Genomic DNA, 44,853 nt, shown 5'->3' with positions numbered 1-44,853 from the left:
CGCCGACTGGTAGTTGCCGGTCCGTGCCACAGTGAAGCCCGCGGCTTCCAGCCGTGCCCGGGCGGAATCGGCAAGCCCCGGGATCTTGGAATTGTTGAGGATCACGATCGGAATGAAGACGTGCTTCGGCGCGGCGGCCGGGGTGGGTGCCGCGGCTGCCGGCGGTTGGGACGTGACCCTGGGAGACGGCGAGGTAACCGCCGCGGATGGATGCGAGGTTGCCGGCCTGGCTACCGCCGCTGCGGCGGAAGCGGCGGCTGTCGGCGACGCGCCCGCCGCCGGGGCGTGTGCCGATGCCGAGGCGGCCGCTGCCGCAGCGGCAGCGGCAGTCGCGGCAGATTTGTCCGCGGACGGGTCGTTCACCAGATTGACCACGAGAATGCAGCCGAGCACGGCGAGCACGGCGATGCTGCCGGCCGCGATGGCGTGCAGTCGATCACCGGGACGCAGCCGGGGCGGCCGGGGCGGGCTGGGCGACGTGACGGTGGTATCGGTCATGGCGGGCGCTCACATCTCAGCCGGGTCGAGTCGGGCGGTGCCGCCGGCGCGTGCCCGTCGGCGTGTCGCCCGCAACCGGCGTAGCCGCTTGACCAGCATGGGGTCGGCGACGAGGGCTGCGGGGGAGTCGATCAGAGCGTTCAGTATCTGGTAGTAGCGGGTTGCTGAGATTGTGAACTCGGCGCGGATCGCGGTCTCCTTGGCGCCCGCATAACGCCACCAGTGCCGCTCGAACTCCAGGATCTGGCGCTGGCGATCGCTCAAAGCATCCACTGTGTCGCGCTTGGTATCCGTCTGCGCGGCGCGCGCGGACACCGGGGAGTCGACGGAGCCCCGTGGCTCGGCGGCCGGTACCTCGATGGGATGTGGCGGCGGGCCGAGGGTCTCGGACTCCGGTGCCAGGACGTGGGCGACTGCCACGGCGATGGCCTCCTCCAGACGGGACGGGATCCGCGAATCACAGGGTTGTGGTTCGCCGCCCACTATTTCAGAGGATGGGTCCGACAACTTCGGCCGAGGCGGGCGACACGCGGGATCACTTCTGGTGGATGTGGCCTGGTCTGGCCGTGCCATGACGAAGATCACTCATTGAGCATTTCGGACAACGGTCGTGAGCGCACCCCAGCCCCGCGACGCCGCGTCCCCGATAGCCGGTCACTCCAATACTGTCGGCAGGTGACCCGTCGCTTCGTCCGCACCACCGAGGATTTCCAGTGCCTCGCCTGTGGGACACCGGTCCACGGTGACGGTTACACCAACCACTGTCCGTGCTGCCTGTGGTCCCGTCATGTGGACGTCAACCCCGGTGATCGAGCGGCGCAGTGTGGCGGCCCGATGCGCCCGGTTGCGGTGGAGGCCCGTCCCCATGACACCGTCCTGACGCACCGCTGCGAGACATGTGGGCACGAGCGCAGGAACAGGACGGCTCCGGCGGACGACATGGAGACGATCATCAAGGTGTCGGCGGCGGGCGCCGCCGAGTTCGGCCCGTCCGCCCCGCCTCGCGGCCGTGGCGAGCTCGGCGGGGGGCTCGGGGACGGTGGCGTCAGGGGTAGAGGCCGCGGGTCCGGTGCGCGTCGGCGACCCGGCCGACCCCGATGATGTGCGCGGCGGCGCGCAGGCTCACGCCACGCTCGGTGGCCAGCGCTGAAACCTCCCCGTAGGCGCGTTTCATGATGTCGCACAGCCGGTCGTTGACCTGGTCCTCCGTCCAGAAGTAGGCCTGGATGTCCTGTACCCATTCGAAGTAGGAGACGGCGACGCCGCCGCCGTTGGCGAGGATGTCCGGGACGACCACGACCCCGTTTCCGTCGAGGATCGGATCGGCGTCCGCGGATATCGGGCCGTTCGCACCTTCGACGATCATCCGCGCCTTGATCCGATCGGCGTTCGCCGCGGTGATGACCCCTTCCAGCGCCGCGGGCACCAGCAGGTCGACGTCGAGCTCGAGCAGCTCGGCGTTGGTGATCGTGTCGGTTCCGGGGTGCCCGACGACGGTGTCGCCGCCGCGCTGGACCCGGCGGAGCAGGGCGGCCGGATTGAGCCCCTGCGGGTTGTAGACGCCACCCTTGACGTCGGAGACCGCGACGATCCGAGCGCCGGCGTCGTGGAGGTACTGCGCGGCGAGTGCGCCGACCTTGCCGAATCCCTGGACGGCGACGGTGACGTCGTAGGGGTCGAGGCCGTGTTCGGCCAGCGCCGCGAAGGCCGACAGCTGTACACCCCGGCTCGTCGCCCCGGCCCGCCCGGCCGATCCGCCGATCGACAACGGCTTGCCGGTGACGACTCCGGGTGCGGTGTAGCCGGTGTGCGTCGAGTAGGTGTCCATGATCCATGCCATGGTCTGTTCGTCGGTACCCACGTCCGGGGCGGGAATGTCCTTTTCTGGTCCGATGAGCGGGACGAGCTCGGCCGCGTAACGGCGGGTCATCCGCTCCCGCTCGGAGAGGGAGAGCAGGTGCGGGTCGACGGCGATACCGCCCTTGGCGCCGCCGTAGGGGATACCCATCAACGCGCACTTCCACGTCATCCACATGGCCAGGGCCTTGACCTCGTCAAGGTCGGTGGACGGGTGGAAGCGGATGCCGCCCTTGGCGGGTCCACGGGCCAGGTTGTGCTGGACCCGGTAGCCCGAAAGGACGAGCAGGTGCCCGTCGTCACGCATCAGCGGGACACTCACGGTGATCGCTCGACGCGGCATCCGGAGCAGATCGTGGAGGCCGTCATCAAGGCCGAGGTGGCGGACGGCGTTCTCCAGCTGGATCCGTGCCGTGTCCCACGCCGATGGAGATCCGAGCATTCAGACACCTCCTTGTGTTGTACGCGGTCCCCGTTGACCGCGCAGTGCGCCGTGCGCAGTGCGGCCGGGCGGCCGGGCGCTGGGCGTGTGCCGGCCGGGCGTGCGCCGCGCTGGCGGTGTCGCGGGTCGCGGGTCGCGGGTCGCGGGTCGCGAGGCTGCCTCTGCACGCTCGTCGGTGACCGGGTGTCAGGACGCAAGGGTAGATCATGGCCCGGATGGTCACCACCAGTTGTCAGCCTGATTGCTGGGACGATCCGGGAGGCGGTCGCACACATGCACCGCTATATCACGCAGAGTACTCGGGTGCTGAACGATGTGTCGCGGCAGGGTTGACCGAGGTCTCCCTTGCCTGGATGGCCGAAAGCCTACCGGGGCCGATGAAGCACCCGGAGGGCCGTCCGGGCCGTGGGCCGTGGTTAACCACTGGCCAGGGGTCCCCGTGCCACGCCGAAGCCGTTGCACGGGGGAGGCCCGCTACCGTCCTGATCGTGCGGACGGTTGACATCCGCCCCACAAGGGCGGCACGGCGACGGTCTGGTCGGCGTATGGGGAGCGGGTTTGTGGACTGCCGCCGACGCTGGGTGGACCGCGTTCGCCAGTGGCTCGAGCCGTGGACAGGCCGGCGGATCTGGGCGTTTTGGCTGGTCACCCGAGTAGCGCTGGTTGTGTTGGCCATCACCGCGAAGGTCCTGGGTGCCCAGCATGGTGTGCTGGGCGACGTCCGGCTCTACGACCAGTGGGGCGGTGGCCTGCTCCACGGTCGGGGCCTGCCTGTCGGCGACGACCGTTGGCAGTATCCCCCGGCTGCCGCCATCGTGTTGGTCGTCCCATCCGTGCTGGAGGCCGCGACCGGATTTCCCTACGACGTCGGGTTCTTCCTGCTGATTCTCGCGGCGGACGCCGCGATCACCGCCATACTTGCCCGCCGTTCGGTGTCCGCGGCCCGGTTCTGGCTGGTCGGAATCTGTGCCCTTGGACCGGTGTCGGTGGCACGGTTCGACATGGTGCCGGCGGTGCTCGCCGTGGTCGCCGTCGCGGGGCTCGGCGGGCCAGCTGCGCCCGGACTGACGGCGAGCGGGCCGGCTGCGAGCGGGCCGGCTGCGAGCGGGCCGAACCAGCACAGTGGCGGACGTTGGGGGCGAGTCGGTCTGGCGGTCGGTCTTGGGACCGCTGTGAAGGTGTGGCCGGTGTTGTTGCTGCTCGCGTTGGGCGGGCCCGGTTCGGGCATCCGTTGGGCCGGGCGGCTGCGTGGGCCTCTGCACGGACGGCTGCGCAGGTGCTCGGGCGGACGTTCGGGGCGTCCGGCCGTCAGCTTGGCCCAGGCCGCCCTGGTGCGCATGGCGGCCGGGTTGGTGGGGGCGGTCGCGTTGGTCGCAGTGGTGCTGTTCGTCGCCGGCTGGTGGCGGGACGCCTTCGGCTTCCTGGGCGCGCAGAAGGACCGGGGCCTGCAGGTCGAGGCAGTTTCGGCGACCCCGTTCGTCCTTGCGCACATGGTCGGGTTACATGCTGGACCGTCATATGCCTGGGGGGCGCTGCAGTTTGGATCCAAGCTGGCGCAGCTGGTGGCAACGATCTGCTCGTTCGTAGAGGTTGTGGTCGTGCTGGCCGCTGCCGCGCGCTGGTGGCTGCCGCGTTGGTCCCGAAGCCTCGAGGGCTCCCGAGCCGCGGCGGAATCGCGCGCGGCGATCCACCCGGCGGACCGTATGCTGGCGCTGCTGCTGGTCGTGCTCGTGACAAGTCGGGTGCTCAGCCCGCAGTACCTGGTCTGGGTACTAGCGGTTGCCGCGTGCCGTCCGCACTCGTCCGGCCAGACTGTTGCCGCAGCGGCTCGCTGTGTGGTTGACCGGCGTCGCCGGGTCACCATTGGCCTGTTGGTGACCTGCCTGCTCTCGCTCGTGGTCTATCCGATCCGTTATGAGGACGTCATCCAGGGCCGAGTCGTCGCGAGCCTGCTCCTGGTCGTCCGTAACGGTCTGCTCCTCATTGTCTGCTGGGAGGCTGTCCGTGCCGCTTGGCCGTCGTCGCGGTCCGTGCCGTGGCAACCCTGGAGATCATGGCGACGGCAACGGTCAGGGCCGCAACAGCGGCCAGGGTCACATCTGCGGGCGGATGCGTCTGCCTCAGAAGCGTCCAGGTCGGGGCCAACGACGCCAACGACGTCACACACAGCGTCACCGAAGCGATGATCGCCAGTCGGCGTAGTGCAGGTGAACCACTCGTACCGATTATTACCGAGAGCGATGGGATGGCCAGCGCGAGATACCAGGGGTAGACGACGGGGCCGCCCAGGGCCACCGCCATTCCGCCGACACCAATGATCGCGACGTCGTCGGGGACGCGTCCGGCCGGCCCGTCCGCCGTTGCGGTCCCACCAGCCGTTGCAGTCCCACCAGCCGTTGCGGTCCACGTAGCCGTGCCGGCTTCAGGCGGCGTCGGGTTGCGCCAGGCCCGGCCGAACAGCGCTGCGATGACGGCTGCGGCCACGGTAAGCGACGAGATTCGGGCGCCGGCGAGGACCGTCTCGGCGTGGCCGCTGACGCCGAGTAGCCGCAGTGATAGCGAGATCGGATGGGCGAGGAGCGCGGCCGGAGCGATGTCGGTCCGCAGCCTGCCAGCGGTGGACAGTGCTGTGATCCAGGTCGGACCGAAGCCGACTGCGATCATGCTGGCCGTGATCGTGGCTGTGGCCACCGTGAGGTCAACGAGCACGCCCGTCGCGGCGGTGATGATGGCGCCAGCCGTGCCGCCCCGGGGCATGGCAGCCTGGGCAGGTGGAGTCGCCCCGGTCCTGATGGCTGTGCCGGTGCCGCTCACGAGCTGTTCGCGAAGGTGGACGACGAGCAGTACGGCGAGAGCGAGGAAGGCGGTCGCCTTGATCGTGCCTGCCAGGCAGGCGAGGGCGACCGCGCCGGCCCGGGCGGCATACGAACTGATCGGAAGTCCAGGTGTCGGGCGATCGGGCCGCCAACGGAGATCAAGGCGGTGCCGGTGCCGGTGCCGGTCGACGACGAGTGCTGCGATGCACAGCGCGCCGGCCAGCGCGTCCAGGTGCGCGCCGCCGACCAGGTGGATCACGGTGACCGGATTGCAGGCGAGCAGCGCGAGCACCAGCGCGGTCCGCTGGGTGCCCGGCCGCTGGGGCAGAAGGCGCACCGTGAGCAGCACCAGCGCCACCACCGAGGTCACGGCGACGAGGCGTAGCAGGAGCACGGCACCGATCGGACCAGCACCGAACAGAGTGTCACCGACCGCCGCGGCCGTCTTCTCGACGAACACAGCCGTTCCGCCGTAGGGGGCATGGGTTTCGCGCCAGCGTGGATCAACCGCGGCCACGAAGGCGTCCAGGTGGGGGCCGAGCGTGCGCAGCGCTGAAATGCCGTGTGTCGCCGGATCGAGCCCGTGGCGGGCGAGCTCGCCCTGGCCGGCATAGGCGTAGACGTCCCGGCTGAACAGCGGTGGGCCGAGGGCGAACGGCAGCGTCCATGCGAGCGAGGTGACGGCCACCCGGGATGGCGTGAGGGTTTCGCGGAGCGTCGCGCGGATCAGGGCGCACCAACACAGACACAGCGTGATCACGGCGATGGCGGCGATCGCGGCCAGCCAGCCTCGGGTTGCGCCAGGCGGTGGACCGGATGGGAGGATCCCCCACCAGGACGAGGGATTGAGCGTGTCCGGGTTGCGTGGTCCGAGCCGGGCTTCGGCGAGAACGGCGGTAACCGCCGCGATGGCGCCTACCAGCGTCGGCCAGGCACCGGGTGTATCAAACAGGACTACACGGTTACGGAATGACATCATGGATCTTCGTTGCCGTCCAGCGATGCCGCCGCAGGCGATCCGGATCGGCGCTGGCCGGGTAGTTCCGGTCCGCGGGTTTCCGGAGGTTGGACACTGGGAGGTGTCGGTTGGGTCCACTCGGCACCTTGCGGCGCGAACACCGGCGGCGCGAAGACCGGCGGCGCGCGCGCCGATCGCGTGACACGCATCCCGACACGCATCCCGACCGGCATCCCGACCGGCATCCCGACCGGCATCCCGACCGGCATCGTGATGACCGTTGTGAAACTGTGCCACGTGAAACCGTGGTAGGACGAAACGTGACAGGCCGGATACCGATGGTTGAGCACGAGTCACCGGCGGTGCACTCCTTCCCAGCCTTCTGTCCCCCATTGCGGCACGTGGCGGCCTTCGTCGGTAGATGTGGCGACCAGCGCTCCCCATCCACGGCGGTTCGGGCCATCGTCGCCGGTGCGCTCGCCGGTGCGCTCGCCGGTGCCGCGGCGTGCCGGCGCCGACCGTGGATGATCACTGCCGTCCTGTGTGGACTGTCGCTGCTCCTTGGGCTCACCGGCCCGGACACCCCCGCGCAGGAATACCGAGTGTGGCTGTTCAAGCACGGCGGCGCGATTCTGTGGGACGACCAGTGGTACGGCGGGCACACCGTACCCGGCTACAGCGTGCTTTTCCCGCCGCTCGGGGCGCTGTTCGGAGTGCAGGCCCTGGGCTGCCTCGCCTGCGTCACGTCCACGATGATCGTGACCAGGCTGCTGCGTGGCAGCGGCCGGACCCACGACAACGGCAACGGCAACGACCTGGCGCTGGTCTGGTTCGCGGTCGCGACGGTGGCGAATCTTGTCGTCGGGCGGATGCCGTTCGCCCTCGGGATGGCGTTCGGCGCGCTCGCGCTGCTCGGCGTGCGTGAGCGGCGGATGAAGGCGGCCTGGGTCGGTGCGATCGGCTCGTCGCTGGCCTCGCCGCTCGCCGGCGGGTTCGTGCTGCTGATCGGCCTGGCCCTGCTCGGCACGCTCGACCGGCGTCGAGTGCAGCCGCTGGTTGGCGCGGCGAGCGGCATCATCGTCGCGTTGCTGTTCCCCGAACACGGTGTGCAGCCGTTCCCGGCGTTGACGTTCCTGTCCCTGCTCGTGCTGATCGCCGCCGGGCTGGTCGTCGTCCCGAAGAAGGAAGTGGCGATCCGCCGGGGCCTGGGGCTGTGGGCGGGTGCCGCCGCTGTCTTCTTCTTCGTCCCGACGCAGATCGGCGGGAACATCGCCCGGCCGGCGACCCTGCTGGCGGGCCCGGTCGCGGCGATGCTGTTGGCCCGCCGTCCACGGGTGCTGCTCGTTGTCGCGATACCGCTGGTCGGCTGGCAGATCGGCCCCGTACACGGCGCGCTGGCCACCTACGGGGACGCCTCGGGCCAGCCCGGTTACTACACCGGTCTGCTCGACTACCTCGACCACGGCCCGGTGGCCGCAGGCCGGGTGGAGGTCCCGTTCACCCGTGCGCACTGGGAGGCGTCGCTGGTGGCGCCGCACGTCCCGCTCGCCCGCGGCTGGGAACGGCAGCTCGACATGACGTACAACTCGCTGTTCTACGACGGCACGCTCGCCCCCGACACCTACCATCGGTGGCTACTCGAACGCGGCGTCCGTTTCGTGGCGCTGCCGGACGTGGAGCTGGACTCCTCCGCCGTCGAGGAGGCGAAACTGCTGGCGGCCGGCCAGCCCTACCTGGAGCTCGCCTGGTCGGACCCGCACTGGAAGGTCTGGCTGGTCACCGACGCGCCGGGGCTGGTGCGGGGGCCGGCGACGCTGACCGAGCTCGGGGTCAGCTCACTGGCGGTGAACTTCTCCGCCCCGGGGCTCGCGACCGTTCTCGTGCACTTCACGCCGTACTGGCAGCTGGACGACGGGTATGAGGCGTGCGTGTTCGAGACGGCGGACGGCTGGACGGGCATCCGCACCGACACGCCCGGCCCGGTGCGCCTGTCCGCCCGGCTGACCGTCAGCGGCCTGACCGGGGCCAGCGCCCTGGACTGCCCCGCCGACCCCCACGTCCACTGATCAGCGGTCTTAAGCCGATCAGGGGCCGTCCTCCGCCGTTCGCTGACAAGATCGGCGGATGTTTGTCGTTGCGTACGCTTTTTCAGCTGCCAGGCGTACCCGACGACAAACATCTCTCGATCTTCGTTTGCCTCACCGTCAGCTGACTGCGGCGCCCGGCCTTCCTGTATCGACCCGGCACCGACCCTGCGCCGGCCGACGCATCAGCACGTTCGGCACGCGCACGCGCACGCGCACGGGTCCGGCGCCTGCTTTCTTCGGACCGGTTGTTGTCCAGTTTCAGACCGACTACCGCTAGACAACTGATTATCCGGATTCGGTATGATGTCAACCGATCGCACAGAGCGGGCGTTCCACGCGATCAACGGGCATCCGGGGGGAACATGCCAGACGTTGTGGGAAGCTACCGGAACATCATGGCGCAGCGCTGGCCGAACTGGTGGGTGAACTGGCCCCTGACCAGGGTCGTCGCGGTCGGCGACATCTTTGTGGCGACGTCGGGAAGGTTAGTGCGGGCCGGCGATATGACCGCAGGACTATCCGTCCGCGCCGGAACATCGATTCCGAGTTTTGAGCATGACTCGAACGGAAGCGTTGACATCACGTTTGCGCCGGCAGCGGGTGTCGCGGATGCCCGCATGCAGGCGGAGATCCGGTTCCGGCGGGGCGACGCCATGCTGGTGGCCTATGACGGGGTGACCCAGGTCGACGTCGCGGACGCGACGAAGGTCGCCACAACCTTGCTGCGGCGGTGGTGGGCCGACGACTGGGACCTCGACAAGGTCGTGGTCACGTCCGTGGTGACGGCGTCCGGCGGGATTCTCCTCTTCGGCGCGAGCGAGTCCGGTGGCTCGGTGCGGCTCAACGCCCGAGCGGGCGTCGGGTCGGGGCCGTTCACAGTCGTCGATCTCGCCATGAAATTCGACCTCGACCGGTCCACCGCCCGCAACGACTCCTGGACGGTCGAGGCTTGCACACCGATGTTCCAGGTAACGCGGTTGAAGAGGACCTTTCTCCGTAGAGTGGTGGAAGACTTCGGGATGAGTCAGGGTGGCCTTGGCGCCTTCCCGACGGACGTTCCCCCCGCACTGATCAACTACGTGGGTGAGCATCCCGAACACGTCATCGACGTGCTTCCCCCAGGCGAAGCGCCGCCCGAGTCGGCGGATGACGCTGCCGGTGCCCAATCCGTCTGACGCCATGACGACCTACCAATCGAACCCGTCACCGGTGCAACAACCGCCGTTGGTTCCCTGTGCGAACTCCAGGCCGACCGCGGTCTTCGACATCCGATCCGACCCGACGAAGCCGGGAAACTATGTCGTTAACCTGTACCGTTACGACGAGCCATGCGGAGTCGGCCAGAGCGGCTCTCCCAGGCTATTGACAGCGGGCGGGGCATCGTTCTCGGCGGCTGAGGTGCAGGCCGTTCGGAAACAGATAGCTGAGACAAGACCGCTGAGCAACGCTGGAGACGACAGCCTGCGGCAGGGGGTGGGCGAGAGCCTGTTTGCCCTGGTCAACCGACAGGAGGTTCAGGAGCAGTGGCTCGCGCTTCAAACGGATCCTCCGAATCGGGTGCTGCTCGCGCTGCCCGATGAGCCACTCCAGCAGGGCGGGTTGCGTGACCTGCCATGGGAGCTGATGTACGGATGCGGGCCGGTGCACGAGAACTTCTCCGGCTTTTTCTTCCAGAATCACAACATACCCTGGTCGCTGTGGCAGCGGCGCAACCGTCCGTGGCATCCAGGTACGGAGAAAGGCCCATTGCGAGTCCTGGTCGTCGTCTGTGAGCCGGACACGCCTGGACTGTTGGCGGATCAGGAAGTCGCGAGCATCACAACGGGTCTTGCTGCCCGGTCGGTGAGCGTGCATACTGAGGTGCTGTACGGACCGTCAAAGAAGAAACTGGCCGACACTATCGACGTATTGCATCCACATGTCCTGCATTTTATTGGACATGTGATTTCTATGCAGAACGGCGCTTCGATGCTCGGCTTCAAGTCGAGAATCGATGGGGACTGGCAGCTAGGTGCGGGGGAGGTCGGTAACAGCACCCTCACTTTGCGGAAACCGAGACTCGTCGTCCTCAACGTTTGCCGCACCGAGGGTAACGACCCGACTAGTGATACGAAGGATCTTGCACAGGCGTTTCTGAACTCCGGGGCGGGTGCCGTGGTCGCGATGCGGGCTGAGATCGACTCCAGCCATGCAGTCGAATTTTCCCGTGGCTTCTATGATGCCCTCGGCAGGAGTGATCTTCCCGCGATTGACCAGGCGATTGCAGTTGCCCGATACAAGTTGCGTATCGACAGTCCCGTGTGGGCCGTGCCCCGGTTGCTGAGTGTCCGTCCATGGCGAGATCTTTTACATCTGGACCTCGACCCCGACGACAGCACGGCGGTCAAACGCCTTCAGGTGTTTCACAGCCCGGAAATGCATCGAAACTCCGTCCTCGTCGACCGCGACACGGAACGTAGAGGTGTATGGTGGGCACTCGACCCGCCCCGCGTCACTGAAGAAAAGCCGAAGAATTTTGCGGTCATCAGCGGGAACAAGACATCAGGCAAGACGTCGCTCGCTCTGTGGGCGTTGCTGAGCCTACGGCAGCGCGGGCTCCGGGTCACCTATATTGACTGCAATAACCTGGTGCGCCGGCAGGACGCCGATGGACAACAGGTGCAGGACGTCAGCGAACTACCGGTCGAAGTCTCTGTTGAAAATGCACTGGATATAGTTACCCTAATTTTCGAAGCGATGACGGACGTGGAAAATCCGGATCATCTTCCGAGGGGTGAATTCAGTGGTGTCTATCTCCCGCCGTACCCTGTAGAAGTCGATGACAAACTCACCGTGCGTACCGTAAAAGAGTTCTTCAAGGAACTCGTCAAGGTGTCGCGGAGGTGTGACGGCGACACCGCACGGGTGATCTTTCTTGATCACATCAAGGTGGGGAATCGTACATCTCGCAACCCTGAGGAAAATTGCGTTGGCTGTATGGACCGTAATAAATTCGACCTCTTCTATAATAATTTTATAATACCGATAATAGCCGAAAGGCGGGGACGGCTACGGGTCGTACTCATGTGGAATATCACATCGTCGGTCGAGCCGTTACCCGCGGTCGAAGGGCACCTGGGTGCGGTAATAGGACCTCTCAAACCTCCTGGCGATCAGTTTAAGCGGCTGTTCCGCGAGTATCTCGAACGTCTGGGCCAGAATTTCGTTGGTCCAGAGGGATTGGATAGCTTCCTCAACACGCTGCCAGAAACTCTTGAGAGGTCATTTCGTGGGTTCAACAAAATTCGGATCCGGGCAGAGGATGACGGTAAACTGCAGGCCCGGACATGAAAATGATTCCGCCGTACGCCGAGGTTGGCCGCCTGGATTCCGGTGGAACTAGTGGGCCGTCCGGACAATCGTCTCTGCCCGCGAGCCGGGATCTCCTGTTGCAATTCTGCTTGGTGGCTCACATCTTTGACAGGGGAGCTCTGCAGGCAATCCTTCCGCCCGAGGTGGAGTTGGAAGACGGCCCCGGTCTCGACGTGCTTGAGTGGCATGGACTTGTTGAGAAGGCTCCAGGCAGGAAAAATCAGTTCAGGCTGGAAGCCACGAAACGTGAAAATTGTCTGGAGGATTGGCGGCGAGAGGAGTGCAAGCAGGACAAATCGGCTGAATTAAGGGATTTGTCCGCTAAGTTGGCGAGTTATCAGCGGGAGCGAAACAACCGGCTTGAGTATCTCCGGCACCTGATGATCGCTGATCAGCCGGAGGCCAAGAGGCTGTTCGGCGCGGAGTTTGACGCCGCGGACCGGGCTCGCGATTTCGCCCGTTTCCGGGATGCTCTCGGTATATTGGGCGACGACTTTCGCGTCGATCGTACTGGGCTTCGCGATTACTACGACCGCAGGGCCACCTACTTGCGTCGGCAGCAGTACTGGTCTGTGGAACATCGGCGGTCGGCCCATTTTCTGCCGCCTAGCGGCTGGCGTGAGCAGGTGGAGCGCCTGCTGTCAAACGACGGCGGTGTTCGCGGCTGGTACATGTTCGGAGCCGACGGCAGCGGTAAATCCATGGGTCTGCAGTGGCTCATCGCCCGGCGTTGCGTTCCGGAACATCCCGGCGAAGAGGCTGGTGGGGACAGGCAGCCCGCTGACATTCCCTGTGCCTGGGTCGACCTGGATGCGCTCGACCCGGTCATTCTCGGAAGACATCCGTGGTTGATCCTGCTACCGATCGCCGCGCAGTTGCAGTTACACACGGACACCGCGAACTTCAGCGTACTTCTTGAAAAAAATGAAATGTTCGCCAGTCTGCTTCGGCAGACGGAGCCCTCGGAGCAACTCGCGGTGGCTGCGCGGCTTCTGCCTGGCGACCCGTTCTCCGCGAATGCCGAGCGGGCAGCCAAGGAAGAATTTATCACCAAGCTCAACTACGGGTCGTCGAATCAACCGGTTGTTGTCGTCGTTGACTCGGTCGACGTGCTGTTCAAATTCGATGAGGAGAAGACATTTGTTCTCCTCAGGCTGCTTGCTGATGTACACAGCAAGTGCCCGACGTTACGCTTGATCCTTGCCGGCCCATGTCCTGAACTGCTCACGTCTGGGCTGGAGACGATCGGTGCTCGTCCCGCTGACGGGTCGGACGTGTTGGGCTGGTTCGCCGGCCTTGAGAAGATCGAAGTAACGAACTTCGACGAAGAGACCGCCAGGCGCTACCTGCGGGAGAAACGCGGCATTGAGGACGACGACCTGGTGACAACGGGTGTTCTTATGGCTGGTGGTTCACCGTTGGCGCTGGCGCTTTATGCCGATCTTTACACCGATCTGATCGACCACAATGGGGAGGTCACCCCGCTCGACACGGACGGCCAGCAGGTATTGCCTCACCTGCTCGAAAGAGTGTCGCAGAGCATAGTCGACCCGGCCGTGCGGTGGCTGTTGCAATACGGGATCGTGCCGCGACGGTTGCGGTTCGAGGCCGTCCGCACAGTGATGCGCCCGTATTTCGAACGCGTCGGTGAGGACGAACTGGATCGAATCTGGGCCGGCCTGCTCGCCCATGCCGGCATCCTGCCATTCCTGCAACATTCCGTGGATGACCCGGAAGCAGTCGTCTTCCACAGCCACACACGTCGGTGGATGCGCGAGCTTATCGCCGAAAAACCGGTCTTCAAGGACCTGCACCGTGCCTTTGCAGAGGCTTTCCTCCGGAAATCCGTGGATTTTGAGCCCGGGCGGGGTGCTGAATGGGTGTCCTGCTACCGGGAGGTTGTCTATCACAAATTCCAGTGTGCTGCTCCAGAGGCTTTGGATGAATGGCGGGGTGCGCTCCTGCGTTGCCGACGCGCCGGGGCATTCGACGACCTGACGGTACTCGCCCAGGATATCCTGGGGGAAGATTATCAGGATGAGGACGGGAACCCGACTGTCGGTTCGCTTGTCCCAGGTGAGGCGGAACTGCTCCTCGCCTATGCTGCTGCCCGGCGGGCACGGCTGCACCGGGCGAATGCCCCCGACCCACGCTGGTCAGCAGCCGCACGCCACCTGAGCCGTTACGACCAGCTCTGTGTGGAACCGTCGCCGCGACCCGTCTTGGCGGCCGCGGTCCGCGCGGCTGTCCGGCTGGCCGAGGGGGCGGCCCGGGAGGCACTGGAGATCGCGGAGCCTGTGCTTGACGTCATCTCTGGCCACACGTCCGAGGACCTTGGTGACAAGATCGACGTTTGGCAGGTAGTCGGTGACTGCCGCGCGGCGCTAGGCGATGATCGGGCTATTGAGGCTTACAGGAATGCGCTGACCGCCGCCGCCGGCTGGAGCGGCCGTGAGGAAGAGATCACGCTCGCGCTCGCCGATCACCATGAACAGCGAGGCGACTTCGACGCTGCACTGCGGGCCGTCCCCGATGGTGGATCCCCATCGGTTACGCTGAAGCTTCGGCGGATACACCTGCTGTTGCGGTGCGCTGAGCCGCAGGAAGCTGCCAATACTGCACGGCGGGCGCTCACCGACCCGGCTCCATTGGTTGGCAGGGCTGATCTTGCCCCTGCCGAACGGGCCGCACTGATTCGGGCACAGGCTGAGGCTGCCCTGCTGCTCGGCGATGAGCGTACCGCCTTGAGCTGTCTCGACCAGGCCATGATCATCCCCGATGATGATTTCTCATCGGTCGAGGACGGCATCCGCCATCGTGCCCTCACCCTGCAGCTTCACGCCTCGCTTCTCGGCGAGTTGCTCATGTTGGACGAGGCGGGGGAGAAGTTTCGCGAGGCTGGGGAACTGTGGCGCGGGTTGGGATATACGAGCGGGCACCCCACGTGGCGATTGGCATATGGGGCGTTCCTGATGCGGGACGTCGGGGACATCGCAACGGCCAGCGAAGAACTGCCCGATGACGTGTCCAACCCACCGGCTGTCGAGCCGAACGGACGTTTCGACGAGGTTTCTGTCCGTATCTGGCTACTCGCTGTGCAGGCTCAGGCGATCAAAGCGTCCGGTGCGGAAATACTGAGGTTTATCGGCGTCTTGACGGACTGCCTCACGGCGATGACCGAACGCGTCGTGCCACCGCAGATCGCTGCCCGCGTCGCGGTGACCGGATTGGTACTTTGCCATCAGAGTAGTAACACAGAAGACGTACGTGCGGCGGCGGGTCATTTTGCCGTCAGGCTAACCGCAGAGCTCCCTAAGATCCGGCCGGTGACCGCTCGATTTCTTCCCTTGGCGGATCTTGAATTCTGCGATACGCCGCGAGCGGATTCGGACGAACTTAAAGGGCTCCGTTCGGAGGTCGCAAAACTGGACGGCCCCGGCGTTCTTCTTTCCAACACGACTTTGCGAACGCCGTTGTTCCGCGAAGCGCGACGGGTCTGTCGTGATCAGCGGTCGCTGGGGAACCCGCAGCCCGAGGCTAGGTCGCTGTTGGCGCGATGGCGCTGGTCGCGTCCCAGTGATCACTATGCTGAACTCAATTCTGGTCCCTATCAGCGTAATTTTGATCCGATATTGCGGGATCATCTTGAGTCGTTGGTCGCTGGAAGCCTGCCGGACAGCGACGAGAGATTGTGGCTCCTGCGCGCCTGGGCCTTCAAACTACTGGCCAAGCAGCCGTCAGCAGCCGGAGAAGCCCGCGACGCAGGTAATGGTGATGCTGTGGTCCGGTATCTCCAGGAAGCGGTCGACAGCGCCGGTAAGGTGCGGACGAAGTCACGCTGGACGGCGGCGATATACGATGCGCGCGCCGAGATCGAGCCGGCCGATCAGCGGGACGACAGCAAAGACAAAGCACGGCGCATCTATGACAGTCTCGGTCTGCCGGTGCCGCAACAAGAGATCAAGATTGTCTTTGAGGGCAGTGAAGATGACAAACCGTATCCAGTTACCAGACCTGATGGCGTGACCGTCGACATTGATGAACTCCAGCGCCTGATGGCGGCCGATGAAGGCTATCTTCCGCCGCGACTCGCGGCTGTCCTTTCCGGGATCATGTCACAGGCCGTTGATCGTGACGTGATGAGATACCGACTTCAGCTCGAATCGGATGAGCCCCGAGTTCAGATGTTGCCGTGGGAGCTGACTGACCTGCCGCCTGCGGATGGGAACCGCCACAGGCGGCTGAACATGTACCGTTGCATGCCCTCCGCGGCCAACAAGGTGAACACCCGCTGGTTGGAAGCCGCGCGGGCCACGGACGTCAAAAGTTTCGCGAACCTGCGGGCCGACGATAAGGACACGCTTTCTGTTTCATCGGATCGGGCTCGCGAACTATACGAGTCATTGCGGAGGTCGCTGCGGGAGCAAGATATCGATGGAAATCGTCCATTGGTTGCGATCGTGAGGCCGGCGACGCGCGCCGACTACCAGGCCAAACCGTCCGGCGAGTCGACACTGTTCGACATCGTGCGGGAATACGAGGAGTGTCACTATCAGATTTGGCACATCAAGCGGTCGGATCTGGGGAATACTGGGCTGCGACTGATTCGGAACAACGACATCCCGACTCCCGCGATACTGCACCTGCGGGCACCGCTGGCAATGATCGGTGATTCTCCGTGCCTCGATTTCTCCGCCGACGGCCCACACCGACGGCCGGCGGGCGGGGTCCGCGGTACCGACGTCCGGCCTCGGGAGGTTGCGAGCTGGATTGCCGAATGCGAACCGGGTACCGCGCCGGTCGTGGTGCTCGACCCGCCGCCGCCCGGCTCGTCCGCGGACTTCCACTCCCAACTACTCCTCCGTAATCTTTTCGCGGCGCTGCTGTTCCAACAGGCTGTGGCACCCGTGGTGGTGGCCGCCGGGCTCGAATTGCGCCACAGCAAACAAGTGACCCGTGCATTGGCCGAGGGGCTGCGCGGACAAGTCGATGTACTGGCTGCCATCCGCGATCTGCGTGAGCGCGTCTGGCCGGCCTCCGTGCCGGCGTCGGGCGATGTCAACCGCTGGGCAGCGCGCACCACCGCCGTTTTCGCAGCGACCTCGGCGCTGATTCAGGCATGAGCCGGCTGGACGAACGGCGCCGGGTCGAATGGAAACATCAGGTGGAGAGCTTGTCGAACGAACTTTGCCTGTGGGAGCAAGAAGCCATGGAAGGCCGACCCCTGGAGAAACATCACAGCCAGGTGCGGAGCATCGTCACAATGCTTCAAGCATTTGCCGAGGAAGCCGGCGTGCAGATGCAGGACGCGACGTGTTCGATCGATGATCGTCAGGATATTATTCTTGACCTGCATCATGCCTGGGATTTTTTTCGCTCGAAGCTGACGCTCCGTTTCGTCGAATGGACCAGGGATTTTCTGACAGTCGCTGACGAGTTTGCCTGGGCCTGCTTCCGGCCAGCGGTCGAGGTCGGTAGCGTTCGAGGTGATCCCACCATCGCGATCGAGCCTCCACTGGTATTCCTCAATCGTTCACGAACGCCGTTCGCCCAGCTCCGAGGGAGCGAGTTTCTCCAGTTTGGAATGAGTTCGGAAGAAGGCCGTAGATGGCAACGGGAAATACCATTCCCGATGATCGGTATTCCATGGTACACGACCCGCCATGTACCAGACCTCCTCTACGTCGCGCACGAGGTCGGGCATCATGTCGAAGACCGTTTTGATCTCGGTGACGCTTTGAGCGAACGCATCGCAAGCGCTGGCGTGAGCGCGGACTGGTTGGACTGGTCGGGCGAGGTGTTTGCTGACATATACGGCTGCCTGTCGGTCGGCGAGGCCTATGCGGTGACGCTCTTCGACGCGATTCTGAACGCTGGAATGGGTGTGGGCACGGCAAAGTACCCACCCGCACCGTTGCGAGCGCGGGTGTGCCTTGCGGCGGTCGAACAGATCCGCGGCCCCGCCGTGGCGGCGGGAGTCGCCTCCCACTGGCCCGAGCCCTGGCCGGAAGCAGCAATTTCATGCGAAGCGGAAAAGGTGGTGAATGCCCTTCTCGCGGATCCCTATGAAGCACTGAACGGGCATACGCTGTATGGTCGACTGGGATTGGGATTCCAAGATTTCGAGAAGATCCACGATGCGGGCACACTGTTGCTGCGCGGTACCACACCAAGCTTCTTACGGGACGTGCGGGCGATCATCGCGGCCGCTGCGCTGGCGTTCCACCGCGATCCGGATAAGTTTGACGAACAAGGTGCTGGCGACAAGGCGCTGTGCAAGGTCCGGAGCCTGGTGCAGCACGGTACGAGGGCCCGCGCGAAAACCGCGGAACAAGAGCGGGCTCAGGCTGTCGGCCGCGCACTCTTCCACGCCGTGACAGAGCAACGATCCGGCCGCAGATGATCCGATTCAGAAACAGGTGAGAGTGAATTCTCCCAACCGCACGGGCGCCCCTATTGCCGGGCTTGCCCGAAAGCCTCCTCGAAGAATTCCTTCACCGCCCGGCCGTTGGGCGTCTTGAGCGTTCCCAGTCGCGTTTTAATGATTTCGATCCGATCAACTCTATTGCTGAGCCGTGACACTAGCATGTTCTGTTGTCGGCTGGCTTCTTCGACTTCCAGTTCCCGGGAAATCGAGATTATTTTCAACGCGTGGTCGATATAGGTGTTTTCGTGTTTGGCGTCCTCTTCAGTCGGCTTGGCGGACCGTGGTTGGGGCACATCGGGTTTCGGTGCCCTAGGCCAGGTCTCTTGGAGCGCCCGCAACAGGTAGGTGGAGATCAGAATTTTGCCTCCGCCGACGCCAATCGCCTGCTCATAATAGGCGCGGTAATCATTGTCATCTCGATGCTTCGCAAAATCGCCAAGTTTGACATACGCGATGATTCGCTGACTGTCGCCGACCGCAGCCCCCGCGGCATCTTGGTAGTACTTTTCGCTGGATTCACCGTCCTGGACGGTGTCAGCAAGTGCCATCAATGCCGCGAAGTGAGTCGTCGGATCACTTTCGTGTGAATTATCGCGTGCAAACGAGAGATTTTCTCGGGCGCGGCCATAATTACCTTCACGGGCAAAGCAAAGTCCCAGCGCAAGATTACCGCGGGCCTTCTCTTTCGGCTCGACTCCGAGGAGGCCCAGAGCAGCCGTGGCATGCTGGCGGGTTTCCTTCTTGGCGTAGTACGTAGCGGTGGAACGAAGGATCTCAAGTTCGCCCCAGGTGCGACGCCTGTCGTCGAGTGATCCACTGATGTTGCCCCGCAGTGGACTGTCACCCATTTTTTCCATTGCTCTGCCGATCGATTCAGCGATCGATTCTGCCAGGGTATCGTCGACTTCGAGAAGGGCGATGCAATCGTTCGCCCGTCGAAAACTCGCGGCTGCGCCGGCCCAGTCGTTCTGGCTGAGATTCGCGACCGCCAGGCTGAGGCAGGCCCGCGCTTCGGCGTAGGTGTGGCCGATTTTCTGCGCCGTATCCGCGGACTGTCCGAGTCTTTGAACCGCAGTGTCGATCTCTTCTCTCGTGCCAAGGAAATAACGGCCTTCAGCATAGGAATGCTCCAGATCGTCCACCAGCAGGTCGGGGACGGACTGCCCGATACGTCGAGGGCGGGTGGTCATTTCGCCGGGAAATATCGCGAGAGAACTGCGGTGGGCGATGTTGACGGCGCGGCCGCCAGCCGGCTCACCGAGGGTGGTATCCAGTTCGCGCCGGGCGCCATTCTCGTCGCGGGCCATCAGGCTCGTCGCCACACGTCGGCGGGCGAAGAGCCCTATTTGATCATGGTGACGGACCGCCACCGGAAGGAGCGCGACCGTACGATTCTCTACGTTTCGCTGCCGGTAGAACCACTGCCAGGCGGCATCCGCGGAAGCGGACCGCTGGTATTCATCTGACATGAGCGCTACGAGGCATACCTTTTTATCTAGGTGGTCCTGCCAGATTGTGTCGAGATCGTCGGTGTCCGGCCTGGACGCGTGATGACGCCTTACCCGGAAGCCTCGTTCCTCGAGGTGCCACTGCACCCAGTCGGCCCAATTATGGTCTCCAAATGCGGAACTAAGAACTATGTCAGAAAAGGTCTTCGGGTCCCACGGCTCCCGACCGGACAGCTGCGTCCACCGTGTCTTGTTCCTGATCCTCAACTTGATGTCCGTATCGCCCGCCAGGTAGCCGGCGAGCCGTTCACACGACGCGGTCACCAGCCGCGCCGGGTCGGATTCGTCGGAGTTTACCTCGGGGAGTCGCGGAAGTTTCTCGTTGAAAGCGAGGCCTGGCACATAGGGAATCTCCACATCCTCCAGGTAGCTTTCCTGCTTCGCCGCTGGAATCAGCGTGGAGGATTGAACCAGGGCCTGGAAGGTCTCACGATAAAATGTTTGTGCGGCGTCAAGCCTGAGTCCGTCGGAACCGTCGACTCGAGTGGGCAGGAGCAAGATTTCGATTGTTCCCTTCAAGTCGGCGATCTCGTTGGCTCTTCGTAGGGTACCGTCGATGTTCTGATTGTTCATCGCAAAGCAGAAGACGACCGTGTTCGGGAAGTCATGCAGGCACGCCTCGGCGGTTCCGCTGTAACCGGTCCGGCTGTCGATGAGTATGTACTCGTACTCCGTGCGGAGCTGTTCAAAAACGCCTTTGAGGAAGCTGTTGCCGCCTCTTGCGTAGAAGCTGCTCCATTCCAGCTTGGCGAGTCGGGCGTGGTAGGCGTTGCCGTCCTTGTCTGTTTTACTCTCCATGCCGGCCGGTAGGATGAACAACACAGCGCCGTCTGAGTCGAACAGGCCGTCCGTCGACATGGCAAAGCAGGAGCGTGCAAGGCTGTCCCGCGCCCTGCCCTCAGCTTCCTGGAGGTCCGTTCGCCTACTTTTCAGGACCTTGCTCGCCAGGCTGCCAGCCTCGGCCACACGCGAAATGTAAGGGGCGAGGTCGGTCATGGCCTCCAGCAGGCCTAAGCGGTTGCTTATCTCGTCCGTGCTGTAGCCATTCTGCAGGAGCACGGGTTTGAAGTAGTGGTAGAGACCGGGGCTCTCCAGATCCCAGTCCACCACGAGAACCTTCTTGCCGTTCGACGCGAGTATCCAGGCGACCTGGGCGACGCACATGGAGCGGCCGACGCCACCCTTGAAGGAGTAGAAAGTGACGATCTTCCCGTCCGTCTTCCCGGGCATCAGGGCTCCACGGTGGACGTCGCGCCGGTCGTGGGCGAGTTTTGCGTGGTGTCCGCGATTATGAAGTAAACCCGCTCGTTCAGCAGATGGGCCAGCTTCTCGCCGACCGGGTGCGTAGACCATCCCTTCAAATTGCGATCCAATTGAATCATCCCATTCTGCCCGTTGCGTCGTATCCTGAAGCTCTGGTCGGCGCTGCTCACGTTGGCGTCGTCGGTGGAGAAAGACGGATCCCCCCGGCTGGTGCCGTCCACATTGTCGATTCCGAAAGAAATCGTGGGTTTTCCGGGAGAGCTCGGCTCCAGGACATCACAGGCGATGTTGTCACGGTAGAGGCTGATCTTGAGACCGCCGACCGCCGCGTGTCGGGTGATGCGGCGCTGGAATTCGAGGACGCCGGCGATGATGATGACGAGGCCGAGGATGCTGAGGATGCCGAGGAACCCTACCTGCCATTGGTTCACGGGACTGTCGGCGGGGAAGGGGACGACGGTCAGCGCCACGAACTGGTCACCGACCGAGCGAGGAGAGGAGCTGGAATACGGGTCGAAAGTTGTGGCCCGAATGATATCGCCGACGGGGCCGAGTTTCGCGTGGGCCGTCGCGCGGATGGTCAGCGGTATCGGCTTACCATCAGGGATCTCTCCGCGGCGCAATGTGACGGTATCCAAAGCGACGCCGAGATCTTTCCAGGAGTCCGGAGTTGTCAGAGTGATCTCCTTGACTCGTCCCCATGGGCCGGCGACGGTCAGGTAGCCGGACACCGAGCCTCCGCGCGGGAGCGGACCATCGAGCGTGGGGAGGGTGACGACAGGCCCTGGTTCCTTCTTGGTGTCCACCTTCTCCTGTACCGAGGTCGGGTACTCGATCTTGGCTTCTTCAGGTCCCGTGACGCCGGGCCAGCGCACCGTTGCTTCGAACGCGAGCGATGCCGATGCAGCTTGAGGAATCGAGACGCTCGTGGTGAAGTCGACGATGTCGCTGCCGCCGGAGTCGGCCGCGAAGCGAGGCTCGGTCCGCATGCCGACCGCTGGCTGGCCACCGGAGCCGTGGTCGAGAGCGATCTGCGCGGTCACGCTCTCAAGTGCGCCCGGGATCTGCAGCGCACCAGCCCGGGTGTACAGGCGTGCTTCTACGTTCACCATGGGCGGGCCACCGTTCGGCCCGGGTTGTCGCGGGGTCGGGCGTACCAGCATCGCAGTACGCGGCGTCCCTTCCCACTCCACCTGGGGGTCGATCATGATAGGTGGCCCACCCGGTGGCGCGGTCGCGACGATGGTCCACTCGCCGGGCATCGGATGGGTGACGTGCAGGCGGTCGTACCCGTCCGCGCTGGCGGTGCGCTCGAAGGTGGGGCCGTCCGAGGCCTTTTCGCCGGGCCGCACGAAGCTCGTGTCGGAACAGTCCTGCGGGCCGCCCGCGGGATGAGGTTCGCAGAAGTTGAACGTGAGTCGATCTTCGTATCGTACGCGGATCGTTGCGTCGGTTGCGGGCAGCGGAATTCGTACCTTCGTTTCGCTCCGACACAGGGGCCGGGGTGTGAGAGCGGTTGCAACCGCCGTCGCCGCCGGGATGAGGTCCTCCCCCGGGCCCGCCGTGTGTGCGGACGGCGTATCCCGCTCGCAGGTTCCCGACCCTTGGAAACCGCCGTGGGCGATCGCGTCCAGGCCGGCCGGGTCCGCGGAGCCGAAGCCGAGTGGCCACACCTCGATCTGTTTGTTCTTCAGCTCGGCCAGATCGGTGGGCGCGAGCTGGTTCCGCGCGTTTGGCGGCCCGCCGGCGAGCAGTACCAGCACCAGCCGTGCCGTGTCGGGTGCATTGGCCGCCAGAGCGTCACCGAAGAAACGCACCGCTCCGGCGATGTCGGAGTCGTTCCCCTCGGCGGGTTCCCGCTTGTGCAGACCCGTGATGCAGGCTGCGAGTACGGGCCCGGCGCGGACCGCGTCCGGCCCGGCCCTGCGGGAGGGACAGGTGCGGTCGAAGGCGGACCGGCCTTCGCGCGGCGCGCTGCCATAGCCGGTCACCTCCACCTGGTAGTCGCCTGCCAGCGGAGCAGCAGCGATCTTTTCGGCGATCTGCTTCTGCATGTCGACCTGCACTGCGGTGACGTTCGCGGATTCGTCGACCAGGATCTGGACCCGGACCGGTTGTGGCGATGTTTTCGACACCGGTGCGGCCGGGTCGGGAGAGCGCGTTTGCGCATTGACAGGTACGGCCCAGAAGACGATCGCGACGGTGACGCAGATCCCCGCCAATGCGCGCCCGAACCGTGCTGTGGACATTCGGCTGGCCATCCCTAACCCCCGTCGGCACCGGACTCCACCAGACCAAACTCTCGCCGCGGTGGAAACCGTACCGGACAATAGCCACCGTCTACGCCGGAGCTCTTCGAATCTCGGCATTTGACGGAATTAACTTTGAGTGTTCATAGGTGTACCTAGGGTAACTCGATCGTGTGTTCATTGTGCTTCCCGCCCAGGCTGCCCCGCCCCGGTGCGGCCCAGTCGAGCAATACCCGACGAGAACCTACTCCGCAATCGGTAGATCGTTGTCGGTGGGTTACGTCGCGACTGCCCCTGTCTGGAGTCTGCGGGGTTAATGGGTGCCAACAGTGCGAGTGTCGCTTCAGGTAAACAACCGGCCAAGCGGAGGTGCGAGATTCACTCGGGTCGGGAAACTGGGGTGCGTTCCGGTACGATCGGTATTCACTATGGACCACCACGCGGGGGGGAGCGTCCATTGGCTGTAAAGCAATCAGGCGTACGGGGTCGCCAGGTCTGGCCGCCGTATGCTCTGGTGGCGCGCCTGATGGGCGGCGCGGTTGCCGTTGGCATCGTCCTGGCCGGGACAGCCGGCCCGGCCAGCGGCCAGGCGGTGCCCAGCGCGTCGCCGAGCACCGCCGCCTCGAATGCCGCAGGCAATGACCTGGCCACCCAGCCAGTGCGGGTCGTTGTGCTTGTCGACGAGTCCGGAAGTCTCTCCGACCAGGACGTCGTCAACGAACGCAACGCCGCCTCGGTCATCGCCGTCGCGGACGTCTCCCCGCAGTCCCAGGTAGCGGTCCTGGGCTTCGGTAGCTCCGAGGGCAGAGTGGGCCAGAGCGCGGTCAACCCGGTATGCCCCCTGACGACCGTCAACCAGTTGGGTGATCAGCAGGAGTTGCTCCGGTGTATCGGCACGCTGCACCGGCGAACCGCCGAGGAAGGTAACAACACCGATCACGTAGCCGCGCTTGCCCAGGCCCTCGACATCCTGGCCGCGCCCGATGCCCTCAACCGTCCTAAAATGATCTTCTTGTTGACCGATGGACGGCTCGACGTCTCAGGGAGTCCCCAGTACGGTCCGGACGTCACCACGCGTAACGCTGAAGGACAGCGGCAGCTGGTCGAGAAGATCAATGAAGCCCGTGACGGCAAGGTGCAGATCTGGCCGATCGGCTTCGGCAACGTCGACATGGCCTCGCTCGACGGCTACGCCACCGGCGGCTTTCAGGGGACCTGTAACCGTTCGGTCGACGCCAGGCCGCGGACGAACATCTACACGTCATCCAGCGATGTGGGCAAGGCATTGCTGCAGGCGTTCGCGTCGGCCCGATGCGCCGGCGTCTCCGCTTTCGACCAGGGCACCCTCACCGGCGGAGCGTCCGTTGACCTGGCCGTCGACATCCCGCCCATCAGCACCGACGGGTCCATCGTGGTGTTGAAGGGCAGTGACAAGGTCAGGGTCACCTATTTCGACCCGCGCGGGGTGGAGGTACCACGCCAGAGCCAGAACTTCGACGGTTCGGTGCTCCAGGCGACAACTGAGAACGCGGCGGCCGAGTCGCTGCACATCCGCGACCCACGCCCGGGTACCTGGAAGGTGCGGCTGACCGCACCCGCCGGCGTGCCCACGTCGACGGTCGCGGCCTCGGCGATCTGGCAGGGCCGCATCCGCTCCTCGATCGCGGTCACCCCGCCCGCCCCGCAACCCGGCCAGACCGTCGACGTGCGGGTGCGGTTACAGACCCGCGCCGACGCGGTCACCGACCCGGCCGAACTGCGCAAGCTCACGGTCCGCGCAGAGGTCTCCGGTGACGCAATGCCGCTCCAGAGCGTCCCGGTCGCCGACGATGGCAAGAGCCCCGACCGGCGGGCGAACGACGGCGAGTTCGCCGGTCAGGTCACCGTTCCCACCACCGCCACCGGTGATCTCACGTTCGTCGGGCGCATCGACGGGATCGGTGTCGTCGGCGACGAGCGACCGTTCACCACCCGGATCACCAAGGGGCCGCCGCCGGTCACCGCCGACATCAGCGTTGACGGCGGGCGGGTCGCGCCGGGCGACACCCTGGGCGGGACGGTCGTCATCAACACGGCGGACGGCAGGCCCCGTACCCTCGGGCTGCGTCTGATCGATCTGGACCCGGGCACTCTTGCCGAGCTCAGCCCGGCGAGGATCCAGACCGATGGTTCCGGGCGCTCCCAAGAGGCACTGACGATCCAGTTCCGCGCCGGCACCAAGCTCGGGCCGGCCAGCGGCGAACTCGACGTGTATGACGTGGTCGACCCCGCGACCGTCGTCGCGACGGGCTTTTTCACAGTCAACGTTGCCTACCCGTCGCCGCTGCTCCAGCGCCTGTGGTGGTTGTGGCTTCTTGTGCTGGTAGCGGTGCTGGCCGCGGTGGCCTGGTTGCGTGGTCGGCGCCGGGCTTTCCTCATCCGTCGTGATGTCCGTGATCTCACGATGGTCCTGCACCGGAGCGGCACGGAGCTTTACAAACTCCGCGCGCCACCGACACCGTCCACCCGGTTCTCCTTCGCGATTCGGGATCCCCGGAGCAGATCGCCGCGTCTCGATCTGGCCGACGGTCGGGAAAGTGCCTATGAGGCGCGCCGCGGGGACAGCGGCGAGCTCATCGTCAGGACGCCCGGTGGTGCGACGACCACGCTGTTGCGCGGCACGCCCACACCAGTCGGTGACGGACTGGCGCTCGGTTTCCTCGATGCCCGCACGGCGGGAGCGGCAGGGACGCCGGGCGCGGCGGGCGCAGCCGGGACCGCGGGCACCGCCGGGCGCGGCACCTGGAATGAACGCAACCGTTTCCGGACCGGTGAGGGTGGCGCGGGCCGTGGTCACGCTGGTGCCGGTCCGGCATCCGACGGCGCCGGGCGCGGACAGACGGCGGGCGGCTGGCGGGAGCGGGCCGGCGCGGGTACCGGTTTCGGGCGGCAGCCGGGCTCGTTCCGCCAGGAAGCGGGCGGTCGGGGTGACGGGGGTTACGGCCAGTCCGTACCCAGCGGCTCGCAGTCCGGCTCGGAGTCCGGCTCGTGGCGGAGCGGGGGGAGTAGGCCTGGCCGCGGATCGTCCTCGGCTGGCACCACGGGGACCGGGCAGCGGGACACCGGGCAGCGGGACACCGACCCGCGACCCGGTCGCGGGGAGTCCGACCGCGCCGTCGGCCAGGCTCGGGCGGACGACCGCGGCGGGTCTGGCGGGCATAGCCGGTATGGCGGTTATGACCCCGGTGTTCCGGATGATCGGGGCAGCCCGGACCTGCATGACGAGATAACCCAGCCCGGTCGTGACGGCGGTCGCTGGCCGCGCGACCGGGATTACCACGACGACGATTTCGAGCGGTCATGAGGGCCGAACCGGCCGGCGCGGTCACGGCCGACGCCCGGCCCCGCGGTCGTAGGCGATCTGACAGGGAAGCGAGCGAGTCCGCATGAACATTTACCAGCCGATGATGTTCGTCGGTCTGGGGGGCACCGGATGCCTCATCGGCGCGGAGTTGGAACGCCGGCTCCGCACCGAGCTGTGCGGACCGGACGGCCGGGACCTGATCGGCCGGGTCCCCGGCCAGGGTTATCTGCCCTACCAGCTGCCGGCCTGCGTCCAGTTCGTGTATGCCGACCTGAACGAGAGCGAGCTCACCAAGTTGCGCGGCCGGGTGGTTCCGGGCGAGGAGCACGAAGCCGCGGTCGCGCACACCCAGCACATCACCCATGAACTCGTACCCCGGTTCGACACCTATCCACAGGTTGCGCTGAGCCTGCGTACCAACGCCCGAAAGTTCATCCGGGGATGGGTGCCGCCGCCCGCCGGGGAGCCACGGGTGGCGCCGCTGGTCCGCGGGGCCGGGCAGTTGCCCACGGTTGGGCGGGCCGCCCTGTTCGAGACGTTCCGCAACGGGTTGGAACCGGCTCAGCAGCCGATCGCGCGGGCGATCGGGATGATCGGTAACTCCGGTGACGAGTTGTCCCGGCTCGGCGGGCGGTTCGGGCAGACCTGTGACGTCTTCGTCGCGTTCTCGGTTGCCGGTGGCACTGGCGCCGGCATCTTCTACGACTATCTGTATCTGATCGGTGAGGCGTTCCAGCGGACGGACTACCGGGCGCAGATCTATCCGCTCGTGCTCATGCCGTCGGCGTTCGAGGAGGGGATGGGCGGTGGGCGCCGCGCCCGGCTCAACGCCGGCCGCGCCCTGCTGGACCTGTTCCGCCTGGTGGACGACCAGAACGGTTCCACCGCCGGCACGGAACTCACCGCCACCGGAACCACCGGAACGCTCGGGGTCCTCTACCCGGGCCAGGAGAAGGCGACCGCGCTGGCGCCCGCTACCATCCAGACCGCCTTCCTGTTCAGCGGCAGCTACGGTGTCCGCCGCGACGACCTGCACCGCTCGATCGTGTCGCTGATGCTGTCGCTGGTCGGGACGGGCAAGGTCGACGCCGCCGGTGCCGGCGCGGGTGACCGGCTCTACCAGTCGTTCGCGGACGACTTCATCAACCGGGGCGTGGAGCGGGAGGTCCCCGCGCCGTCCGGCATCGGCTTGCGGGGCGTGTCGACCAGTCTGGTGGCGTCGATGGACGTACCCGTGGACGATCTGGCCGACATCGTCGCCTCCCGGCTGCTGGCACGCGCGGTCGACATGCTCGGCGAGATCGCGCCCGGCAGCGGCGAGGACAACGAGCCGGCGATCGGGGAGTTCATGGCGGCGGCCAACCTCGAGCCGCTGCTGTCCAGCCGACCGCTGCCGTTCACCGAGGTTTCGGCCGCGCACGGGGCGCTGGAGATCACCGGGGCGCTCCACAGCCGGGCCCGCACGATGGAGGACAGCGTCGCCGCGCTCGAGGATCGGCTGCGGGCCGACGTGCCCGACATGGTCGCCGCATTCGACCCGACAAGGGCAGTTGACATCCTGCTCGGCCGGTTCGACCTGTTCCGGACCCGTCGGGTCCTGCTCGGCGACAACCGGCTTGACTACGACGAGCAGCGGGGCGGGGTGGCCCGACGGCTGGACGACTACCGGCGGGAACCGTTCGCCCCAACCGGTATCTCCTTCAACCCGCCGCAGCCGGCCGACATCCACGACCGCCGGCTGGGCCTGAGCAAAGTGCGCTGGGGCGACCCCTATGTGCAGGCGACGCTGGCGGCCCAGGACGCCTGGTTCACCTGGCGGGCACAGTCGGCGTGGAGCGCGGCGTGGGCCGGTCAGGCGACCCGCTGGGGTCGCGCGTTCGAACGGGTCCGCCAGCAGTTCGGCGCGGTCACCGCCGCATTCGACGATCATGCGCATAACGAGCCCGGGATGTTCGCCAAGCGAAGTGCCGAGCTGTACCGCAACCGGGTCGGGGTGACCTATCTGCTGCCCCCGGTCGACATGGAGACCTTCTACCGGACGGTGCTCGAGCGGTTCGTCCGCCGTGACCACGGCCGCAACACCGCGACCGAGGCGGACGTGGTCACGGCACTGCTCGGTGGCGAAGGCTGGCGTCCGGCCTGGGCCGCGGCGATCGACCGCAGCCCGACCGCGGCGGTGGCGATCGTCCGGGAGCGTCTCAAGCAGGAGGTCAAGCGGCTGTTCACGCAGGAGAGCGACGCCGGTGCGGACGCGCTGCTGCCGACGATGGCAAGTCTGCTCGCCGGTGCGGCACGACGCGAGGCTCTGATTGCTGTCAGTGATGAAGTTCGTCAGTTCCAGGCGAAGATCCACGGTCTGGTGCCGGCGAACTTCACCCCACAGGGATCGGGTGCGCTCAAAGTGCTCATCTCCTACCCGGCGGGCGGCGCCGACCCGACGATCGAACGGTTCCTGCGGGAACAGATCCGTCTTCCCCGGGAACCCGACATGGTGGTCGAGTTCCGGCCGATCCACGCCGAGTCGATCGCGGTGGTGCTGTTCCGGACGTCCATGAGCATCACCGAGGTCCCCGAGCTGCGGGAGATCCTGCACCACTGGTCCGACGCCCTGGTCGACGAGCAGCCGCACGATTTCCTGAAATGGCGCCAGCGGGTCGGTTACGACTACGGCTGGCTGGCCACCACCGAGGAGCACCGGGTCCGCATCCTGCATCATCTGCTGTGCGCGATGTGGAACGGCAACGTCCGTACCCGGGGTGGTGAGCGCGACTCGCCGGCGCAGGTGCGCGTTCAGCTCGCCGACGACGACGAGCACATGGTGTCGATGACCCTGTCGCTGGCGCCGTTCGAGCCGGCGTCGTCGTGGGGAAGCCTGCTGCGCGCGTACGAGGACTGGACACTCGCGGACGATGAGCAGATCAGGCGTGACTTCTGCGAGCAGCTGATGCGGACCCTGCCCGAGGGCCTGTCCGGTCGGACGAAGGAGCCGAGCGAACTGTTCCTGCGGATGATCACTCTCGCCGGGGAGCAGGCCGCTCTGCTCGACGACATGCGCCGAACCCTGCCATCGGGCAGTCGGGTCTGGGCGGGTCAGCTCTACGATTTCTGGACGAGGACCTTCGACGCGGCCATGGAAATGCAGTTCGAAAATGTCTCGCTGCGGGCCCGAACCAACCTCGCCGAGCTGTACGAGCTGGTTGTACGCCGGCCACGTGGCGCCGGCCCGGTGCCCGCACGCGCAGGGTCCGCCCGGCCGGAGTACGGCCGCACTGTGCCCGGCCCGGCGGAGGATTCTCGGGACGACCAGCGCTGGCAGGACGACGCCGATCAGGTGAAGGGGGGCTGGGACACCCCTCCCGATGGCGCCGGCGCGGGCGTCGGTGGTCGCCGCGGGCGTGGTCATCCTGACCCGGCACCCGACCGGGAATCCGGAAATGGCCGGAGCCGGAACGATTATCAGCCCGACAACAACCATGACGGCCGGCGGGCGATCGATCTCCACAAGGATGGCGGCGACGCGTCCGCACGCGGTGGAGCCGGAAGCCCAGGGGAGGACCGCGGGGCCGGTGAGCATCGCGTCGTCGACCACCGGTCGGATGGTTATCGGACAGACGATTATCAGGCTGATAACTATCCGATTGACGATTACCCAGCGGACGATGAGAGCTGGTCGTGACCGAGTCGACCCTGAGCAGAGCCGCGCCGACGGTCGTCGAAATTGATCTCCGTACCCGTTATACGGAGATCATGACGGTCGAACGGTTCTCCGACATTCAGCGGGCATTCGTGCGGGATCTGGGCATTGCGGAGAGCGATCCCGGACGGGTGCTGCTGATCGACGATTCTCGTCTGCTCGTCGAACATGCACCGGGTCTTGAACGGATCATCACCGCCCGATCGGTGAATCAGGTCGTCTGCCTGGTCGTCGGCCCGCCCAACGCCGAGCGCGGCGGCTCGGCCGGCGGCGGCGATCCTGCCGCCCAGGACGGTCGTGGCTATGCCGATCATGGCGATGATCCCGATCCCGATCCCGATCCCGGCTACGGCGACTTCGACGACGAGTTCGGCGGTCGTGGGTTCGGCGGTGGCGGGGCCAGCTCCGGCCGTCGCGACACCGCTGCGCACGCTGGGCGGTACGAGCGCCAGGCAGCCCGTCCGGGCCGGGGCGAGCCGGCCGCCGGCCGGGCATGGTCGGATGGTTCGAGCGGCAAGGCACCCACGGCCGACACGGCTTCCGCCCCTTCCGCCCCTACCGGCACGGACCGGGGCCGCTATGGGAGCCGTCCGGGGCGGGGAAGCGCTGGTGCTGCCACTGCGCCTGCCGGTGCTTCCCAGGCCGGTGGTTCTGGACCGCGGGCCGGTTCGCGTTCCGATCCGGCCCGGCTTGCGCTGGTCAAGCCCTTCGTCCTCCGAGCTCCGGTGGCCACGCTGTGGGTGAGCGACGCCCGGGGGGTCGGCTGGGGAATGGGGCAGACTCAGCCGCAGTCCCTGCCCGCACTTCTGGATGATGCCGACGACGCGCCGGCGTTCGCAGCGTTGCGGGACGCGCTGTGCCAGCACGAGGTGTTCGACGCGGTCGCCGAAAGGGTCGGTTCCATGGCGGATGCGACCGCCGCGCCCGGTCTGCGTGCGGTGGTCGGCCGGGTTGAGGACGGCGTGCTCTCCGACGCCCAGTTACGGGCGCTCGACCGGCTGCTCGCCCCGCACCCGGAGCCCGGCGAGGAGAGTGAGCCACCCCCGGCGCTCCTCACCGGACCGTTGCCGTTGCTGCTCGGGATGGTCGACCGGCGCGCAGACGCCGTGCTGCGGCCCGACGGCCTGATCAGTTCGTTGTTGCGGGAGTGCGCCGGCCGGATCGCGGATGCTGACGCCGCGGTGAAGGGCATGCGTGGCTGGCGGGTGCTGTTCAGCGGCCATCAGCCGGGGATGGTTGTCGGGTCCGCGATGCGACAGGCGGCGGCAGGGCTCGCCGAACTGCGGCATAACCTGCGGATCGAGTTCTTCGAGATTGACGGCAGCCGTGGGCTCGACCAGGCGCGGCGTAACCGGCTGGATGAACTGGGTGTGGTGACCCGGGGATCCACCGACCTCCTGCCCGGGGCCGTGGTCAACAGCCTGCGGGTTCTCACCGACAACGCTCTGGAGACGGGTCATTCGATCGTTGAGGCGTCCCAGTGGCTGTCCGGGATCGCACACCGGCTGTACCCGCGGGGAAGCCGGGAACATATCGACGAGCTGAACCAGATTTGTCCGGACAGCGTCCTCGACAACCTTGACAATCCGGGCCTGCTGCGGTTGAGCCTGGCCGCACCGCGGGTGCTCCTTGCGGTGGCTTTGTTCTGCTTCCTGGCGGCGCTGTGGTCGCCGCTCGATGGCGTCGCCGGAGCCGTCGTCAGCGTCGTTCCGGCGTTGACGATCGTTGTCGTGGCCGTCCTGGGTGCCTGGCTGTTGATGAACGCCCGCCAGGTCAGCCCGGACGAAGCCGGTGCGCTGGACCTCGTCCCGTTGGTGCTGGTCGCCCTGGCCGCAGCCGGTGGGGGTTGGTATCTGCAGTGGTCTGCCACGTTGAGTCTGTCCGCGTCGGTCCGGACGGCGCTTGCGGCATTCGGATTGCTCGGGCTGCTGTTGTGGCCACTGTGGGCATGGGTATCCGCGGTGAAACGTTGGCAGCCTCAGCTTGGCACTGCCGCTGTGGTGGTCGAGGAGCTCCGCACGTTGGTCTGCCGGGTGGCGCTGTACGAATGGGTGCTCGCCGACAGTCGGCGGGAGGCCCACGACATCACCAACGCACTGACCGGCGCGCTGCTCGACATGCAGACAAAGCTGACCGATCACGCCATGCTACTGCGCGACCATCCCATCGGGGACCAGCCGGGAGGGGTGCCCGGCATCGACGTCGAGGTCGCCACCCTGCTGCGTGACCAGCGAGGTGAGATTGCCAGAGTCGTCCAGGAGGATCTGATTGATCTGATCCAGACCGTGCTCCGGCGCTGCTGGAAGGATCTTGAAAGAGGCGCGCCGGACGCGCTGGCGAACTATGTGTCCACCGACTTCGGGCAGCTGCTGGAGGTCTACGCCGAACATTTGTCCCGTCGGGGTGTGCATGAGGCTCCGCCGTTCGCCCGCTCGGGCGAGCGGCGCGCGGTGCTCGTCGATGCGGTGTGGACCGAATCGCACCGGGTCGCCGAGGTGCTGCGGGCCACCAAGCTGGACGCGGGCATCCAGCAACTGTGCGGGCCGGAGGAGCTGAGCTATCTCGACGTCTCTCCGGACCGCGCGGATCTGATCCGTTTCGCGCCGCGGGCGGCCAAGGCGGTGTTCGGCCGCGGCCTCACCCGCCCGGGGCCGGTCGGTGGTCCTGAGATTCCACATCCCGGTGCCGATCTGGTCTGGACAGCCGGTGGCCAGGTCGCCGGCGTGCTGCGCCTGGTCCGGTTGCGTTCCGGTGTGGTCGAGACGCCAGTGGAGGGTCGGCTGTGACGCATCCCGATTGGAGGGCACCGGAGGCTTCGGACGGCCCACCGGAGGCATCGCCCGGCTCGGATGCCCCGTCCGGCTCGCCCGGCGGACGCCGGCCCGGCCGGGCCGAGTCGGCCGGGGCTGACGGCCGCGGCACCAACGGTTCGTCACCGGGTGGGTCCGGCGCCGCCGGTGGCTCGTACAAGGAGTCGCCGCAGGGCCGCGCCGACGCGCTGACTGAACTCAGCTACATCACGACCTACGGTGAGCGCGAACAGCTTCGAATCCGGGTCGGGGAATGGGAGGATGCCGGCCAGGACCGGCCGGGAGCCGCCCGCCCGCCTTCCCGATCCGCGCCGTACCGCCGGCGCAGGGTGACCAACCCGGACTCCAATCAGGACTTCGTCCAGAAGGTGCTGCCGAGCGATCAGGTGACCGCGGACAACTGCGATCTCATCGACAACGAGATTCAGATCGGCCTGCATCTGCTGCGAACGATCGGCGAGACCCGTTACCCGCCGGAGCTGTCGAGGCTGGTCGGCTATGACGCGGACGCCGAGGAGCCGTTCATCCTGCTCGACGAGCGCGGCGCGCCCGCCGGCCGGTTCAGCAGGAAGATGTCGGCGACGAAGTACGAAGGCTTTCAGGTCAGTCTGTTCCGGGCACTGAGCATTCTGGAGGCCGTCAAGGTCGTGCACCGCAACCTCACTCCGGGGACGGTCCGCTGGAACGACCCGCGGGTGCAGATCACTGACTTCCAGCACGCCCGGCTGACCGGTGAGCCGGCCGGCGCCGCTCCGTCACCTCGCTGGGCCGCGCCCGAGGCGCGCCACGGCGGCGTCCCCGCGGATCCGGCCGCGGACCTCTGGAGTACCGGATTGGTGATCGTCCAGGTGGTCGGGGGACCGCTCCCGTCCGGGATGACCGGACCGCCTGATCTACGTGCCGTCGGTGGCGGCCTGGACCGGACCCTGCAGGGCATCTTCGAACCCACCCCTGCGGGCCGACCGCTGATCGAGCTGTTCATGCGGGATCTCCGCGCTGAGCGGGACTTCGTGCCCGTCGACGCCTACCCTGAACCGGTCACGGCCGATCCCCGTTTTCTGGAAGGACGCCGGCGGTTCGCCGAACTGTCCAGGAGTAAGAGCCGGACCGCCCAGACCTTCGACCCTTATTCTGGTGACCACTCATGACCACCGATGACGGCGGGTTCCGCTCCCCCAGACGTACGGTTCGCTGCCCGATCTGCCTGAACGAGTTCGTCTGGGATGACGTGCGCCAGCTGTATGAGCGGGTCGACACCCCAGTGGCCGCGGAGCGGTACCGTCCACTGGAGATCCCGGCGACCACGTCGGCCATCAAGCGCCGGGATCGCGAGCTCGACGCGTGGAAACGCTGCCCGGACAATGACGGTGAGCTCACAGCCAACGACGGTTCCAAGATCGATCATTATCTCCCGGCGGCCTACGCGAAGTACGGCCGCCCGCTGGTCATCGGCTTTGTCGGTTTTGCGGAGAGCGGCAAGTCCCACCTGCTCGCCTCGATGGTCGGTGAGATCGAGTACGGCCGGCTGGAGGCGCTGGGTCTGGGGGTAGACCCGGTGGACGCGGGCGTCCACGAGAACTATCTCAGCGATTTCGTCGACCCGTTGTTCAACGACGGGGAGGCGATTCAGAGCGACGTGAGCGGCGAGTCGGCGAGTGGCGCCGAGTTCAAGGACGCGTTTCTGCTCTCCAACCCCGACCTGGGCGTGACCCGTGCGGTGACGTTCTTCGACATCTCGGGGGAGATTCTTGCGGAGAAAAGCCCCTACACGCAGTTCATCCTGGCAATGGATGCGCTGATTTTTGTAGTCGATCCGTATGTCGCGATCAAGGATCCGGCCGACGGCTCAACCGAAGGGAACCGGCCGCTGCGGCGCGACCGGGCGTTCGCCACTGTTCTGCATCGCTTCCGTGACCAGGAGGGCGCGCGGGAAAAGCCGGTCGCCATCGCAATCACCAAATGTGATCGCTGGCGGTTCGAACAGCCGGTCTCGTCCTGGCTGCGCAGGGACGGCCTGAGCTCATACCGGTCGGCCCGGCAGCCCGACCTGGCCACGATCTGGGAGGAGAGCGCCGACGCCTTCTCCTTCCTCCACCAGAACCACGCACAGGCGTGGCTGCGACCTTATTCGGTATTCTCCAGGGCGACCCTGCATTTCGTCTCGGCGACCGGTTCGGAGGCCGTCGAGCTGCAGTCGCCCCGGAAGGGTGACCCGAACGCACCCGCTGTCGGCGTCAGGAGATACTCCCGGGGGGTCCGACCCAAGCGGGTGCTCGATCCGCTGGCGGCGATCCTGGCCATGAGTGGGATGCTGGGTGACGAGGCCCGTGCCGTCGGTGGCGATTTTGAGCGGCCGGGACAGGGCGGAGCCCGGTGATGTCCGGATCGAATGTATCCGATCCGGACATGCCAGACTCCATTGCTGTCGACTATCTGGTCTACCGGTACGACCCGCCGAGGCGTGGTGGCGGTCTTTCCGGTTTTACTCCGGCGGAATCCAACCTGCCACCGCCCGAACGCGAGTGGTGGCACAAATCCTACCGCCACTGGTGGGAACCGAGGGGTACCGACATCAGGTGGGGGCCGAGCGTCTGCTATCTGATCGCTCAGGATCTGAACGGCAGAGACCGGGCAATACTTTGTTACCGTACCGCCGGCAGTAGCGTGGCACGAAAGGGTACCGTCAGTTTCCTGCTGATCGGTTCGCCGGACGAGCTCACGGCCGCTGTAGCCCTGGCGCTGGCCGACTGGAGCTGGGCCGCGGGCACGCCTTTCGACCCGGCGACCAAGCCTAATCAGCATTGGTACGTGACCGCAGGTGCCCAGCAGCGGGTGCAGGTGCCGTCTAAAACCACCCCCTATGTTGTTCCGGCGGCTGGCGACGACGACTACGAAAGCCTTCTGGAGCGGATCGTCGTCGATTTCCTGGAAAAGTCTGACAGTGCTCAACGTGCCCATCACCTACTTGTACCGGGAGTCGGGCCGGGTAAGGCGGTCCAGCTGCTGAAGAATGTGCTGGCGGCACTGGACAACGATCGCTGCGACACCCTCGTCAGGCGTTTTTCCTTTTCGGCTTCGCAGAAAGACAACATACCCGCAGATACGGCGCCACGGGTGGTGTTCGCGACTCAGAAGTTCACCTGGCAGGGTGGGGCTCTGACCATCCTCGACGGCCGGCCTCCGCATCCGCATCCGGTGTACACCGACGCAGCTCGCCGTCTTGTGGAGGTTTCCCGCCGAGCTGATCGCCATGTATTCGATGATATAGTGGGGAAACCGTTCAACTCGGATGATCCCTTCGGGTGGTGCGAGTGGCTGATCGGAAATTCCGGACTACTGGAATGGCTTGGCTTGCCCGAAGGGCCTTCCGTCCCGCGTCCCGCCACGCTCCCCGCCCTGCCGCCGGCCCCGACCGAAATGCCGGCTGGCGTGGACGCAACCCCGCCTCCGGTCCCGTCCCCGGCCGGAATACCCGCAGGCTCGGGGCAGATCCCGCCTCCCCCGCCTATCAGGGAGCATGTAATCGGCGTGTACAGAAAGGGCATCCACCGGGCCCGGCAGGCGGATACCGTGATCGCGGTCGTCAACATTCTTGTTGACATGATCCGCGATATGGTCTGGTTGACGGAGAGGAATGTAGTCGGACTGCGGGCGGTCAGCCAGTTAAAATCCGCTCCTGATCAGGATTTCGTTCTCTCGCGATTCGATCTTCCTCGCCGTCCCGACGGCGTCGATGCACGACTGTCGAAACGTGTTCTGCAGGTGGTTGACAGAACGTTTGTCACGATATTCAACGGACGGTCCGATGTCATCCGCGAGCTGCTCGGAGCGGTGAATGCCGCTGCGGTTGCCACTGATTCAAGCTACTCGCGGCCGCCCGCTGAGGCGCCAGAGCTGAGCGCAGTGATTGACGACCGTCACGATTATCTGACGCGCCGGGATGGGGACTCGAAACGCGCCGCGGCCGCGCAAGCGCGCGAAGAGGTGCGTTGGCTGTGTGAGCGCCGAATTCTGGAGACATTGGGGCAGATTAGCCAGAAAGAACCAAGCTCTTCCGATGTAATCGGCTTTCTTGTCGAGCTGATCCGGGTCGGTGGTGGGCTGACCGAGCAGCATGTCGAGACCTTGCGCTGGATATCTTTTCACTGTGTCCGCGACAGCCCACCGCAGATATCCGGCGATGTCGCGGGGGATCTGGAAGCGTGCGACATTCTCCTTGGCCAGGTCGGGCGACATCGTATCAGAAATGTTTTCGATCAGCAGAGTCGTGCGCTTGAGAATCGTGCGTTTGAGGATGCGCTTCGAACCGAGTGTGGCAGGCGGGTCCAATACGGTCGGGAAATTGTTCAAAGGGTAATTTCTGATGTCACGGTCGTGGGTCTGCATGACCGGGTTGTCATCGACCGCCTGATCGCGGGGATTCGCAGCCTGGCTGGCGAGCCGATCGATCCGGAGATCTCGCAGGAACTCGAGGAGCTGCGCGGAAAAGCGGACCAGGCGTTCGAGCGCGGGCGTGCTGCGGTTACGGACCGCCCAACGGAATATCTGCCTGCGGTAATGCCACCCCGCTCGGATGATCCTGGAAGCGCCGGTGCCGGGGCGGGGCCAACCACGCCCGGGATGGGATCCCCTGATCGGCCGCCGCCCAGTCAGCCGCAAAACGTTTCTGACAGGGAACCCGGATCGGCCGCGAGGCGGACATGGAACAGCAACCATGGAGAGGACGCCCACAACAATCGAAAACAAGGCGCCGGGGTTTCCGCGACCGATGTGACGCCTTCTGGTCGACGCCGGAGGGTGGATTTTTCGAATCCGCTCCATGTCATCGTTATTGCTGTTATTATACTTGTTGTCATCGTGTTTATTATATTTTTGACGGTGGGCCGGAGTGGCGGAGGAGCCGGTATTCCGGTAAGAGGGTTCGATGGCAGCAGCTTCAAGAAGGTTGTCTTCAATGATGGGGCGTGGCAAGCGTCGGATGTTCCGGCCGTCTTCGCTGACGCGGCGGTGCACGTGGCGAGCGCCGATCCGTCACGAGACGAGATCGAGTTGACCATCTCCAAAAAATGGCAGGACCGGGCGGTCAAAGTTCTGGAGGAAGCCGGGCGCGACGGAGCGGTTGTTGTGATCGATCCGGGAGGCGGTGGGGTGCGGGCGGTCGCCACCCGCGGTCAGGCCGCTGACAATGCGAATCTCGCCACCGGCGTGTCGGCGAACCCTGGCGAGATCGTTGCACTCCTCAGCGCCGCCGCCATGGACAAGAACGGACTCGTCGGACTTCGTGCGGACGCGACCGAAGCGTTGGGCTGCAAGGATTTTTCGACGATAGTCAAAAATTCCTGCACGGGAAGTTTCAAGGCGTTACAGGCTCAGCTCGGTGCGGGTTTTCTGCCACGGGCACAGGCAATCGCCTGTGATCTGGGGTTCGACGGAATCGACCATCCGGTGAGCGGCGTGCACATCGCGGCGTCATCGGTACTACCGGGAGAGAGCTGCGAGGGTAACCAGGCGGTTGCTGCTGATGCTCCGATCCGGGTCACGCCCTTTCAGATGGCGGTGGCGGTGTCCGCGTTGGCCGCTGGGAGCAGTGGTATGCCAGCGCCATGCCCTCATTTCCTCGAAGCTTTTACGGACAACTGTGCGATCCGGATCGGCGACGTAACGTTGGCCGTTGATGTAGTACAGGAGATACGAGACGCGATGGCGGCAGGCAACCCCGGTATCGCGCTGATGACCAGTTGGTCTGCCGGCGACTCCGGCTTTACCGGATGGGCGGTCGGCTTCGCGCCCGCCCAGAATCCGACGGTTGCGGTCGCCGTGTACATCGAAGACAGGTCCGGGACGGACGCGACCCCGGTTCTGCAGGCCGCGACCGGAGCCGCAAAGACGCTTCTGGACAAGGCCGGCTGAGAAACCGTCGCTCGTTCCCCCACATTGTCCCGTGAGCACGTCACGTTGTGGACACGTGTTCACGGGACAACAGCCGTAGGGGTCGGCGGGTAGCCGGGTAGGCCCGGGTGGCTGTGCGGGTGCGGGTGGAGGGCTTAACGGGGGGTGGCGTCGGTGACCAGGTCGCCGACGACGATGGTGGTGTCGTCGCGGGCACCGGCCATCATGGCGGCGTCCACGAGCGCGTCCGCGGCCTGTTCGGGGCTCATGGTGCCGAGCTCCATCAACAGGCCGTCCAGTTGCTCGGGTTTCATGACCTTGGTGATGCCGTCGCTGGCGAGGACCACCCGATCCCCGGCCCGCACCGGCTCCTCCAGCAGGTCCAGCTCGACCTCTTCGTTGAGCCCGATCGCGTTCAACAGCGGCCCGTTCTTGATGGCGTGCGGGGTGGTGAGCTGGCGGGGCCGGCCGCGCCCGGGCTGTAGCCAGACGGTGCTGTCCCCGACGTGCGCCACGAAGAGGGTTTCGCCCGTGTCATGCTGCCGGCCGAGGACGACCACGTCCAGCGTGCAGGCCATCCCGTGCCAGGACGGCTCCTGCAACGGCTTCTCCCGGACGGTCCGGTTGGCCCGGTCGAGGGCACCCCGCAGGCCGTCGCGGGGGTCGGCGGCGTACTGCGGGCGGAAGCTCGCCACGGTCGTCACCGCCAGGGTGGACGCGATCTGGCCGGCCGCTTCGCCACCGACTCCGTCGGCCACCGCGAGCAGGCCGTCGAGGACGACGAAGGCATCCTCATTGGGACCGCCACGCTTGCCCCGGCGGGTCCGCCCGGCGGCGGCCAACCGCAGCGCCGGCGAGGTGGAGACGTCCGGTTCGTCCGCGACCAGCGGCACGGTCGGGACCGGCGCAACCATCGCGGGTACCGGGGGAATCGTCTGATCCGACGCCATCGTTGCGGCGGGATCGTCCCACGGGTCACCACCACCCCCGTGACCGCCGACACCGCCGGTGCCGCGGTTGTCCGGGTAGGTGCCGCTCCTGCGGGTAGCCGCCGCCTCGTCGAACCCGAAGCCATCCCGGCTGGCGGGCGCGCCGTGTGCCACCGTGCCAGCGTACGGGTCGCTGCCACCGAAATCGCCCTCGCGAGGCCGGTCACGGCCTGATGTCGCGGATGGGGGCGGGCTGACCGGTGGGGGCGTCCACCCCGTCGCGTTTCTTTCCCGGGTCTGTCCGGCGGCGGGCACCGCCGGGTTGACCGAGTTTGCCGCGTTGGTCGACGTTGCCGCGTTCACCGACGTTGTCGCCGCTCCGAGATCCCGATGCCCGGCGCCGTGCGTGGACGGTGTCGACCAGACGTCGGGCTGCTTGCCGCCGGGTACCGTCGCGAAAGCGGTCGTCGGCGGTTCGCCGGCCGGCGGCGGTATGGGCGCGGTGGGGATCGCCGCGGTCCTGGAAAAGGCCGGTGGGTCCACGTTGCCGGGATTGCCGGGATTGCCGGGGTTGCCGGGGTTGCCGGGGCGGGCAGACCTGCTGGAGCCGGCGGAGCTCACGGAACCATCCTGTCCCCTCGGTGCGGCTGATCCCGAGGCGCGGGTGGCACCACCGGCCGGGCGCGCGGGGGCACGCCGCAGCGGCGCGAGGATCGTCCCGATGATCCCCGACCGTCGCCGCCGGCGTTGTCCCGACCGTGTGTTCCCGGTGGGTGTCGATGGACGTGGCGGATGCGTCGGCCCTGGGCCGAATCCCGAGGCGCGGCTGGAGACGACGACGAAGAGAATCGCGCCGATCAGCAGCACCACGATCAATGTGATGGGTACCACCGAACTGTCCATGGCCTCCGTCCCCCACGTGTGGGTATTCCGATCACGCTAGCGGACGTCCGCGCTGACGTCCCCCGTACCCACTCAATGGCATCAATGCAGATCGGCCGACGGATGTGTCGCGACATCGACACAAGTGACCAACAGGGCTTGACCAGCGCTGACAGGCAGTATCTGAGATGCGTCGGATATGTGTCAGGCTGCCGCGCCATTGCTGCCGAGGTGGACCCGCGGGGGCGGAGGTCGCCGGTGGTCCGTGGGTGGCCTCGGTGCCCGGTCAGACCCCGACCGGGCACCGGTCAGACCCCGACCGGTGCCCGGTCGCCGGAGCGCAGGGCGGTGCGGGCGTGTTCGGCGAGGGCGGCGGCACCGGGATGCCCGGCGATCTCGATCGCGCCGCAGAGGGTCAGGACATCGACCCTCGCATTCTCCGACGCGACGCAACCGGCAAGGTCGATTGCCTGGTAGCCGAGGTCGACTGCGCGCTCCACCTCGCCGGCGTCGACCTGGGCCACACCGAGCCAGACCCGGTGATGAATCAGCTCCCGTGGGTACTCGCAGGCGTCGAGCTCGTCGACGGACCGCCTCAGGTGCCCGATGGCGGCGGCGGCGTCGCCAATGCACAACAGGGCCTTGCCGGCGTAGTACTCGATGGTCGGTCGAGAACACCAGTACACGTAGTCCGGATCCTCGCCGGGTTCGGCCTGATCGATCTGGGTGAACGCCTCGGCGATCTCGGCCCGCACGGCTCGGCTGTCGCCGACCTGAGCATGGGCGATGGCCAGCGAGCCGGCGAGCACCGCCTTCTCGGTCGCCGTGAGGGCGTCCCCGGCGCCCGCGCGGGCCGCGCGCAGCATGGTGACCGCGTCGGCCGGGTCGCCGTAGCGCACCGCCTGCTCCGCCATGCAACGCAGGATGTTGGCGCCGATGGCCCGGTCACCGGCCTCGTGGGCGGTGCGCAGCGCCACCAGCCAGAACTGTTGGGCGATCTGGTGACGGCCGCTGTCGAACGCGGCCCAGCCCGCCAGCCGGGCGAGTTCCGCGGCGACGGCGTAGAGCCGCGCGCGCTGGTCCTGGCTGTATGCACCGGTGCGCAGCAGCCGGACGATCACCCGCAGCTCGGACACCGCGAGCCCGTGCACATCCTCCCCGCCCAGAACGTCGTCCATCCGCCGCAGGGCGTCGACGCGGTCGGCGAATCCGGCGACCAGGGCGTCGTTGACGTGCCTGCCGTTGAGTACCGCGACGGGCCGGGCGGGAGCCGCGACGAGCCAGGAGTGGACGACCGCGCCGAGCGTCGCGCTGGTGAAGGTCAGGACGGCGGGCCGCTGGACCCGGCTGGTCACCTCTTCCAGCGCGGCACCGAGCCCGTCGGGCGCCCACAGGCGCGCCAGCGTCCACGGCGGGGTGTCGGCGGTCAGTGTGGTTCCGTTGTGAACGAAACCGCTGCCGACGGCGGTGGCTGCCGTGCCACGGCGGGAACGGCGGGCCCCGAGCTCTCGACTCGTTCGTGACCGCCCGAGCAGACTGCTGGGTTCTCTCACGCCCGGCCTCCTCAAAATGGCCAGTCAGGAAATAGTCGTCGGCACCGCGGCCATAGTCGTTGGCCTTGTTGTGATCACCGGTAGGTGCCCGAGGTATTTCATGATAAACAACAAAACCACGCCGACGACCGCCGCAGGTGCAGCGTACGTCAGGCCCGCGGGCGGAACAAGTAGCGCAAGATTGCCACGGTGGTGTTGTTATATCCCAAACTGCGCAAGAAACCCAACGGTCGACCGGGTGTTGAGATTCAAAAGGTCGATGGTTGTGGTTGTTCAACCTCGCTGGCTCGCTGGCTCGCTGGCTCGCTGGCCCGATGCGGCTCGGGCGGTGGCTGCGACGGCGTGCGGTGGCTGCGACGGCAGTGGTCGCGGTTCCGGTTGCCATCGCAGCTGCGCTCACGGGCCGGGCCGGCACGCCGGGAATCATCCTCGGATGACCATTTAGAGCGCCCGGCAATTGGGGACGCGGCGTCGCAGGGCTGGGGCACGCACCTCCCTTCGTTGTCGTCGGTCGGCACCCAACACCTCCGGTGACTCCCTCCTCCGCCTCGCGATCTACGTACTCCAGCCCTGCTCCTTGATCCACGCCTCTATTGTCGGGCGCTCTTAGCCCGATCATTCGGGACCGTCCCGAAGGCGGACCGCATTCGGTGATCCAACCTGGTGATCCAAGCCGGCAGCTCCTCTGGGTGATCTCATCCGTTGATGACCGATCGGGGTTGATGATCGGATGGGGACGGTGGTCGAGGCACGCATCCCGATGCGTGCGGGGCTTTTCTGGCCACAAACCGCGTTGGGAAACTTTCGGCGCGCAATGCCGGACATCCCGGATGGGGGGAGCTGGCCCATGCGATTATGGATCTTCTCGGGCGTCCGAGGGCCCGAGGGCCGCGGGGAGAGGCTCCCGACCCTCCGTCCAGAGCCGGGAACCTCTCTCTAGCTCTGACGCTCGGCGACCCCGTGGGGTTGGCGCCAAAGTCGCACCACCGGAAATCAGGGTTCCTGTTGGATCCGGGGTTCCTGCCGGATTGGCGAAGCCGATCTGCCAGGTCCCGGAGCCGATCTGCGCGGTCCGTCCGGAGATGCCGGACTCCAGCCGCCGGACTCCAGCTGACCAGTGTGTCGCTGGATCGGGCTTAGCGGTCGGCCACCCAGCATCACGGGCCTGCCCGCCCTGCCTGGGCTGGGTTCCACGCCGCGGCAGGCTGCGATCCGTCCGGCGAGCCAACGCCGCGCACCCTATTGCCGGGCGTGGAGTAGATCTGTTCCGGTCAACGACCCGGCCGACTCTCAACGATGTGAATGTGATGCTTCTCCAGCAACATCAGATTCACATCGTTGAGAGCGCCTGGCAACAGGGGCGTGGATCAAGGAGCGGGGTTGGGGTACGTAGATCACGAGGTGCGAGGGAAGCACCGGAGGTGTTGGGTGTCGACCGACGGAGCCGGGGTACCCGTGCATCGCGCAGCGATGGATGGGGAGCGATGAGGCGAGGTGCGTGCCCCAGCCCCGCGACGCCGCGTCCCCTATTGCCGGGCACTCTGAATTCCAAGCTCAGACGTCGACCGCGAGCCTGACCGCCGCCGAGAGCCGCCGCAGCAGGGCCGGCCCGAGCATCCCGATCTCGGTGACAAGTAGGTCGGACGGGATCGTCGTGATGTTGTCGCAGCTGGCGACGCTGTCGACCTTGAGGCCCTCGTCGGGGCCGACCGGGACCTCGCTCGGGATGCCGCGGATCGTGCGGGTCACGGGGACGACGGTGACGTTCGTCAGGTACGGCAGTGCGGCGTCACGAGTGATGATGACGACCGGTCGCACACCGGTGGGTGGCGGCAGTCGGGCGACCCAGAGGGCGCCGCGGCGCAGGGGTGGCTTCACCTGGTCCGTTCCGGATCATCGCATTGAGCATAATGGTGTAGCGCGTACGGAGATTCCGGGTGATTATGTCCCAGGGGCGGCCGAGGGATCAGAGCGTCTCTGCCAGGCCCAGGTCGGTTGTCAGGCCCAGGTCGGCGAGATCGTAGCCGCCGTCCTCGCCGAGGATGATCGGTACCAGGTTCGCGGCGGTGAAGGAGAGGGCTCGCTCGTCGGACGTTCGTGGCTGCTGACAGTACCCGCGCGCGTACGCCTCGGCGATCATGCGGTCTTCCTCCACACGGCGTTGCGTATGGAGGGCCGCGCGGACGGCCTCGGCGCGTGAGTGATAGCGCCCTGACGACACCATCGTGTCGAGCGCGGCTACCTCGGCTTCGTCCAGCCGGACTGCGATTTGTGGCATGCAATCAGAATATCTCGTC

The 44,853-nt window shown here is 66.2% G+C and carries 23 protein-coding genes and 1 pseudogene; 14 read left to right on the top strand and 10 right to left on the bottom strand.

Annotated features, from left to right (window positions below):
• The coding region (locus tag U9979_RS24330; RefSeq protein WP_322781117.1) for a LytR C-terminal domain-containing protein at positions 1–498 on the bottom strand (498 nt) is incomplete at its 3' end.
• A gap of 9 nt (positions 499–507) precedes the next feature.
• On the bottom strand, positions 508–813 hold the full coding sequence (locus U9979_RS24325; RefSeq protein WP_416220304.1) for a DUF3263 domain-containing protein: 306 nt from the start codon (positions 811–813) through the stop codon (positions 508–510).
• 360 nt (positions 814–1,173) lie between these two features.
• Here U9979_RS24325 and U9979_RS24320 point away from each other — a divergent pair, with 360 nt between their 5' ends.
• On the top strand, positions 1,174–1,599 hold the full coding sequence (locus U9979_RS24320; protein WP_322749211.1) for an RNHCP domain-containing protein: 426 nt from the start codon (positions 1,174–1,176) through the stop codon (positions 1,597–1,599).
• Here U9979_RS24320 and U9979_RS24315 read toward each other — a convergent pair.
• Positions 1,544–2,797 (bottom strand): Glu/Leu/Phe/Val dehydrogenase, encoded by a 1,254-nt coding sequence (locus U9979_RS24315; RefSeq protein WP_322749210.1) that lies wholly within the window; start codon positions 2,795–2,797, stop codon positions 1,544–1,546. The two genes, U9979_RS24320 and U9979_RS24315, sit on opposite strands and share 56 nt — an antisense overlap.
• A 560-nt stretch (positions 2,798–3,357) precedes the next feature.
• On the opposite strand from U9979_RS24315, the gene U9979_RS25455 reads away from it, so the two are divergent.
• Entirely contained in the window at positions 3,358–4,983 is a 1,626-nt protein-coding gene (locus tag U9979_RS25455) for a hypothetical protein (RefSeq protein WP_416220303.1), read from the top strand.
• Positions 4,984–5,263: 280 nt separating this feature from the next.
• Here U9979_RS25455 and mptB read toward each other — a convergent pair.
• Positions 5,264–6,589: pseudogene (mptB, locus tag U9979_RS24310) on the bottom strand (polyprenol phosphomannose-dependent alpha 1,6 mannosyltransferase MptB); the annotation flags it as partial.
• Positions 6,590–7,095: 506 nt separating this feature from the next.
• Between mptB and U9979_RS24305 the strand changes: the two are divergent.
• From U9979_RS24305 to U9979_RS24285, 5 genes are all read left to right on the top strand, one after another.
• Positions 7,096–8,637: a hypothetical protein gene (locus tag U9979_RS24305; protein WP_322781122.1), complete on the top strand. Its 1,542-nt coding sequence runs from the start codon at positions 7,096–7,098 to the stop codon at positions 8,635–8,637.
• Positions 8,638–9,020: 383 nt separating this feature from the next.
• Positions 9,021–9,833, top strand: coding sequence for a hypothetical protein (locus U9979_RS24300; protein WP_322781114.1), 813 nt, complete (start codon positions 9,021–9,023; stop codon positions 9,831–9,833).
• The gene (locus tag U9979_RS24295; protein WP_322781113.1) at positions 9,805–11,988 is read left to right on the top strand and encodes a CHAT domain-containing protein; all 2,184 of its coding nucleotides are present in this window, start codon (positions 9,805–9,807) and stop codon (positions 11,986–11,988) included. Before U9979_RS24300 ends, U9979_RS24295 begins: the two co-directional genes overlap by 29 nt.
• 2 nt (positions 11,989–11,990) lie before the next feature.
• Entirely contained in the window at positions 11,991–17,132 is a 5,142-nt protein-coding gene (locus U9979_RS24290; protein WP_322781112.1) for a hypothetical protein, read from the top strand.
• On the top strand, positions 17,129–18,412 hold the full coding sequence (locus U9979_RS24285; protein ID WP_322781111.1) for a hypothetical protein: 1,284 nt from the start codon (positions 17,129–17,131) through the stop codon (positions 18,410–18,412). Before U9979_RS24290 ends, U9979_RS24285 begins: the two co-directional genes overlap by 4 nt.
• Positions 18,413–18,462: 50 nt before the next feature.
• On the opposite strand, the gene U9979_RS24280 is transcribed toward U9979_RS24285, so the two are convergent.
• Positions 18,463–21,174, bottom strand: coding sequence for a KGGVGR-motif variant AAA ATPase (locus U9979_RS24280; protein ID WP_322781110.1), 2,712 nt, complete (start codon positions 21,172–21,174; stop codon positions 18,463–18,465).
• The gene (locus U9979_RS24275; RefSeq protein ID WP_322781109.1) at positions 21,174–23,456 is read right to left on the bottom strand and encodes a vWA domain-containing protein; all 2,283 of its coding nucleotides are present in this window, start codon (positions 23,454–23,456) and stop codon (positions 21,174–21,176) included. Before U9979_RS24275 ends, U9979_RS24280 begins: the two co-directional genes overlap by 1 nt.
• A gap of 514 nt (positions 23,457–23,970) precedes the next feature.
• Here U9979_RS24275 and U9979_RS24270 point away from each other — a divergent pair.
• The 6 genes from U9979_RS24270 (at position 23,971) to U9979_RS24245 (ending at position 39,213) form a co-directional block, all read left to right on the top strand.
• The gene (locus U9979_RS24270) at positions 23,971–26,799 is read left to right on the top strand and encodes a VWA domain-containing protein (protein ID WP_322781108.1); all 2,829 of its coding nucleotides are present in this window, start codon (positions 23,971–23,973) and stop codon (positions 26,797–26,799) included.
• 82 nt (positions 26,800–26,881) lie between these two features.
• Positions 26,882–30,475 (top strand): tubulin-like doman-containing protein, encoded by a 3,594-nt coding sequence (locus tag U9979_RS24265; protein WP_322781107.1) that lies wholly within the window; start codon positions 26,882–26,884, stop codon positions 30,473–30,475.
• Entirely contained in the window at positions 30,472–33,279 is a 2,808-nt protein-coding gene (locus tag U9979_RS24260; protein ID WP_322781106.1) for a hypothetical protein, read from the top strand. The genes U9979_RS24265 and U9979_RS24260 overlap by 4 nt, the downstream gene beginning before the upstream one ends.
• On the top strand, positions 33,276–34,451 hold the full coding sequence (locus U9979_RS24255) for a hypothetical protein (protein ID WP_322781105.1): 1,176 nt from the start codon (positions 33,276–33,278) through the stop codon (positions 34,449–34,451). The genes U9979_RS24260 and U9979_RS24255 overlap by 4 nt, the downstream gene beginning before the upstream one ends.
• On the top strand, positions 34,448–35,680 hold the full coding sequence (locus tag U9979_RS24250; protein ID WP_322781104.1) for a hypothetical protein: 1,233 nt from the start codon (positions 34,448–34,450) through the stop codon (positions 35,678–35,680). Before U9979_RS24255 ends, U9979_RS24250 begins: the two co-directional genes overlap by 4 nt.
• Positions 35,680–39,213, top strand: coding sequence for a hypothetical protein (locus U9979_RS24245; protein WP_322781103.1), 3,534 nt, complete (start codon positions 35,680–35,682; stop codon positions 39,211–39,213). The genes U9979_RS24250 and U9979_RS24245 overlap by 1 nt, the downstream gene beginning before the upstream one ends.
• Before the next feature lie 134 nt (positions 39,214–39,347).
• Here the strand turns inward: U9979_RS24245 and U9979_RS24240 are convergent, their stop codons facing one another.
• Positions 39,348–41,024 carry a PP2C family protein-serine/threonine phosphatase gene (locus U9979_RS24240; RefSeq protein WP_322781102.1) on the bottom strand — a complete coding sequence of 559 codons (1,677 nt, stop codon included), beginning with the start codon at positions 41,022–41,024 and terminating at the stop codon, positions 39,348–39,350.
• A gap of 287 nt (positions 41,025–41,311) precedes the next feature.
• Positions 41,312–42,556 carry an XRE family transcriptional regulator gene (locus U9979_RS24235; protein WP_322781101.1) on the bottom strand — a complete coding sequence of 415 codons (1,245 nt, stop codon included), beginning with the start codon at positions 42,554–42,556 and terminating at the stop codon, positions 41,312–41,314.
• 269 nt (positions 42,557–42,825) lie between these two features.
• Between U9979_RS24235 and U9979_RS24230 the strand changes: the two genes are divergently transcribed.
• Entirely contained in the window at positions 42,826–42,993 is a 168-nt protein-coding gene (locus U9979_RS24230; RefSeq protein WP_322781100.1) for a hypothetical protein, read from the top strand.
• Between the two features lie 1,117 nt (positions 42,994–44,110).
• Here U9979_RS24230 and U9979_RS24225 read toward each other — a convergent pair.
• Together U9979_RS24225 and U9979_RS24220 are read right to left on the bottom strand one after the other, a co-directional pair.
• The gene (locus U9979_RS24225) at positions 44,111–44,434 is read right to left on the bottom strand and encodes a type II toxin-antitoxin system PemK/MazF family toxin (protein ID WP_322750142.1); all 324 of its coding nucleotides are present in this window, start codon (positions 44,432–44,434) and stop codon (positions 44,111–44,113) included.
• Positions 44,435–44,522: 88 nt separating this feature from the next.
• Positions 44,523–44,834, bottom strand: coding sequence for a ribbon-helix-helix domain-containing protein (locus U9979_RS24220; RefSeq protein WP_322781099.1), 312 nt, complete (start codon positions 44,832–44,834; stop codon positions 44,523–44,525).
• Positions 44,835–44,853 lie beyond the last annotated feature (19 nt).

Origin of the sequence: Protofrankia sp. Cas4 (assembly GCF_963555915.1) — a bacterium.
Taxonomy (GTDB): Bacteria; Actinomycetota; Actinomycetes; order Frankiales; family Frankiaceae; genus Protofrankia.
Note: the sequence above shows the minus strand (reverse complement) of the source record. Positions and strands in the feature narration are given on the sequence as shown.

Bases quoted from the DNA above. Each gene is read 5' to 3' on its own strand.
- U9979_RS24280 (WP_322781110.1), bottom strand. From the start codon at position 21,174: ATGCCCGGGAAGACGGACGGGAAGATCGTCACTTTCTACTCCTTCAAG.
- U9979_RS24240 (WP_322781102.1), bottom strand. From the start codon at position 41,024: ATGGACAGTTCGGTGGTACCCATCACATTGATCGTGGTGCTGCTGATC.
- U9979_RS24220 (WP_322781099.1), bottom strand. From the start codon at position 44,834: ATGCCACAAATCGCAGTCCGGCTGGACGAAGCCGAGGTAGCCGCGCTC.
- U9979_RS24250 (WP_322781104.1), top strand. From the start codon at position 34,448: ATGACCACCGATGACGGCGGGTTCCGCTCCCCCAGACGTACGGTTCGC.
- U9979_RS24275 (WP_322781109.1), bottom strand. From the start codon at position 23,456: ATGTCCACAGCACGGTTCGGGCGCGCATTGGCGGGGATCTGCGTCACC.
- U9979_RS24305 (WP_322781122.1), top strand. From the start codon at position 7,096: ATGATCACTGCCGTCCTGTGTGGACTGTCGCTGCTCCTTGGGCTCACC.
- U9979_RS24295 (WP_322781113.1), top strand. From the start codon at position 9,805: ATGACGCTGCCGGTGCCCAATCCGTCTGACGCCATGACGACCTACCAA.
- U9979_RS24315 (WP_322749210.1), bottom strand. From the start codon at position 2,797: ATGCTCGGATCTCCATCGGCGTGGGACACGGCACGGATCCAGCTGGAG.
- U9979_RS24265 (WP_322781107.1), top strand. From the start codon at position 26,882: ATGAACATTTACCAGCCGATGATGTTCGTCGGTCTGGGGGGCACCGGA.
- U9979_RS24300 (WP_322781114.1), top strand. From the start codon at position 9,021: ATGCCAGACGTTGTGGGAAGCTACCGGAACATCATGGCGCAGCGCTGG.
- U9979_RS24285 (WP_322781111.1), top strand. From the start codon at position 17,129: ATGAGCCGGCTGGACGAACGGCGCCGGGTCGAATGGAAACATCAGGTG.
- U9979_RS24245 (WP_322781103.1), top strand. From the start codon at position 35,680: ATGTCCGGATCGAATGTATCCGATCCGGACATGCCAGACTCCATTGCT.
- U9979_RS24290 (WP_322781112.1), top strand. From the start codon at position 11,991: ATGATTCCGCCGTACGCCGAGGTTGGCCGCCTGGATTCCGGTGGAACT.